The organism is Streptomyces sp. NPDC058758 (assembly GCF_042746075.1).
Lineage (GTDB): Bacteria > Actinomycetota > Actinomycetes > Streptomycetales > Streptomycetaceae > Streptomyces.
This window is the reverse complement of the sequence record NZ_JBHYPS010000014.1, coordinates 1-55,536: the sequence shown is the minus strand read 5'-3', so window position 1 is coordinate 55,536 and position 55,536 is coordinate 1. Positions and strand designations below refer to the sequence as shown.

Genomic DNA, 55,536 nt, shown 5'->3' with positions numbered 1-55,536 from the left:
CCCGCGAGGGCTTCGAGTGGGCGCTGCGCCGCGCCTGCCTGTCCCACTACGAGCGCGGCCTCCACGCCGACCGGGAGGCCTGGCGGCGGGAGCTGCGGCGGGCGCCGGCGCGGGTGCAGTGGGACCCGGAGCGTGATCTGCGGCTGGCGCCGCTGCCGTACCGCTCGCTCCAGCTGGGGCTCGCGGGCGAGGCGGCGGGGCGGTACGCGGACGAGTGGACGGTCTCGGTCACCGACGTGACCCCGCTCGCCCACCGCGCGCACGCCCTCGTCCGCGCGGGCGACCTGCCGGGCGCCGCCCGGCTGCTTCCGGCCGAGACGCCCTATCCGGAGACGGAGGGCCTGCTGGACCGGGTGCGGGCGGACTGATTCCCGGATTCCGGTGGCGGGGTGCGGGCGGAGGCACGTATGTGTGGGGGATGGAGCCACTGCACTGGAAACTCGTCGTCGACGCCACCGACCCGCACGCCCAGGCCGCGTTCTGGGCGGCCGCCCTCCGGTACGTGGAGGAGGACCACCGCGAGCTGGTGGGGAAGCTGCTCGCCGCCGGGGCCGTACCGGCCGGGGCGACCGTCACCGTGCACGCCGGGGACCCGGAGGAGCGGCTGGGGTGGCACGACCTCGCCGCCGTGCGGCATCCGGACGACCCGGTGTCGGAGGAGAACGGCGCCGGGCTGGGGCGGCGGATCCTCTTCCAGCGGGTGCCCGAGGCGAAGACCGTGAAGAACCGCGTCCACCTCGACGTGCACGCCCCGGCCGGCGGCCGGGACGCCGAGGTGGAGCGGCTGGAGAAGCTGGGCGCCTCCGTGCTGCGGCGGGTCGCCGAGCCGGGCGGCGCGTGGGTGGTGATGGCCGACCCCGAGGGTAACGAGTTCTGCGTGCACTGACGGCCGCGCCGGGGGGGGACGGCCGGACGGGTCCTAGGGGCGGCGCACCTCGAAGAGGAAGCAGCCGTACTCGACCGCGCGGACGTGCACCAGGGCCACGGCGGGGTCGGCGAAGGCCTCGGTGAAGGCCTCGTCCAGGCCGGGGAGTTCGACGAGGCGCCCGCCGAGGATGCGGCCGTCCGCGCCGTACCGGCGGACCGTCCGCAGGACGCCCGCCCGCTCGAAGGGGTACGGCTCCGAGGGCTTCCGCTCCTCCGGCCCCGCGCACTCCTGCGCGTGCACGAAGACCGGCCCCACCTCGTCGTACGCCCCCGGTGCGGCCCCGGTCGCCGCCGCCCAGCGCCGCAGCGGCGCGTACGAGACGAGCGCGACGGACTCGCCGGGGCGGGCCCGGCGCAGGCAGCAGCGCAGCGGCTCGCCGCCCTCCTCCGCGGTGTACGGCCGGAGGGGGCGCCCGGCGTCGTCGGTGTCCCGGAGCGCGGCGAGGGCGGCGGGCTCGACGGCCCGTGGGGTGAAGGTGTCCATGGCTCCAGCCTCGGCCGGAACGGGGCGGCCCGCTGGCGGCATTCGGACGCCGCGCTCGGCGCGCCCGGCCGGCCGTCCGGTGGCGGCCCCTCCGGCCCGGCGGTCGGACGGCCGGCCGGTGAGCCGGTCAGCCGGTCAGTTGGTGAGCCGGTCGGCCGGTGAGCCGGTCAGACCGGGTCGACGCGCGGCCTCAGGAGGCAGAACACGTTGCCCTCCGGGTCGGACAGGACGTGCCACGCCTCCTCGCCGGTCTGCCCGACGTCCGCGGGCCGGGCGCCGAGCGCGAGGAGCCGGGCCAGTTCGGCGTCCTGGTCGCGGTCGGTCGGGCTGACGTCGATGTGGAGGGGGAGCCTGCCGGGGCGGGGGTCGGCGCTCGGGCTGAGGATCAGCGTCGGCTGCGGGCCGCCGAAACCGGTGCCGGGCGGCCCGATCTCGATGCTCCCGTCGTCCTCCCGGCCGATCTCCGCGTACCCGAGGACCTCGCTCCAGAACGCGGCGAGCCGCTCGGGGTCGGCGCAGTCGAGGACCAGTTCACTGATGCGGCATGCCATGCCCGCCAGCGTACGGGCACCGGATGTCGTACCCGGGCCCTACTGTGCGACGCGCACGGAACGACGGTGTCGGGGAGGGGCGGGGACATGGGTGGCGACTGCTGGTGGCAGACGGGTCCGTACGACAGCGACCTGCCGGCCGCCTTCCGGCGGGCGCAGGAGGCGGAACTGGCCGAGGACGACCGGGGGTTCACCGGCCGCACGGTCGAGGAGCTGTGGCGGAGCGAGGACTGGGCCGAGTTCGTCTTCACCGGCGGCACCGCCACCGTCCTGGACCAGATCCGCACGGTGGCCGCCACGGAGCCCGAAGAGGGGCCGTACATGCGCCCGTTGACGGACGGGGAGGTCCGCGCGTGGTGCCCCGGCGGCAGGCCCACCGCCGCGGAGTGGGAGGCGGCCCTCCGCGCCGGCCTCGACCTCTTCCCCCGCCGGGGCCTCGGCCGCTGCACGGTCCTCTACGAGCACGGCGAGCCCGCGGCGATCGGCTACTGGGGCGTGACCGCCGACTAGACCCCGGCCTGCCCCTGACGGGCCCGGCTAGGCCCCGGCCGGGTGCGGCGGGCAGGCGTCCGCGAGGGCCCGGGCGAGGGCGGCCGGGCGGGTGACCATCGGCCAGTGGCCGGAGTCGAGGTCCGTGTACGTGAGGTGGCGGGCGCGGGCGAGTTCGGGGCTGTCGCCCGCGGCGATCCACTCCTCGGCCCGGGCGGGGGTGAACTCGGGGCAGACGAGGACGACGGGGACGTCGAAGCGGCGCTCGTCGGTCAGCCGGACCACGCCCCGGGCGACCCCCTCGGGGACGGGGACGGCGGCGGACGCGAGCCGGTCGCGCGCCGGGCCGTCCAGGTCGGCCGCGTCCGGGCCCTCGAAGGGGCCCCAGCCGGGGAAGGCCATGACGCCGTCCCGCACGGGGAAGAAGTCGGCGTACGTCCTGCCGTCCTCGGCGGGGAAGCCGCCGATCAGCGCGACCCCGGCGACCTTGCACGGCCGTGCGTCGGCGGCCAGCCAGGCCAGGGTCGCCGCGGCCGAATGCCCCGCCACCAGGACCTCCCCCGGTGCCGCGTCGACCGCCGCGAGCACCGCGGCCCGCTGGTCCTCCAGCGTCGCGGACGCGTCCCCGTCGCCCTGTCCGGGGAGCGCGACCGGCACGGGCCGGTGGCCGAGGGCGGTCAGCTCGGGCACGACGCCGTCCCAGGCGGACGCGTCGAGCCACAGGCCGGCGATGAGCAGGATGTCCATGACGGTTGGCTCCCCGGGTGCGCGACGGTTCGGCTGCCGCCCGCACGCTACCGGGGCCCTCTGACAGCGGCCCGGGGAACGGCCCTCCCGCCCTCCCGAAAAGAGATCCGAAAACAATCCCGGAAGGCATACAACCATTCGATCTCTTGGGTGTCTGAGGAGGTGAGGCGCGTGGTGCGCCTGATGTTCTGGGGAGGAATGCCCGTGCTTCTGGCCCGTTCGACCCGACGGCGGCTTGCCGGCGCCGTCACCACCGTCCTCGCCGTCACCCTCGGGGCGACCGCGGTGACCGCCCCCGCGCACGCCGCCCCGCTCGCGGGCGGGACGCTCGCGGCGGGCACGACGGCGGCCGAGGGCCCAGCCGCCGACCCGATCACCGACCCGATCGCGTACCCCAAGGCGAGCCCGCTCGCCGGCGCCGGCCTGACCGGCTTCCTGACGACCTCCAGCCTCACCGGCGACACGGCCTTCCGGCGCTACACGGACGGCTCCGGGCAGGCGTACGACGGCGCGGTGTACCTGCGGTCGACGGCGACGACCGACTTCCTGGTCTTCCGGGGCTCGCGCACGATCACCCAGCGGAACCTGCGGACGAGCGGCGTCCTCGACGTCGCCGTCGGCACCCTGCCCGGTGACCCGAGGTGGGCGGGCGCGGCGGCCGACGCCGTCTTCACGACCGTCACGACCGAGGCGGGCACGGTGCTCCGCAAGCACGTCGACGACGTCCCCACCGTGACGGTCACCGGCCTGCCCGCCGACGCGTCCACGGTCATGGTCACGCCCGCCACCCCCGAGCACGCCAAGGTCTCCTTCACCCGGAACGGCCTGGGCCAGTGGGGTCTCCTCGACCTCGCCACCGGCGTCCTCACCCCCGCCGCCCCCGGGATCCACGCGCAGGCGGTCTCCGCGACCCACACCGCCTGGACCGCCCCCGCGGCGGCGGGCTCCGAAGGCCTCCGGATCCTCGTCGCGGACCGGGCCACCGGCGCCGTGCAGGAGGCCCAGGTGCCCCCGCTGTACTCGTCCGGCGCCCTCCAGATCGCCCTGACCGGCGACTGGGTCCTGTACGGGCAGAAGGGCGGCATGGGCTTCTCCCAGCCGAGCACCACCCACGCCATCACCGCCTACAACATCACCACCAAGGCGACGGTGAAGGTGCTCGACCACGCCTACGAGCTGACGTCGGCCCCCGACGGCAGCCTGTACGCGCGGGGCGGCCTCGTCGGCCAGGGCGAGGGCATGTACCGGATCGAGGCCGCGGGCGACGGCACCATCGGGGCCCGGATGGTCGCGGCGACCGGCGAGCCCACCGAGGTCGTCGTCACGGGCTCCACCGTGCCCCCGGCGGTCCTCGACCTCGACCGGACCAACGGGTTCACCTTCCGGTGGACGCTGTCCCGTGAGGTGGCGAACCCGAAGCTCACCGTCCGCCACGTGCGGACCGGGAAGACCCACACGATCTCCGGCCAGCCCGCCACCGACGCACCGGTGTTCTCCTGGGTCGACAACAACCGGGACGAGGATGTCGCCAACGGCGACTACACCTGGGAGATGACCGGCGAGGCGACCAACGGCATCGGACCGGCCGTCACCGCCCACGGCGCGTTCAAGGTCGTCCGCAAGGCCCAGCCGCACGACTTCAACGACAACGGCAGCCCCGACCTGCTCAGCCGGGACTCCGCAGGCCGCCTGTGGCGCACGGACCTCTTCTACCGCCCGATCGACGAGCAGCGCGGTCTCCACGAGGCGGGCGCGAGGACCTCCCTCGGGTCGGGCTGGGGCGTCTACGACCGGATCGAGGCCGCCGGGAACCTGGGCGGTACGCCGGTCGGCGACCTCCTGGCCCGCGACAAGTCCGGCGTGCTCTGGCTGTACCAGGGCAAGGGCACCGGCAACTTCGCCGCCCGGGTCCAGGTCGGCGGCGGCTGGCAGGCCTACGACAAGATCACGGCCGGCAGCGACCTGACCGGCGACGGCCGCGTGGACGCGCTCGCCACCGACAGGACCGGCGTCCTGTGGCTCTACCCCGGCACCGGCAGCGCCACGAAGCCGTTCCTCCCGCGCAAGAAGATCGGCACCGGCTGGGGGGTCCACAACGACATCACGGCCGTCGGGAACATCGCGGGTGGTGCCGCCGGCGACCTCGTCGCCCGCGACAAGGACGGCGTCCTCTGGCTCTACCTGGGCAGGGGCGACGGCACGTTCGCGCCGCGCACCAGGATCGGCGGCGGCTGGAACGCGTTCGGTCCGCTGATCGCCGCCGGCGACGCCGACGGCGACGGCCGCCCGGACCTCGTGGGCACCGGCAGGAGCTCCCAGTCGCCGAAGCTGTACAAGAGCACCGGCGACTGGAGGGCCCCCTTCCGCACGGGCGAGGTCACGTACCTGGACCAGATCAACGCGAACTCCTCGGACTTCGTCTTCTGATCCCCGCCGCACGGTACGAAGGGGAGGCCGCGGCACCGCGCGGCCTCCCCTTCGCGTCCCCTCACGGGCGCGGCTTCTCGCCCCTCGCCAGCATCGCCACGAACTCCTCGATGCGGCGGGCGCGGGTCCCGGGCCGCTTGGCGTCCTGGACGCGGTAGAGGACCGCGAAGCGCTGCGAGCCGCCGAGGGTCGCGAAGAAGGCCGCCGCGGCCGGCTCGGCGGCCAGGGCGGCCGCGAGGTCGTCCGGCACGGTGGCCGTCCTGGGGCTGTCGTACGCCGCCTCCCAGCGGCCGTCCGCCTTGGCCCGGTCGACCTCGGCCTGTCCCGGCGGACGCATCCGGCCCTGCGCGGTCAGGGCCGCCACCTTGTCCCGGTTGATCTTCGACCACCTGCTGTTCCGCTTGCGCGGGGTGAAGCGCTGGAGCCACCACAGGTCGTCGAACTTCGCCTTCTGCCCGTCGATCCAGCCGTAGCAGAGCGCCACGTCGAGCGCCTGGGCGTAGTCCAGCGCGACGACCCCCGGCCCCTTCTTCCGCAGCTTGAGCCAGAGGCCGGGCGAGTCGCCGTGGTGCTCCCCGAGCCACGCCTCGAACGCCTCCGCCGATGCGAACGCGACGATCTCCAAGTCCTGGGTCATCCCCGCAGCGAACCACAGTCGACGCCGCACCGCCGGGCTTTCCCGCCGGACTTCCCCACGGGGCCTTCCCGCCGGGCTTGACCCTCACGTTGCGGGAGGCTGAAAGGTGGGGGCCATGAGCGACCTCTACGACGCCTTCGAGCTGAGCCCCGTACCCGCCCCCGGCCCCGACGCCGTGCCGCCGGAGCCCTTCCGCGGCATCTACGGCATGCCCGCCTTCGTCTCCGTCCCCACCACCGACCTGGCCGCCTCCGTGGACTTCTGGACCCGCGGCCTCGGCTTCTTCGAGCTGTTCTCCGTTCCCGGCACGCTGGTGCACCTGCGCCGCTGGGCATTCCAGGACGTCCTGCTCGTCAAGGCGGACGCGGTCCCCGAGCAGCCCCCGGCGATGAGCGTCGGCTTCTCCTGCGTGCTCGGCCAGATCGACGGGCTGCTCGCCGACTGCCGTGCCGTCCTTCCCGGTTCGGTCTCCGCCGACAGCCCCCGGGACACCCCGTGGAACACCCGCGACATCGAGGTGATCACCCCCGAGAACGCCCGGATCGTCCTCACCGCCGCGAAGCCCTACGACCCCGGCACCCAGGAGGCGCGGAACCTCGCCGCCATCGGCATCACCGGCCCGACCACCGGCCGCGGCGACAATGAGGGGCATGCCTGACACCACCGGCGCCGCCGGCCTGACCGTCGGTCAGGTCGCGGCCCGCCTCGACGTCACCGTCCGCGCGCTCCACCACTGGGACGAGATCGGCCTGGCCCGCCCCTCGCTGCGCACGGCGGGCGGCTACCGCCTCTACACAGCCGCCGACCTCGAACGCCTCCACCGCGTCGTCGTCTACCGCGAGATCGGCCTCGGCCTCGACCGGATCCGGGCCGTCCTCGACGACCCCGCCACCGACGTCCCGGCCGCGCTGCGCGCCCAGCGCGCCCAGGTCGCCGACCGCGTCGAGCGCCTCCAGCGGCTCGGCGCCGGCCTGGACCGGATGATCGAGGCCCACGAGCGCGGTCTGCCGCTGACCGTCGAGGAGCAGGCCGGGATCTTCGGCCCCGACTGGGACCCGGAGGGCCCGGCGAAGGCCCGCGCGCGGTACGGGGACACCGCCCAGTGGCGCCAGTACGCCGAACGCGCGGCCTCCCGCACCCCCGAGGAGTGGCGGGCCGTCACCGCCGCGACGGCCGCCCTCGACGGCGACCTCGCGTCCGCGATGGAGGCGGGCGTCGCCCCCGGCACCCCGGAGGCCGACGCCCTCGTCGAGCGCCACCGCGCCGCCTTCGCCGCGTACTTCCCCCTCACCAGGGAGATGCAGGTCTGCCTCGCCCGCACGTACGAGTCGGACCCGGGCTTCGCCGCGCACTACGACACGATCCGCCCCGGCCTGGCGTCCTGGTTCCGCCGCGCGGTCGACGCGAGCGCCCGCGCCCACGGCATCGACCCCGACACGGCGACCTGGCGGTAGGCGGCGGCGCTACAGCTCGTAGTCCCGCGCCAGTTCCTCCCACCGGATGCCGCGCAGCCCGGCGTCGGCGTCCTCGCCCGCCGGTACCCGCGGCTCGTGCTGGAACCAGGCGACGACGAGGGAGGACCCGTCCATGGCCCCGTCGAGCGGCGCGGAGTCGAAGGCGCCGACGCACATCACGGCGGGCAGCAGCTCGACGGGCCCGGAGGGACCGGCGGCCCGGTCCGGGTACGCACGGCCGGGCGGAACGAGATGGACCGCCATGGAGGAGTACGTGCGCTCCGCCCTCTTCCGGAGCCAGTCGACCTTCCAGTCGTTGACCCGCCGGTGCGGGTAGCCCTCCAGCATCCCCCCGTACGTCGAGGACATCCACACTTCGTCGAGCCGGATCCGACGACCGGTCGAGAGCACTATGTGACCCAGTGACATGCCGACACCCTAGGGGCGCCCGCTACTCCCCCCGGCTGTACGCCACGAACCTGACCCACGCGGACGGGCCGAAGGCGAGCCGGGGGCCGGTGGTGTCCTTGGAGTCGCGGACGTGGACGGTGCCCGGGGTGTTCGCCACCTCGACGCACGTCTCGCCGCCACCGTTGCTGTAGCTGCTCTTGAACCAGTCCAGCTCGGGGGTACGGTTCACGTCCGCTCCTCAGGTCGGTTACGCGGCTACTTCCCCAAGCTGTACGCCACGAACCTGACCCACGCGGACGGGCCGAAGGCGAGCCGGGGGCCGGTGGTGTCCTTGGAGTCGCGGACGGAGCCTTGGAACGCCGGTCGGGTCACGTCTCGTTCAGCAGGTTCCGGATGAAGTCCTGCGACGCCGCCGGTGTGAGCGCCTGGCTGCGGATGATGCCGTACCGCAGCTCCAGGGACCTGAGCACCTTGAGGTCAGTCGTCGGACGGCTCCCGTTGAGGTCCTCGGAGCGACCCGCCGCCGAGCCGTCGGGAAACTTGAGGAGGTGGACCGACCCGGACAGCCCCGGGTGCCGCGCGTGCGCCGTCGGCATCACCTGGATCTCGACGTTCGGCATGTCCCCGACCTCCAGCAGGTGCTCCAGTTGCCGGGCCATCACCTCCCTCCCGCCGACGGGCCGCCGCAGCGCCCATTCCTCCATTACGAAGCTGAACTCCGGCGCGGGAGTCCGCCGCAGCACTCGCTGCCGCCCCGTCCGGATGGCCACGTACCGTTCCAGCTCCTTCGGCTGGTACAGCGGGCGGAAGGTCTGCATGATCGCTCGCGCGTAGTCCTCGGTCTGGAGCAGGCCGTGCAGACAGAAGATCGTGTACATGGAGAACTCGACCGCCTGGCCCTCCAGTTTCGACAAGCTCTGCGGTTTCTTGGGGTACCGGGCCTTCAGGACGTCCGGCTTCATGGTCGCGATGAGGCCGTTCGCCCCCAGGGCCTCGTCCACCTTGTCCAGGAACTCGGGACGCGGGATACGGGCTCCGCGTTCGACCTTGCGGACGATGTCCTCGCCGTAGCCGATCAACCGCCCCAGCTCGACCGCCCGCAGTCCCTTCGCCTCCCGCCACGCCTTGATCTGGCGTCCGATCATGACCACGATCGCCGCGCCGGAGTCGTCACCGGGAGCCAGATCCCAGGTCGGCCCTTCCGTCTTCGCGTTCACCTTGGTGTTCACCTCCGCGTCCACACGCACCCGCCTCTCTGCATCGCCCGGGACAACGGGGGACAGCCCAGGACAGCCACGGGACAGTAACCGTACGTAAGGGCGTTTCCGGTGGGAAGCGTAGGCAGAGGTCGCCACGCTTGGTTCCATGAACCCCGAAACCGGCCAACTCATGGCGACCGCACGCCACTTCACCCTCCAGTTCTCCTCGACGCCCCGAGGGGCCCGGCTGGCGCGGCTGCTCGCCGTCGAGCAGCTGCGTTCCTGGGGACTGGAGGACTCCCTCGACGCGGCGGAGCAGATCGTGGCCGAGCTGGCGAACAACGCCGTGACGCACGGGCACGTGCCGGGGCGGGACTTCCGGCTCAGGACGATCGTCACGGGGTCGGCGCTCCGGATCGAGGTGACGGACACGCGGGGTGACCGCGTACCGCTCACCGGCGGCGGCTCCCCCGCCGCCGAGAACGGTCGCGGGCTGCTGATCGTCGAGGCGCTGGCCCGCACCTGGGGGGTGCGTCCGGGGCCCGCCCCGCAGAAGACCGTCTGGGCCGAGTTGCCGCTGCCGTGACGGCCTCCGCCGCGTCGCGGATTTCCGCGACGCGGTGGCCCGCGACACAAAGACGTAAAAGACCGGGGAAGTACCCTTCCCCACCCCACCCACCTCCCCGCCGGGAGCCCGTCACTCACATGGGTGATCTGTGCCAACTGGGCTGGATTCGGGGCGGCTTGCCTGGCATATGCTCCGGCCATTCCCCCGTGAAATGCGACGGCCCCCGACCGAAACTCCACTCCCGGTCAAGGGCCGTCTCACCGACTAGGAAGACCAAGACCCTTCCCGTGGCTATCCAGCACCCTAACGCGCCCTCGCGCGCCCGCGGGCTCGTTCACCGCAACGTCCGGCTGACCAGCCGGTACGTCGTCATCAGCAACGACCTCGCCCAGCATCCCGATCTGACCGTCCAGGCCATCGGACTCGCCGTCATCATCCAGTCGCTGCCCGCCGGGACGTCCGTCGGGATCAAGGCGCTCGCGGCGCGGACGAAGGGGATGAGCGAGATGAGGATCGCGGCGGCCCTGCGGGAGCTGGAGGCCGCCGGCTTCCTCTCGCGCCCCCGGAAGCGGCTGCCGGACGGCCGGTTCGTCCCGCTCACGATCTCGCACAACAGGCCGGGGGCTGACCCCGACGCCGTACGGGAGACCCCGGAGCCGCGGGAGACCCCGGAGCCGCAGGAGACGCGCACGGCGCACGAGGCGCCACCGGCACCCGCCCCTCCCCCGGCCACCCCGGCCACCCCGGCCACCCCGGCCGCCCCCGCGCGCCCCGGCGAGCCGCCGCTCACCGCGGAGCACGGCCCCGCCGCCGAGCTGCTCTGCGGTCTCCGCGCTCACGAGCCCCGGCTGCTGCTGTCGGAGCGGGACGTGCGGCGACTGGCTCCCGGGGTGACGGCCTGGCTGGAGCGCGGCGCGCATCCCGACGCCGTCCGCCGCACGCTCTGCGCGGACCTCCCGCCCGGCCTCGCGTACCCGGCGGGGCTGCTGGCGTACCGGCTGACGGCCCTCCTGCCGCCGCCCCTCCCCGCCGTGCCCGCCGGGCCGGCCGCCCCCGATCCCCTCCAGAACTGCGACGACTGCGACCGCGCCCACCGCGCCCCGGAACCGGGCCGGTGCGACGGGTGCCGGGCTGCGGCGGAGGCCGCCCCGGCAGCCGCCTGAGCCCCGGCCCCGGAGCTGCTGTGGGAAGCGCACCGTCTGCGGGTGCGTCCCGCGGGTCGATACAGTCGGGCGCATGCTGAAGCCAGTGCTGCGCGCGGTTGAAGAGAGCGGTCGTACCGTGGACGATCCGACCGAGGAGGCTCTGCACGACCTGCTGGCCGGGATGAGCCTGTCGCACCGGTTCGTGATCCTGGACAGACTCGATCTGGCGCCTGTGGGTCAGCACTACTTCCAGGTGTACCTGAACGACGACCTCAGCCACCAGGTCGAGTACCGCGCGGGCAGTGCGGACAAGCACTACGAGGCCCACGTTCCGAGGCTCCACGAAGCGTTCGGCCCGGAAGCGCTGACCGCCAAGCTGATGATGGACTGGGCCCACGACCGGCGGGGGTGGCGGGAGGCGCTGCCGTGGGCCCCCCTGGACCTCCGGTGACGGACCACGGTCACGCCCTCGCCGGCATCGCGCACCGCTCCTCCGCGAGGTCTCCCCGCCCCGTGAGCCGTGATCGCCCACGGGCCGGGACCCCCTTTCGGCACGCGATCTAGCATCACCGCATGGCGACCTTCGTGCACCTCACCCCCGCCGCCGGTGCGGCGGCGATCCGGCGGAGCGGGATCAAGGCGCGGGGGGAGCGGCGGGGGGTGTACCTGTTCCCCGTGCTGGCCTCGTACGCGCTGACGCACCAGTGGCTGCGGGAGCTGGGGCGGCGGCGGGGGTCCCGGGGGCTCGTCGCCGTGCACGTGCGGCTGCCGGACGGGGAGCCGGTGGCCGTGGGGCGGTACGGGCGGAGCGACCAGGAGGTCACGGCGGCCGAAGCGGTGCGGCGGATGACGGAGTTGGGGGACGGGGCGCTCGGCTGGGAGGTGTTCCTGCCCCGGGCGGTGGCGCGGGCCGAGGTGCGGCAGGTGCGGGCGGTGCGGCAGGTCGCCGGGTGGCGGCACTTCCCCGGGGCGCACGGGGTCGCGCCCTGTGTCTGCGCGGGGTGCGTGCAGCCGGGCACGTACGGCTCGCGGCGGCTGCGCGAGCGGCGGCCGCACCCGCTGGACGGACCCGCGCCCGCCTCGCGCGTGCTGCTCGCGCGGCTCGGACGGGCCGAGGAGCGGGCGGACACGGACGCGCTGCTCGACACCCTGCGCTGGTACGGGCTCCGCCGGCGCGGGCCGGTGGAGCGGCTCGCGCCGCTCGCGGCCCACCCGGACCCCGGGGTCCGGCGGGGACTCGCCCGGGCGGTGGCCGAGTGGTCGACGCCCGGCGCGGACGGGCTGCTGCGGGAGCTGGCGGGCGACGCCGTGACCGAGGTGCGGCAGACCGTCGCGGTGGCCCTCTCCCTCCGGCGCACCGAGGCCGCCGCCGCCCTCCTCGTGGCCCTCGGCCGCGACCCCTCCGCCGTCGTCCGCGAGGCGTCCGTCGACGGCCTCGTCGCGTGCGGGACGCCCGAGGCGGAGGTCGTACTGGCCCTGCTCGCCGACGACCCGGTCGCCTCCGTGCGCACGGCCGTGGCCCTGCTCACGGAGGAGTGAGCAGGGCCGGCGCGCAGCCGTGAGCGGGCCCCGAGGGCGCGGGGGCCGTACGGGAAGGCCGGCCACGGCGCCGTACACGAGGAGCCGCTTCCGGCGCCGCACGGGAAGGGCCGGTTCCGGGGGCGGCTCGCGGGTGGCGGGCGGGGCGCGCGCCGGGGAACGTCCGCTGAGCGAACTGCCCTGACCGGATTGAGGTCTTGACGGGACATCGTCACTTCACTGAGCATTCAGCACGCGCACACCTACCGCGGGGATCCCATCACACCCCTGCGGGCACCACCCGCACAGCTCCAACGCCTCGCGTCACCCACGGCGCGAGGCGCTCGTACGTTCCGTCCCATCCCCGTTCGGAATCCGGAGCCCCCACATGAAGCTCTCCGCGAGACTGTCTGCCCTGGCCGGTTCCACGGCCCTCGTCCTCGGCGCCCTCGCCGGGGCCGCGCCGGCCACCGCCGCGCCCGCCGGCGCCACCGCCGCGCCGGACATCCCGGTCGCCAACGTGAAGCAGCACCTGGCCGACCTCCAGTCGATCGCCACCGCCAACGGCGGCAACCGCGCCCACGGCCGGCCCGGCTACAAGGCGTCCATCGACTTCGTGAAGGCCAAGCTGGACGCGGCCGGATACACCACGGCCGTCCAGCAGTTCACGTACAACGGCACCACCGGCTACAACCTGATAGCCGACTGGCCGGGCGGCGACCCGAACCAGGTGATCATGGCCGGCTCGCACCTCGACTCGGTCAGCTCGGGCCCGGGCATCAACGACAACGGCTCCGGCTCCGCCGCGATCCTGGAGACCGCGCTCGCCGTCGCCCGCTCCGGCTACCAGCCCGGCAAGCACCTGCGCTTCGGCTGGTGGGGCGCGGAGGAGCTGGGCCTCGTCGGCTCCAAGCACTACGTGAACAACCTCGCCACCACCGAGCGCGCGAAGCTCAAGGGCTACCTCAACTTCGACATGATCGGCTCGCCGAACCCGGGCTACTTCGTCTACGACGACGACCCGACGATCGAGACGACCTTCAAGAACTACTTCGCCGGCCTCGGGGTCCCGACCGAGATCGAGACCGAGGGCGACGGGCGCTCCGACCACGCCTCCTTCAAGAACGTGGGCATCCCCGTCGGCGGCCTGTTCACCGGCGCCAGCCGGGTCAAGACCAGCGCCCAGGTGTCCAAGTGGGGCGGCACGGCCACGGCCTTCGACCGCTGCTACCACTCCTCCTGCGACACCACCGCGAACATCAACGACACGGCCCTGGACCGCAACAGCGACGCCGTCGCGCACGCGATCTGGACCCTGTCCGGCACCACCACGACCCCGCCCACCGGCACGGTCTTCGAGAACACCGCCGACGTCGCCATCCCGGACAACGGCGCCGCGGTGACCTCCTCCGTGACCGTCTCCGGCGTCACGGGCAACGCGCCGGCCGCCCTCGCCGTCGGCGTGGACATCGTCCACACCTGGCGCGGTGACCTGATCGTCGACCTGATCGCCCCCGACGGCTCGGTCTACAACCTGCACAACCGGACCGGCAGCAGCGCCGACAACATCCAGCAGACCTTCACCGTGAACGCCTCCTCCGAGGTCGCCAACGGCGTCTGGAAGCTGCGCGTCCAGGACACCGCGTCCTCCGACACCGGCTACATCAACGGGTTCAAGCTCACGTTCCCGTAAGCCGCCGGGCCTCGGCCCGCAAGCCACCCGGGCGGGTCGGTGACCTTCCCCGACCCGCCCGGGCCACCAACTCCCCGGCTACTTCGCCGCGTTCGCCGCGTCCACCAGCGCCTGCGGCGTGACCGCGCCGACGTAGACCTTGCCGTCGTCCGTCATCAGGGCGTTGACCAGCTTGGTCTTGAAGACGGTGCCGGAGCCGAACTTCCCGCTCACCTCGTCGCCGAGCGCGTCCAGGAAGCCCCGCGCCTCCTTCGGCGCGTCCTCCGTCTTCGGGGCGGCCTCGCCGGTGTCGAAGGCCGCGATGGCCGTCCAGCCCTCCCCGACGATCTCCGGACCGTTCTGCCCGGCGCCGCCGAGACCGAAGTCGCCGAGGGCCTTCTCCAGATCCTCGGGGGCCTTGCCGCCGTGCTCCTTCTCGACGTCGTCGGCCTCGGTGACCTTCGCGCCCTTCGGGACGGCGAAGTCGAACTCCGAGGCCGCCGGCCGGCCGAAGTCGACCTTGGTGAAGCCCGCGTCAACGACCGGCTTGCCGCCGCTCGTGGAGTCGAGGGTGAACTTGAGCGGGGTGCCGGTGGCCGCGTCGACCGCGATCGTGACCGAGTCGACCGTGGAGCCCTGCTGCTTCGGCTCGATCACCAGGCGGTACGCGTCGCGGCCCGCGACGTTCGCCGTGCCGCCGACCGTGATCGAGGTGGTGTCGCCCGCGGCCTTCAGGACCTCGTCGGCGAGCGCCTTCGGCGAGGCCGGGACCTCCTTCTCCGGGGCCCGGCCGGCCTCCTCGACGCCCTTCTCGTGGAAGACCTCGTTCGACGCGGAGTCGTAGGCCCACACCTCGTCGCCGTTGTGGACCAGGCTGTACCGCTCCTCGCCGTCGACCAGCGTCAGCTTCTGGCGCTCGGGGCCGTCGGCGGCGATCTTGAGGGTGTGGGTGCCGGACACCAGCTTGGTGAGCTGCGCCGACGGGTCGGCGGTGCCCTCGCCGGAGCCGCCGCCGGCCGCGCCGCCGGCGAGGCCGCCGAGCAGGCCGTCGAAGGCCGGCAGACCGAGGTCGGTGGAGACCTTGAAGGTGCCGGACAGGGTCTGGGTGTCCGAGGCGGCGATCTTCTCGATGAGCTGCTGCGCGGTGATCTCCGGCAGGTCCGGGTCGCCGGACGCGGCGAGCGCCGGGACCAGTCCGATGGTCGCGGCGGCGATGCCGGCCACCGCGACCGGGACGACGTACCGGCTCGTCTTTCGCTGTGCTGCCATGGTCTGCGATCCCTCCGTGCCCTCCGCGGGCCGCCTGGGCCCCTGGTCGATGTACCCATCCCACCAGGGCGGCCACCCGGAATCGTCAGCCCCCGGGCTCAACCTCGCGTACGACTCCGGGATGACCCGCCCCTAGGGCCCGCTTCCGACGGGAACGGCCGGACAGGCCCCGGGGCCGACGGCCTCCGGGGGCGTCAGCCCGCGCGGTGCACGACCGCGTCGCACAGCTCCTGGAGGGCCGACTTCGCGTAGCCCTCGGGCAGCGGCGCCAGCATGGCCCGGGCCTCCTCCGCGTACCGCACGGTGTCCCGGCGGGCCTGCTCCAGGGCGGGGTGGACGCGGAGCCGGCGGAGCACCTCGGCGTGCCGGGCGTCGTCGGTGAGGTCGCCGTCGACCAGGGCGACCAGCTCCAGGTCCTCGGGGCGGCCGTGGGCGGCCGCGGCGGCCCGGAGGCGCAGGACCGGCAGGGTGGGGACGCCCTCGCGGAGGTCGGTGCCGGGGGTCTTGCCGGACTCGTGGCCCTCGGAGGCGATGTCGAGGACGTCGTCGGCGAGCTGGAAGGCGACGCCGAGCCGCTCGCCGTACTGGGTGAGGATGTCGACGACGGACTCGTCGGCGCCGGACATCATCGCGCCGAAGCGGCAGGAGACGGCGACGAGCGAGCCGGTCTTGCCGCCGAGGACGTCGAGGTAGTGGTCGACGGGGTCGCGGCCGTCCATGGGGCCGGCGGTCTCCAGGATCTGGCCGGTGACCAGCCGCTCGAACGCCTCGGCCTGGATCCGGACGGCCTCGGGGCCGAGGTCCGCGAGGGTGTGCGAGGCGCGGGCGAAGAGGAAGTCACCCGTGAGGACGGCGAGCGAGTTGCCCCAGCGGCTGTTGGCGCTGGGCACGCCCCGGCGCACGGCCGCCTCGTCCATGACGTCGTCGTGGTAGAGCGTGGCCAGGTGGGTGAGCTCGACCACCACGGCCGCGGGCACGACGCCGGGCGCGTAGGGGTCGCCGAACTGGGCGGCGAGCATCACGAGCAGCGGGCGGAACCGCTTGCCGCCGGCGAGCACCAGGTGCTGCGCGGCCTCGGTGATGAAGGGGACATCGCTCTTGGTGGCGTCGAGGAGGCCGGCCTCGACGGCCGCCAACCCCGTCTGGACATCGGCCTCAAGAGCCTGGTCCCGCACGCTAAGACCGAACGGCCCGACGACGGTCACGAGGGGGTCTCCTGTCTGCTGACGCCTGCTGACGATCACATGTCGACGATCACACGGTCCGGGTGGTGATCACACGGTGGCCGTGGTCACACGGATTGTCGATGTGTCGCCGGGATTCACTCAAGCCAGCGTATCCGGTCACGTTTCGATCACCGTGGGCGCCTTCCCGTCACCCCCGGTATGTTCGTGATCAGCTGATACGACATGGAGTGCGCCAATTGTCCCGAACAGCGATCGACCCGGCCCCGGAGGGCGAGCAGCCGCCCCCCGAGGACGACCACGCCTTCCTGGGCCACCCCCGCGGCCTGCTCGCGCTCTCGGGCCTGGAGGTCTGGGAGCGGTTCTCGTTCCTCGGCATGCAGGCCATCCTCGTCCTGTACTTCGCCGCGAGCGTGTCGGACGGCGGCCTCGGCATGGCGTCCGGCACCGCCGCCTCCGTCTCCGCCGCCTACGGCACCCTCGTCTACCTGGTGTCGGTGGCCGGCGGCTGGCTCGCCGACCGCGTCCTCGGCTCCTACCGCGCGGTCCTGTGGGGCGGCGTCCTCATCGCCTGCGGCCACTACTCCATGGCGGTGCCCACCGCCGCCATGACCTGGACCGGCCTCGGCCTCATCAGCGCCGGCACCGGCCTGCTCAAGCCGAACGTCGCCACCATGGTCGGCAAGCTCTACCGCACCGACGACGACCGCCGCGACGCCGGCTTCGCCCTCTACTACATGGCGATCAACATCGGCGCCTTCGCCGGACCGCTGGTCACCGGCTGGCTCGCCGACCACCAGGGCTACCACTGGGGCTTCTCCGCCGCCGCCATCGGCATGACCTTCGGCCTGGTCCAGTACGTCGCCGGCCGCCGTCACCTGGCCGGCCGCAGGCACTCCGCCGAGTTCGCCCTGGCCCCCGACGCCATGCGGCGGGCCGTCCGGCTGATGGTCCTCGGCGCGGTCGCCGTGGCGGTCGCCGCCACCGCGCTCGCGCTCACGGGCCGGCTCACCATGGACCGCTTCGTGGACGTGCTGACCGTGATCTCGGTGATCGCCCCGGTCGCCTACTTCTGGGTGATGTTCACCAGCCCCCGGGTCACCCCGGAGGAGCGCGGCCGCCTCAGGCCGTACGTCGTGCTGTTCCTGGCCTCGGTCGTCTTCAACTTCATCCTCTTCCAGGCCTACTCCACGATGATCCTGCTGGCCTCCACCAACGCCCGCACGACCATCCTCGGCTTCGACTTCCCGGCCGGCTGGTACGCCTCCGCCCTCGGCGCCTTCGAGGTCGCCCTGGCCCCCGTGGTGGCCGCCGTCTGGGCCCGGATGGGCCACCGGCAGCCGCACGCCTCCCACAAGATCGCCCTCGGCGTGATCCTCGGCGGCCTCTCCTTCCTCCTCATGGTCCTGCCGACCTCGGGCCACGCCGACGACACCTACCGGATGGCCGCCTGGTGGATCGTCGGCTCCTACCTGCTCCTCGGCCTCGGCGACGTGCTCCTGGAGACCTCCGGCATGTCCGCCACCAGCAAGCTCGCCCCCCAGGCGTTCTCCAGCCAGACCATGTCGCTCTGGTTCCTCTCCCTCGCCCTCGCCAACGGCATCCAGGCCCAGACCGTGAAGCTCTACGACGACGTCTCCAAGCCCGCCTACTTCGGCGTCAACGGCGCCATCGCCGTCGCCGCCGGCCTCGGCGTGATGGCCCTGGGGCCCTGGCTGCGCCGCACGATGCACCCCGTCCACTGAGGTGACCCGATGACGAAGATCCGCACCGAGTTCCCCTACGAGACCCGGTACGAGGACGTCCGCATCCCGATGCCGGACGGCACCCTCCTGTACGCGCGCGTGTGGCGGCCGCTCACCGAGGAGCCCGTCCCCGCCCTCCTGGAGTACCTCCCCTACCGGCTCACCGACTGGACCGCGCCCCGCGACTGGCAGCGCCACCCCTGGTACGCGGGCCACGGCTACGCCTCCGTCCGGGTCGACGTCCGCGGCCACGGCAACAGCGAGGGCCTGCCCGGCGACGAGTACGACGCCACCGAGCTCGCCGACGGCGTCGCCGTCGTCCACTGGCTCGCCGAGCAGCCGTGGTGCACCGGAAACGTCGGCATGTTCGGCATCTCCTGGGGCGGCTTCAACAGCCTCCAGATCGCCGCCCTCGCCCCCGAACCCCTCAAGGCGATCGTCACCGTCTGCTCCACCGACGACCGCTACGACAACGACGTCCACTACATGGGGGGCTCCGTCCTCGGCGTCGACATGCACGCCTGGGCCGCCACCATGCTCGCCTTCGTCTGCCGCCCGCCCGACCCGCGGTACGCCGGCGAGGAGTGGCGCGAGCGGTGGCTGCACCGCCTGGAGGCCGTCGAACCCTTCGTCCACACCTGGCTCTCCCACCAGACCCGGGACGACTACTGGCGCCACGGCAGCGTCTGCGAGGACTACACGGCCGTCCGCTGCGCCGTCCTCGCCGTCGGCGGCTGGCACGACCCGTACCGCGACACCGTCCTGCGCCTCGCCGAACACCTCCCCCAGGACCGGGTCCGCGGCATCATCGGCCCCTGGTCCCACCAGTACCCCGACCGCGGCCTGCCGCCGGGACCCGCCATCGGCTTCCTCCAGGAGACCCTCCGCTGGTGGGACCACCACCTCAAGGGCGTCGACAACGACGTGATGGCCGAACCGCTGCTCCGCTCCTGGATCAGCGAGTCCCACCCGCCCGCCACCGTCTACGCGGAGCTGCCCGGCCGCTGGGTCGCCGACCCGTCCTGGCCGTCCCCGCACGTCACCCCCGTCCCGTACGCCTTCCAGGGCGAGCACGTGGTCGTCGACTCGCCGCAGCAGACCGGCATCGACGCGGGCCGCTTCTTCCCCTTCGGGAACGACGCCGACCTGCCCCCCGACCAGCGCGACGAGGACGCCCACTCGGCCTGCTTCGACTTCGCCGTCCCCCCGGACGGCGACCCGATCGAGATCCTGGGCCGCCCCGGCGTCCGCCTCCACCTGAGGGCGGCCGCGCCCACCGGCCAGATCGTCGCCCGGCTCTGCGACATCGCCCCCGACGGCTCCTCCACCCTGGTCACCCGCGGCGCGCTCAACCTCTCCGCCCGCTACGGCCGCGAACGGGCCGTCGACGCCCAGCCCGGCGAGTGGGAGACGTACGACGTCGAGCTGAACGGCATCGGGCACACCTTCCCGCCCGGCCACCGCGTCCGGCTCGCCGTCTCCTCCGCGTACTGGCCGTGGATCTGGCCGCAGCCCGACGCGGGCGGCTTCACCCTCGACCCCGCCGGCTCCTCCCTCACCCTTCCGGTCCGCGCCCGTACGGACGACTCCGTGTCCTTCGAGGCACCCGAGCAGTCTCCGCCGCTCGGCGTGACCTCCCCCCGCACCCCGGAGGAGACCAGGCCCGAACGGCTGGTCCTGCGCGACGTCGCCAAGGGCGAGTGGACCCTCCAGGTCGACCCGAAGTACGGCGGCACCCGCGTCTACCCGGACGGCCTGGAGTTCACCGAGGACGCCGTCGAGACGTACACCATCGCCGAGGACGACCCGCTCTCCGCCCGCACCCGCTCCGAGTGGACCATCCGCCTCCACCGCCCGGAACTCGCCTGGGACGTCCGGATCGAGACCCGCTCCGAGATCACCTGCGACGCGGACGCCTTCCACACCTCCGACGAGGTCGTCTGCCGGGAGGGCGGCGAGGTCGTCTTCCACCGCACCTGGGAGAAGCGGATCCCCCGCACGGCGGGCTGAACCCTGGCCGTACGGGGGATCGCGGAGGCGTTCCTAGACGTTCGCCCGGCGCCGGCGGGCCGCGAACACGGCGCCCGCGCCGAGCACGAGGGCGGCACCGGCGGCGGCCCCGACCAGCGGCAGGCCGTCGGAGGAGCCGGTCTCGGCGAGCTCACCACCGCGACCGCCCTGCGGGGCGGCACCGTTCGAGGACGGCGCGGGGGCGGGAGCGGAGGTGGCGGCCGACGGGGAGGGGGACGGCGACGACCCGGTGCCGGCCGCCGCCCCGACGACGTCGAAGTAGGCCTCCTCGTCCTCGGTGTAGCCGCAGCCCCCGTCCTCGGTGTCGTAGTCGCCGGAGACCGAGACGACGCCGGCGCCGGCGGGCGCGTCCGCGGCGAGGGTCAGCCGCAGCTTCACGTCGGCCTCGCCGCCCTTGGCGAGCTCACCGAGTTCGATGGCGCCGAGTTCCAGCATCCGCAGCTTCGTCCACTCCGGGTGGGAGGCGGAGGACCACTCGACCGTCGTGTGGCGGACGAACGCCTCGGCGTCGCCGAAGTCCTCGTCGTCCAGCTCCTCCAGGGCCTTCGCGGAGTTCGGGACGAGGCCGGCGAGGACGTACGCGTTCACGTCGTCCAGCTTCTCCCCGGAGGTGTTGCCGACGGTCAGGGAGAAGACGGCGCTGGTGCCGGCGGTGACGGACGCGGGGCCGTCGAGGGCGACCGAGAGACCGCCCTCGGTGCACTCCCCCCACTCCTCGTCGTCCCCCTCGCCCTCGTCGTCCTCGTCGCCCTCGCCCGGCTTCGGCTTCTCCTCGTCCGGCGTCTCCTCCTCGCCCGGCGTCTCCTCCTTCTCCTCGAAGTCCGCCAGGGCCTGCTCGGCCTCGGCGAGTTCCTTCTCGGCGTCCTCCAGCCGCTTGACGACCGGGTTCAGCTCGCGGCGGATGAAGGCGATGAAACCGGTGATGGCGTTCTGCCGGGCCGTCTCCAGCTCGGCCTCCGCGGCGGTCAGGACGCCGGCGGCCTCCTCGGCGGCCCGCTTCGCCGCGTCGACGTCCTGCCGGGCCGCCGCCTTGTCCTCCTCGGCGGCCTTCTCCAGCCGCTCCTCGGCGGCGGCCAGCTCCCCGTCCGCGGCGGCCTTGGCCGTCGTGGCCTTCCCGACGGCCTCCTCGGCGGCGGTGCGCGCCTCGATGAGGGCCGGGTCGACGATCGCGGCGGGGTCCGTGTGCCACTTGTCGATCTCGGCCACGACGGCCCGGCGCTGCTTCTCCAGCTCCTCGACCTTCGTCCGCGCGTCGGCGACGGCCTTCTCCAGCGCCTCGCGGGTGGAGGCGTCCGGGGCGGCCGTGGCGGCGGTCGGCTTCGGGGTGTCCGCGAAGGCGGGCCCGGCGGAGAGGAACACGACCGGGGTCGTGACGGCGGCGGCGACGGCGGTCGCGAGCATGCGGCGAATCTTCACGTGCGGACCTTTTCCTGGTCAGGGAAGAGCGAAAGGGGGGTGCGCGCCCGCGGCAGTCCTCACGCGGGGGCGGCACCACCGTGATCGTATGACCCGCCCGGACCCCGCGACAGGGACCGTTTCCCCAGCTCGGAGGCGGTACGGACACCGCGGCGGGACCAAAACGCCATCACCCGGGCAGTTGCCCTCTTCCCTGCGGGTTTCTCTGTGATCCATGTCATCCGCGCCCGGCGGCCCGCCCCGTAACGTGTCCCTCACCCATCATCGAAAGCGAGGCACGCACCGATGTCCGAGCACAGCCCGCTCGACCTGGCCGAGGGCGACCCCTTCGGCCCGCACAACCTCCCGTACGGCGTCTTCTCCACGGCCGACGAGCCCGGCCGCCGCCGGCTCGGCGTCCGGATCGGCGGGTACGTGCTGGACGCGGGGGCCGCGGCACACGCGCTGGGCTCCCCGTACGCCTCCCTGCTCGCGCAGCCGAGCCTCAACCCGCTGCTCGCCGCCGGGCGGACCGCCTGGCGGGACGTCCGCCGCGCGCTGACGGCCTGGGTGACGGTCCCCGCCCACCGCCCCGCCGTCGAGCCGCTGCTGCACCCGCTGGACACGGTGACGCTGCACCTGCCGTACGAGGTCGCCGACTACGTCGACTTCTACGCCAGCGAGCACCACGCGACCAACGTGGGCCGCATCTTCCGCCCCGACGGCGAGCCGCTGACGCCCAACTGGAAGCACCTGCCCATCGGCTACCACGGGCGCGCGGGCACGGTCGTGGTCTCCGGCACGGACGTGGTGCGCCCCTCGGGCCAGCGGAAGACGCCCGCCGACGCGGCGCCGGTCTTCGGCCCGTCGGTGAAGCTGGACATCGAGGCGGAGGTCGGCTTCCTCGTCGGCACCCCCTCGGAGCTGGGCCGCCCGGTGCCGCTCGGCGCCTTCGAGGACCACGTCTTCGGCCTGACGCTGCTGAACGACTGGTCGGCGCGGGACGTGCAGGCGTGGGAGTACGTGCCGCTGGGCCCCTTCCTCGGCAAGTCCTTCCAGACCTCGGTGTCGGCGTGGGTGACGCCCCTGGAGGCCCTGGACGCGGCCCGTACCGCGCCGCCGGCCCGGGACTTCCCCCTGCTGCCGTACCTGGACGACGCGGCGGAGGAGGTCCCGGGCGGCTTCGACGTGCGGATCACCGTCGAGATCAACGGCGAGACGGTGGCCGAGCCGCCGTTCTCCACCATGTACTGGACGGCCGCGCAGCAGCTCGCGCACATGACGGTGAACGGCGCCTCCCTGCGCACCGGCGACCTGTACGGCTCCGGCACGGTCTCCGGCCCCGAGGTGGGCCAGCGCGGCTCGCTCCTCGAACTCACCTGGAACGGCCGCGACGCCCTCGAACTCTCCGGCGGGAAGCGGACGTTCCTGGAGGACGGCGACGAGGTCGTGCTGACCGCGTGGGCGCCCGGCCCGGACGGCACCCGGGTGGGCCTGGGCGAGGTCCGGGGCCGGATCGCCCCCGCGGTGGCGTAGCTAGCCCACCCGCCAGAGCGCGGGCACGTTCGGCGGCTCCCAGCCGGCCATGGCGGTGTGGGCCTGGAGGCACACGTAGCCCACGCCGCCGTACGTGACCCGGTCACCGGCGGCGTACGTCCGTCCGGCGGTCCAGGTGCCGCCGGGCGGGGCGGTGGTGGGCGTGCCGGTGGGCGTCGGGCCGGGGGTCTGCGGCACGTCGACGACGAAGTCGAAGGCGGCCTCGCGTCCCCCGCCCGCGTCCCGCACGGTCATGAGCAGCCGCGGGTCGAAGATGGTGTCGGTGTTGTTCCGGGGCTCGTTCGGGAAGTACAGCTGGGTCGTGAGGATCGGCCGGCCCGGCGCTTGCACCTTCACGTGGAGGTGGCGGGTTCGGCCCGGGTAGAGCCCGGGGACGATGGTGGTGAGCTTGAACGACCCGTCGGCGCCGGTGAACTGGTGGCCGCGGAACTTGAACCCGGTGTTGTCGTACGCCCCGTTGGCGTCGGCCTGCCAGAAGTCCAGCAGCACCCCCGACACCGGACGACAGGCCCGCCCGAACACGTACCCGCTGACGGTCAGCCGGATCCCGGCGCCGTCCGGCATGCTGCTGCGCAGCGGCGAGTTGGGCTTGAAGTAGGGGCCCTCCATCTGCGGCAGGGTCAGGTCGTCGCCGTCGTCGCACTCCGGCGTGAGGTCGAGCGGCGTGCCGCCGTCGGTCAGCGTGCGGGCGAGCGCGGGGACGCCCATGAGAACCGCGGGGGCGGCCATGCCGGCCGCGAGCGCGGCGCGCATCACGGTCTTCCGTGAGACGTGCCCGGTACCGGTGTTGCTCTCGCTTTCCATGTGCCTGGCTCCTCAGGTGGGGTCTGGGATCGGCACGAACCTAGGCGGGCGGGGCGTCCGCTTCGATGGACGGAACAGGGCGCTCGTGGTGTTTTCGAAAGCCCCCCGGGCTCGCCCCCACCTCGCGCCGGAAGAACCGGCAGAAGTACGCCGGATCGTCGAAGCCCACCCGTGCCGCCACCTGCCGCACCGACAGCGAGGTCGCCACCAGCAGCCGCTGCGCCTCCCGCACCCGCGCCTCCCGCAGCAGCGCGGCGGGCGTCCGCCCGGTGGCTCCCCGCACCACCTCGTTCAGGTACCCCGGCGTCACCCCGAGCCGCCCGGCGCACTCCCGCACGGACACCCCGCCGCCCCCGGCCTCGGCCACGATCCGCAGGAAGTCCCCGGCGAGCCCCTGCGACGGCGCCACCACCCGCCCGCCCGGCACCCGGGCGGCCCGCACGAGCAGCACGTGCAGCAGCGACCGCAGCACCCCGGCGAAGCCGTCCGCCCCGCTCCGGTACTCCTCCGCCAGCTCCCCCATCAGCAGCGAGGTCCGCTCGTGGGCCGCCCCGTCGAGGTCCACCCAGGGCCGCTCCCCCAGCCGTCGCAGCAGGCCGAGGTCGTCGGGTCCGTCGACGAGGAACTCCGGCGTGAACAGCACCAGCGAGCCCTCCAGCCCCCGCACCCCCTCCCACCAGTGCACCTGTCCGGGCAGGATCACGCCGAGCTGCGCCGGCCGCACGTCGTAGCGCTCGGCGTCGATGACGTGCGCGCCCGTCCCCTCCACCACGTGCACGATCTCGTAGAAGGTGTGCCGGTGCGGATAGTCGGCCCGCGACATCGGCCCCATCGCGTCGAACCCCCCGGCCGCGAACGGCACCTGGTCCGGCAGCCGCAGCTCCAGCCGGTGCACCGGCGGCTCCCCGTCCCGGGGCGCGGCACAGGGCCGCCCGGGTAAGACGGTCGTCCCGCGCACGGAATCCCCTCCCCCAACAGGTACAGACCATGTGGCCCGTCCACGATCCCACGCGGACCGCCCCCTGTCAGGACTCCGTCGCTCCGCGCGCGAGCGCGGACGCGCGCATCCGCCGCACCGTGAGGACCTGTGCCCTGACCCGGCTGTTGGCTTCCGTACGCATTCCCTGGTACCCCGCCAGCACGGTCAGCGACAGGGTCCGGCCGTCCCCGGTCCGCACGCACGGCGCCTCCGCCACCAGGGAGTTGCCGCCGACGACCTCGGCCTCGACGGATTCGATCTCGCTCCAGGGCAGGGCGGTCCACCTGAGCATGCCCCGGTACCGCAGGCCGCCGCCGTCGACCCGGACGCCGGCGAAGGGAGCGGTCACGAGGACCCAGCCGCCGGGGACCAGGAACACGGCGACCATGATCCAGTCGCCGGCCGCGTCCGTGTCCTCGCGGGTCGCACCGGCCAGCCCCGTCAGGCACGACAACAGCCCCAGGGCGAAGATCAGCCAGCTCCACGGGCTCCTCAGGAACTCGGCACGTTCCACAGGCCTCCGCCTCCCCCGGTTCGCTCCGCCTCCGGCGGGCGCACGCGCCCCCCGGCCCGCTGCGGCCGAGGATAGCCGCCCCCCGGCCCCCTGGCCCCGGGCTTGCGCTCACCCCGCGTGTCCACTCCCCTGGGTCAGTTCCGGGTGCGGGTCGGGTGGGGGCGTTCGATGCTCCTCACGGCGGGCCCCCGGGAGGGGCCGGCCTTCCCCCGGCGCCCCGCGGGCGCCTCCCCCACACGAGGAGCACATCCGTGATGTCCGCACGTCCCCGCGCCCTCAGCGCCGCTCTCGCTCTCGCCGCCTCCGTCGCGCTGGCCCTGGGGGCCGCCGCCCCGGCCGTCTCGGCGGGGCCCGTCGCCCCGGTGGCCGGCGGGGACCACGGGTTCCCGCACCCGGACCTGTACCGGACGTACGAGGCGACGAAGAAGTACCGGTCCGAGGAGAAGGCGATCGCCGACGGGTTCCGGCGCACCGACGTGTGCGTGGAGGACACCAGCGGGGCGAACCTCGGCGGGATGGGGTACCACTACGTGAATCCGGCCCACATCGGTTCCACCGACCCGACGCGGCCCGCGGCCGTGATCTACGCGGAGGAGCACGGCGGCGGGAAGCGGAAGCTGGTCGCCCTGGAGTGGGTCGTCCCGGACACCGGGCAGCCGGTGCCGCGGGCCTTCGGCCGGGACTTCGACGGGCCGGAGCCGATCCCGGGCCTCGGAGAGGTGTACTCGCTGCACGCGTGGATTTACAAGGAGAACCCGTCCGGGGTCTTCGCCCCGTACAACCCCACCGTGCACTGCGGTCCCTGCCCGGCGTAGGGGCGCCGGGTACGCGGAAGGGCCCGGCTCGCCCCCGAGCCGGGCCCTGTCCGTGGGGCGTCAGCGGACGAAGACGCTCGCCTGGCCCGCCAGGTCCAGGAAGTACTGCGGCGCGAGGCCGAGGACCAGGGTGACGACCACGCCCGCGGTGATGGCGAGGGTGGTCAGGGCCGAGGGCACGGCGACCGTGGGGCCGTCCGCCTTCGGCTCGCTGAAGAACATCAGCACGATCACCCGGATGTAGAAGAAGGCCGCCACCGCCGAGGCGAGGACGCCGACCACGACCAGCGCGCCCGCGCCGCCCTCCGCCGCCGCCTTGAAGACCGCGAACTTCCCGGAGAAGCCGGAGGTCAGCGGGATGCCGGCGAAGGCGAGGAGGAAGACCGCGAAGACGGCCGCGACCAGGGGCGAACGGCGGCCCAGGCCGGCCCACTTGGAGAGGTGGGTGGCCTCTCCGCCCGCGTCCCGCACCAGGGTGACGACGGCGAAGGCGCCGATCGTCACGAAGGAGTAGGCGCCCAGGTAGAAGAGGACGGACGAGATGCCGCTGGGCGTCGCCGCGATGACGCCGGCGAGCAGGAAGCCCGCGTGCGCGATCGACGAGTACGCCAGCAGGCGCTTGATGTCGGTCTGGGTGATCGCGACGACCGCGCCGCCCAGCATCGTGACGATCGCGACGCCCCACATGACCGGCCGCCAGTCCCAGGTGAGGCCGGGCAGCACCACGTACAGCAGGCGGAGCAGCGCGCCGAAGGCGGCGACCTTGGTGGCGGCGGCCATGAAGCCGGTCACCGGGGTCGGGGCGCCCTGGTAGACGTCCGGGGTCCACATGTGGAAGGGGACGGCGCCGACCTTGAAGAGCAGGCCCGTGAGGAGCAGGGCGAAGCCGATCAGGAGGAGGACGTCGTTGCCCATCGTGTCGGCGAGCGCCGGGTTCACCGAGGCGACCGCGCCGTCGACCACGTCCGCGATCGCGGCGTACGAGACGGAGCCCGCGTAGCCGTAGAGCAGGGCGATCCCGAAGAGCAGGAAGGCCGAGGAGAAGGCGCCGAGCAGGAAGTACTTGACGGCCGCCTCCTGCGACATCAGCCGCTTGCGGCGGGCGAGGGCGCAGAGCAGGTACAGCGGGAGGGAGAAGACCTCCAGGGCGATGAAGAGGGTCAGGAGGTCGTTGGCGGCCGGGAAGACCAGCATGCCGGCGATCGCGAAGAGCGCGAGCGGGAAGACCTCGGTGGTGGTGAAGCCGGCCTTGACGGCGGCCTTCTCGTGGTCGCCGCCGGGGACGGCGGCGGCCTCGGCGGCGAAGGAGTCGACCTTGTGGCCATGGTCGGCCGGGTCGAGCCTGCGCTCGGCGAAGGTGAGGACGGCGACGATCGAGGCGAGCAGGATCGTGCCCTGGAGGAACAGGGCGGGGCCGTCGACGGCGATGGCGCCCATGGCCGCGATGCGGGCCTTGGTGGTGCCGTAGCCGCCGGCCGCGAGGCCGACGACGGCGGCGAACGAGGCCGCGAGGGCCAGGACCGTCAGGAAGACCTGGCAGGCGTAGCGGCCCCTGCGGGGCACGAAGGCCTCGACGAGGACGCCGAGGACGGCCGCGCCGACCACGATGAGCACCGGCGCGAGCTGGGTGTACTCGATCTTCGGTGCCGGGATCTTGTTCAGCGGCTCGGCGGCCGTCGTCCACAGGCTGTGGACAGCGAGGGCGTTCACTTGGCCGCCTCCACGTTCTGGACGGGAACTTCGGGCTGGGGGTCGGTCCGCTGGACGTCCGACATGGTGTGCCGGACGGCGGGGTTCACCACGTCGGTCAGCGGCTTCGGGAAGACGCCGAGGAAGAGCAGGACGGCGATGAGCGGGGCGACCACGGCCAGCTCGCGCGGCCGCAGGTCGGGCATCGACCGCACCTCCTCCTTCACCGGGCCCGTCATCGTCCGCTGGTAGAGGACGAGGACGTACAGCGCGGCGAGGACGATGCCGGTGGTGGCGACGATCCCGGCCACCGGGTAGCGGGCGAAGGTGCCGACCAGGACCAGGAACTCGCTGACGAACGGGGCGAGTCCGGGCAGCGACAGCGTCGCGAGCCCGCCGATCAGGAAGGTGCCGGCGAGGACCGGGGCGACCTTCTGCACGCCGCCGTAGTCGGCGATGAGCCGCGAGCCGCGCCGGGAGATCAGGAAGCCGGCGACCAGCATCAGGGCGGCGGTGGAGATGCCGTGGTTGACCATGTAGAGCGTGGCGCCCGACTGGCCCTGGCTGGTCATCGCGAAGATGCCCAGGATGATGAAGCCGAAGTGGGAGATCGACGCGTAGGCGACCAGCCGCTTGATGTCCCGCTGGCCGACGGCGACCAGCGCGCCGTACACGATGCTGACGAGGGCGAGGACGACGATCGCGGGGGTGGCCCACTTCGACGCCTCGGGGAAGAGGCCGAGGCAGAAGCGGAGCATCGCGAAGGTGCCGACCTTGTCGACGACCGCGGTGATGAGGACGGCGACCGGGGCGGTCGCCTCCCCCATCGCGTTCGGCAGCCAGGTGTGCAGCGGCCACAGCGGCGCCTTCACCGCGAAGGCGAAGAAGAAGCCGAGGAAGAGCCACTTCTCGGTGGAGGACGCCATCTCCAGCGAGCCGTTCGCCCGCGCCTCGGCGATTTCGGTGAGGGAGAAGTTCCCGGCGACCACGTAGAGGCCGATGACCGCGGCCAGCATGATCAGGCCGCCGACCAGGTTGTAGAGCAGGAACTTCACCGCCGCGTACGACCGCTGGGCCGCCGCGTTCTCGTCGGTGCCGCTGTGGGCGCGGTCGCCGAAGCCGCCGATGAGGAAGTACATCGGGATGAGCATGGCTTCGAAGAGGATGTAGAAGAGGAAGACGTCGGTGGCCTCGAAGGAGAGGATCACCATCGCCTCGACCATGAGGATCAGGGCGAAGAAGCCCTGGGTCGGGCGCCACCGCTTGGACTGCGTCTCCAGGGGGTCGGCGTCGTGCCACCCGGCCAGGATGACGAAGGGGATCAGCAGCGCGGTCAGCGCGATCAGCGCCACCCCGATGCCGTCGACGCCCAGCTCGTACCGGACGCCGAAGTCCCGGATCCAGGAGTGGGACTCGACCAGCTGGTAGCGGTCGCCGCCCGGCTCGAAGCGGGCGAAGACGATCCCGGCGAGCACCAGCGTGGCCAGCGAGACCAGCAGCGCCAGCCACTTGGCGGTGGTGCGGCGGGCGGCGGGCACGGCGGCGGTGAGGATCGCACCGACCGCCGGTACCGCTGCCGTCGCCGTCAGGAGCGGGAAGGACATAGCAGTTACACCGCCCTCATCAGCAGGGTCGCGGCGATGAGGACCGCCGTACCGCCGAACATGGAGACCGCGTACGAGCGGACGTGGCCGTTCTGCAGCTTGCGCAGCCGGCCGGAGAGCCCGCCGACGCCCGCCGCCGTGCCGTTGACCACGCCGTCCACGAGGCTGTGGTCGACGTAGACGAGCGAGCGGGTCAGGTGGGTGCCGCCGGTGACGAAGACGGCGTGGTTGAAGTCGTCCTGGAGCAGGTCGCGGCGGGCGGCCCGGGTGAGCAGCGAGCCGCGCGGGGCGACCACCGGCACCGGGCGGCGGCCGTACTGGAGGTAGGCCAGGCCGACGCCGATCACCATGACGGCGACGGTGGCGGCGGTGACGGCGGCGGCGCTGATCGGCGGGTGGCCGTGGGCGTAGCCGGTGACCGGCTCCAGCCACTCGACGAAGCCGGTGAGCTCGAAGACGGCGCCTCCGGCGACCGAGCCGACGGCCAGCAGGACCATGGGGATCACCATGGACTTCGGGGACTCGTGCGGGTGCGGCGGGTTGCCGTCCGCGTCCGGCTGCCAGCGCTTCTCGCCGAAGAAGGTCATCAGCATCACGCGGGTCATGTAGTACGCGGTGATGGCGGCGCCGAGCAGGGTGACCGCGCCGAGGATCCAGCCCTCGGTGCCGCCCTTGGCGAAGGCCGCCTCGATGATCTTGTCCTTGGAGAAGAAGCCGGACAGGCCCGGGAAGCCGATGATGGCGAGGTAGCCGAGGCCGAAGGTGACGAAGGTGACCGGCATGTACTTCCTGAGGCCGCCGTACTTCCGCATGTCGACCTCGTCGTTCATGCCGTGCATGACCGAACCGGCGCCGAGGAACAGCCCGGCCTTGAAGAAGCCGTGCGTGACCAGGTGCATGATCGCGAAGACGTAGCCGATGGGGCCCAGGCCGGCCGCCAGGATCATGTAACCGATCTGCGACATCGTGGATCCGGCGAGGGCCTTCTTGATGTCGTCCTTCGCGCAACCGACGATCGCACCGAAGAGCAGCGTGACCGCGCCGACGATGGTGACGACGAGCTGCGCGTCCGGCGCCGCGTTGAAGATGTCGGCGGAGCGGACGATCAGGTAGACGCCGGCGGTGACCATGGTGGCGGCGTGGATGAGGGCCGAGACCGGGGTCGGGCCCTCCATCGCGTCACCGAGCCAGGACTGCAGCGGCACCTGGGCCGACTTGCCGCAGGCCGCGAGGAGCAGCATCAGGCCGATCGCCGTCAGCTTGCCCTCCGAGGTCTCCCCCGCCGACGCGAGGACCGGGCCGAAGGCGAAGGTGCCGAAGGTGGTGAACATCAGCATGATCGCGATCGACAGGCCCATGTCGCCGACCCGGTTGACCAGGAAGGCCTTCTTCGCGGCGGTGGCCGCGCTGGGCTTGTGCTGCCAGAAGCCGATCAGGAGGTACGAGGCGAGGCCGACGCCCTCCCAGCCGAAGTACAGCAGCAGGTAGTTGTCGGCGAGGACGAGCAGCAGCATCGCCGCGACGAACAGGTTCAGGTAGCCGAAGAAGCGGCGGCGCCGCTCGTCGTGCTCCATGTACCCGATCGAGTACACGTGGATGAGGGTGCCCACGCCGGTGATCAGCAGGACGAAGGTCATCGACAGCTGGTCGAGCTGGAAGGCGATGTCCGCCTGGAAGCCCTCGACGGGGATCCAGGTGAACAGGTGCTGGTGCATCGCCCGGTCCTCGGCGCCCTTGCCGAGCATGTCGGCGAAGAGGGCGAGGCCGAGGGCGAAGGAGACGGCCGCGAGGAGCGTGCCGAGCCAGTGCCCGGTCCTGTCGAGCCGGCGGCCGCCGCACAGCAGGACGGCCGCTCCGAGCAGGGGCGCCGCGATGAGCAGCGCAATCAGGTTGTCCACGGTTCAGCCCCTCACAGCTTCATCAGGCTGGCGTCGTCGACCGAGGCCGAGTGGCGGGATCGGAAGACGGACACGATGATCGCGAGCCCGACGACGACCTCCGCGGCGGCCACGACCATCGTGAAGAAGGCGATGATCTGGCCGTCGAGGTTGCCGTGCATGCGGGAGAAGGTGACGAACGCGAGGTTGCAGGCGTTCAGCATCAGCTCCACGCACATGAAGACCACGATCGCGTTCCGCCGGATCAGCACCCCGACCGCACCGATGGTGAACAGCAGGGCGGCGAGGTAGAGATAGTTGACGGGGTTCACCGCGTGGCCTCCTCTCCGTCACGGGCGTCGTCCCGGTCGCGTCCGAGCCGCTCCGAGGAGCGCTGCTCCAGGGCCTTGAGGTCGGCCAGCGCCTCGCCCGACACGTCCCGCACCTGGCCCCGCTTGCGCAGGGTGGAGATGACGGTGAGCTCGGACGGGGTGCCGTCGGGCAGCAGGCCCGGCACGTCCACCGCGTTGTGCCGGGCGTAGACGCCGGGGGCGGGCAGCGGCGGCAGGTGCTTGCCCTCGCGCACGCGCTGCTCGGCCAGCTCGCGCTGGGTCCTGGCCCGCTCGGTGCGCTCCCGGTGGGTGAGGAGCATCGCGCCGACGGACGCGGTGATCAGCAGGGCGCCGGTGATCTCGAAGGCGAAGACGTACTTGGTGAAGATGAGGGCCGCCAGGCCCTCCACGTTCCCCCCGTGGGCCGCGTTCGCCGCGCCGAGGCCGGTGAACTCGGTCAGGGCCGCGTTCCCGATCCCGGCGAAGAGCAGGACGCCGAAGCCGAGGCCGCAGGCGGCGGCCCACCAGCGCTGGCCCTTGATGGTCTCCTTCAGCGAGTCCGCGGCCGTGACGCCGACCAGCATGACGACGAAGAGGAAGAGCATCATGATCGCGCCGGTGTAGACGACGATCTGGACGATGCCGAGGAAGTACGCGCCGTTGGCCAGGTAGAAGACCGCGAGGACGATCATCGTGCCGGCCAGGCACAGGGCCGAGTGCACGGCCTTCCTCATGAGGATGGTGCACAGCGCGCCGACGACGGCGACGGTGCCGAGCACCCAGAACTGGAACGCCTCGCCGGTGGAGGTGGCGTAGGCCGCGAGCGCGCTCATCGGCCGATCACCTTCCCCGACGCGGGCTCGTTCTCCCCGGAGGTCGACTCGCCCTCCTGCGGGCCCTCGCCCTTGGAGACGGCGGCCTGGCGCTCGGTGCCGGGCGCCGCCTCGGTGACCAGGCCCCGGTAGTAGTCCTGTTCGGTCATGCCGGGGAAGATCGCGTGCGGGGTGTCGACCATCCGCTCGTCGAGGCCCGCGAGCAGCTGCTCCTTGGTGTAGATCAGGTTCTCGCGGGAGGAGTCGGCCAGCTCGAACTCGTTCGTCATCGTGAGCGCGCGGGTGGGGCACGCCTCGATGCACAGCCCGCACAGGATGCAGCGGGCGTAGTTGATCTGGTAGACGCGGCCGTACCGCTCGCCCGGCGAGTAGCGCTCCTCGTCCGTGTTGTCCGCGCCCTCCACGTAGATGGCGTCGGCGGGACAGGCCCAGGCGCACAGCTCGCAGCCGACGCACTTCTCCAGGCCGTCCGGGTGGCGGTTGAGCTGGTGGCGGCCGTGGAAGCGGGGTGCCGTCGTCTTCTTCTGCTCCGGGTACTGCTCGGTCAGCCGCTTCTTGAACATGGCCTTGAAGGTCACGCCGAAGCCGGCCACCGGATTCTGGAAGTCAGACACGATCCGTCCCCCTCTCATCACTCTCGGTAGCGGTATCGGGGCCACCACTGACAACGAGGTCCCGCTGGTGTCGGGACCTGCGCCGGGGCACGGGCGGCAGGGTCTGTCCGGGCTTGGGCGGTACGGGGAAGCCGCCGGCCATCGGGTCGAAGGCCCGCTCGGCCGCGGCCGCCGGCTCCTCCTTCTTCCGGTCGCGGTAGAAGTCGGCCAGGAAGGAGAGCAGCAGCACCACCAGGACCGCGCCGGCCACGTACAGCACGATGTTGGTGAAGGCGATGTTCTCGTTGCGCAGCGCCCGGACGGTGGCGACCAGCATCAGCCAGACCACGGAGACCGGGATGAGCACCTTCCAGCCGAGCTTCATCAGCTGGTCGTAGCGGACCCGGGGCAGGGTGCCGCGGAGCCAGATGAAGAAGAAGAGCAGCAGCTGCACCTTGAGGACGAACCACAGCATCGGCCACCAGCCGTGGTTGGCGCCCTCCCAGAAGGCGGAGACCGGGTACGGGGCCCGCCAGCCGCCCAGGAAGAGGGTCACCGACACGGCGGAGACCGTCACCATGTTCACGTACTCGGCGAGCATGAACATCGCGAACTTGATGGAGGAGTACTCGGTGTTGAAGCCGCCGACGAGGTCGCCCTCGGACTCCGGCATGTCGAAGGGGGCGCGGTTGGTCTCGCCCACCATCGTCACGATGTAGATGAGGAAGGAGACCGGCAGCAGCACGACGAACCAGCGGTCCTGCTGGGCCTCGACGATCGCCGAGGTCGACATCGAGCCGGAGTAGAGGAAGACGGAGGCGAAGGCCGCGCCCATGGCGATCTCGTACGAGATCATCTGGGCGCAGGAGCGCAGTCCGCCGAGGAGCGGGTACGTGGAGCCGGAGGACCAGCCGGCGAGCACGATGCCGTAGATGCCGACGGAGGCGACCGCGAGGATGTAGAGCATCGCGATCGGCAGGTCGGTGAGCTGCATCGTGGTGCGCTGGCCGAAGATCGACACCTCGTTGCCGGCCGGGCCGAAGGGGATCACGGCGATCGCCATGAAGGCGGGGATCGCGGCGACGATCGGGGCCAGGACGTAGACGACCTTGTCGGCCCGCTTGACGATCACGTCCTCCTTGAGCATCAGCTTGATGCCGTCCGCGAGGGACTGGAGGAGGCCCCAGGGGCCGTGCCGGTTGGGGCCGATGCGCAGCTGCATCCAGGCGACGACCTTGCGCTCCCACACGATGGAGAAGAGCACGGTGACCATCAGGAACGCGAAGCAGAAGACGGCCTTGACCGCGACGAGCCACCAGGGGTCCGTCCCGAACATGGACAGGTCCTCGGCTGCGAGGGGCGTGTTCACGCCTGCACCTCCTTCGGGGTGGCCGGGCCGATGCGGACCACGTCGCCCGGGCGGGCGCCGGTGTCGGCGAGGACGCCGCGGCCGGCCGAGTTCAGGGGGAGCCAGACGACCCGGTCGGGCATCTCGGTGACCCGGAGCGGGAAGGCGACGGCGCCGGCGGGGCCGGTGACCTCGAGCAGGTCGCCGTCCTTGACGCCGGTGTCGGCGGCGGTGCCGGCGGAGAGCCGGGCGACCGCCGCGTGGCGGGTGCCGGCCAGGGCGGTGTCGCCCTCCTGGAGCCGTCCGAGGTCGAGCAGCAGCCGGTGTCCGGCGAGGACGGCCTCGCCGTCGCCGGGCCGGGGGGCCGGGACCGCGTGGGCGGTGGGCTCGGAGGCCCGCTCCCCGGACCGGCGGCCGAGCCGGTCCAGCTCGCGCCGGGCCGACTTGAGGTCGGGCAGGGCGAGGTGGGTGTCCATGGCGTCGGCGAGCATGTGGAGCACGCGCGCGTCGGTCGGGGCGAGCGGGCGGGTCATCTGCTCGGGCTTGAGCGCGGCCTCGAACATCCGGGCGCGGCCCTCCCAGTTGAGGAAGGTGCCGGCCTTCTCGGCGACGGCGGCGACCGGCAGGACGACGTCGGCGCGCTCGGTGACCGCGCCGGGGCGCAGTTCGAGGGAGACGACGAAGGCCGCGTCGAGGGCTTCGCGCGCGCGTGCCGGGTCCGGGAGGTCGTCGACGGCGACGCCGCCGACGAGGAGTCCGGCGAGTTCGCCGGAGGCGGCCGCCTCGACGATCTGGCCGGTGTCGCGGCCGTAGCCGTGCGGGAGTTCGCGGACGCCCCAGGCGGCGGCGACCTCCTCCCGGGCGCGGGGGTCGGTCGCGGGCCGGCCTCCGGGCAGCAGGCTCGGCAGCGCGCCGGCCTCGACCGCGCCGCGCTCGCCGGCCCGGCGGGGGATCCAGACGAGCCGGGCGCCGGTGGCGGCGGAGGCCCGCAGGGCGGCGGTGAGCGCGCCGGGCACGGCGGCGAGCCGCTCGCCGACGGCGATGACGGCGCCCTCGCGGCGGAGTTCCTCGGAGGCGGCCCAGCCGGTGGAGTCGAGGCCGACGCGGGAGGTGAGGGCGTCGAGCCACTCGGTCTCGGTGCCGGGGGCGGCGGGCAGCAGTGTGCCGCCGGCCTTCTCCAGGCCGCGGGTGGCGTGGGTGGCGATCGCGTACGTCTTCTGCCCGTGCTTGCGCCAGGCCTTGCGGAGCCGCAGGAAGACGCCGGGGGCCTCCTCCTCGGACTCCAGGCCGACGAGCAGCACCATCGGCGCGGCTTCGAGCGAGGTGTACGTGACCCCGCTGCCGTCCAGGTCCCGTCCGCGTCCGGCGACGTGCGAGGCGAGGAAGTCAGCCTCCTCGCCGGAGTGGACCCGGGCCCGGAAGTCGACGTCGTTGGTGTGGAGGGCGACGCGGGCGAACTTGGCGTAGGCGTAGGCGTCCTCGACGGTGAGCCGGCCGCCGGCGAGGACGCCGGTGCGGCCGCGGACGAGCCCGCGGGCGGCGGCCTCCAGGGCCTCGGGCCAGGAGGCCGGTTCGAGGACGCCGGCGGCGTTGCGCACGAGGGGGGTCGTCAGCCGGTCGCGCTGCTGCGCGTACCGGAAGCCGAACCGGCCCTTGTCGCAGATCCACTCCTCGTTGACCTCGGGGTCGTCCTGCGCGAGGCGGCGCATGACCTTGCCGCGCCGGTGGTCGGTGCGGGTGGCGCAGCCGCCGGCGCAGTGCTCGCACACCGAGGGCGAGGACACCAGGTCGAAGGGGCGGGAGCGGAAGCGGTAGGCGGCCGAGGTGAGGGCGCCGACCGGGCAGATCTGGATGGTGTTGCCGGAGAAGTACGACTCGAAGGGGTCGCCCTCGCCGGTGCCGACCTGCTGGAGGGCGCCGCGCTCGACGAGTTCGATCATCGGGTCGCCGGCGACCTGGTTGGAGAAGCGGGTGCAGCGGGCGCAGAGCACGCACCGCTCGCGGTCGAGCAGCACCTGGGTGGAGATCGGCACCGGCTTCTCGTAGGTCCGCTTGACGCCCTCGAAGCGGGACTCGGCCTGCCCGTGGGACATGGCCTGGTTCTGGAGCGGGCACTCGCCGCCCTTGTCGCAGACCGGGCAGTCCAGCGGGTGGTTGATGAGCAGCAGCTCCATCACGCCGTGCTGGGCCTTCTCGGCGACCGGGCTGGTCAGCTGCGACCTGACGACCATGCCGTCGGTGCAGGTGATGGTGCAGGAGGCCATCGGCTTGCGCTGGCCCTCGACCTCGACGATGCACTGGCGGCAGGCGCCGGCGGGGTCGAGGAGGGGGTGGTCGCAGAAGCGGGGGATCTCGATGCCGAGCTGTTCGGCGGCGCGGATGACCAGGGTCCCCTTGGGGACGGAGATCTCGGCGCCGTCGATGGTCAGCGTGACCAGGTCCTCCGGGGGTACCGCCGGGGTTCCGCCGCCGGACGGGCCGGCCGTGGTGACCGTCATGCCGTCACCTCCTTGTGGTTGTCCGCCCAGGCGGTCGACTTGGCCGGGTCGAAGGGGCAGCCCTTGCCCGTGATGTGCTGCTCGTACTCCTCGCGGAAGTACTTCAGCGAGGAGAAGATCGGCGAGGCGGCGCCGTCGCCGAGGGCGCAGAACGACTTGCCGTTGATGTTGTCGGCGATGTCGTTGAGCTTGTCGAGGTCGGACATGACGCCCTTGCCGGCCTCGATGTCGCGGAGCAGCTGGACGAGCCAGTAGGTGCCCTCGCGGCAGGGGGTGCACTTGCCGCAGGACTCGTGGGCGTAGAACTCGGTCCAGCGGGTGACGGCCCGCACGACGCAGGTGGTCTCGTCGAAGCACTGGAGGGCCTTGGTGCCGAGCATGGAGCCGGCGGCGCCGACGCCCTCGTAGTCGAGCGGCACGTCCAGGTGCTCGTCGGTGAACATCGGGGTGGAGGAGCCGCCGGGGGTCCAGAACTTGAGCCGGTGCCCGGGCCGCATCCCGCCGCTCATGTCGAGGAGCTGGCGCAGGGTGATGCCGAGGGGGGCCTCGTACTGGCCGGGCGAGGCGACGTGCCCGGAGAGCGAGTAGAGCGTGAAGCCCGGGGACTTCTCGCTGCCCATCGAGGTGAACCACTCCTTGCCGCGGTTGAGGATCGCGGGAACGGAGGCGATGGACTCGACGTTGTTCACCACGGTGGGGCAGGCGTACAGGCCGGCGACCGCGGGGAAGGGGGGCCGCAGCCGGGGCTGCCCGCGGCGGCCTTCGAGGGAGTCGAGGAGGGCGGTCTCCTCGCCGCAGATGTACGCGCCGGCGCCGGCGTGCACGGTGAGCTCGACGTCGAGCCCGCTGCCGAGGACGTTCGTGCCGAGGTAGCCGGCCCGGTAGGCCTCGCGGACCGCCTCGTGGAGGCGGCGCAGGACGGGGACGACCTCGCCGCGCAGGTAGATGAAGGCGTGGTTCGAGCGGATCGCGTAGCAGGCGATCACGATGCCCTCGATGAGGGAGTGCGGGTTGGCGAAGAGGAGGGGGATGTCCTTGCAGGTGCCGGGCTCGGACTCGTCGGCGTTGACGACGAGGTAGTGCGGTTTGCCGTCGCCCTGCGGGATGAACTGCCACTTCATGCCGGTGGGGAAGCCGGCGCCGCCGCGTCCGCGGAGGCCGGAGTCCTTCACGTAGGCGATGAGGTCGTCGGGGCTCATCGCGAGGGCCTTGCGCAGGCCCCGGTAGCCCTCGTGGCGTTCGTAGGTCTCCAGGGTCCAGGAGTCCGGCTGGTCCCAGAACGCGGAGAGCACCGGGGAGAGCAGCTTCTCGGGGCTGCTGGAATCGATCTCGGCCGCCAACGTCATCACGCTCCCTCCTGACCGGCTGCCTCGCCGCGCGGGTGGACGATTCGGGTGTGGGGGGCCTCGCCCTTGGCCAGGCGGAGGCCGACGAGGGAGGCGGGGCCCGCGCCGCCGGTGGCCGCGACGGCGCCGGGGCGCTCGTCGGGGAAGCCGGCGAGGATGCGGGCGGTCTCCTTGAAGGTGCAGAGGGGGGCGCCGCGGGTGGGTTCGACGGTGCGGCCCGCGCGCAGGTCGTCGACCATCTTCTTGGCCGACTCGGGGGTCTGGTTGTCGAAGAACTCCCAGTTGACCATCACGACGGGCGCGAAGTCGCAGGCCGCGTTGCACTCGATGTGCTCGAGGGTGACCTTCCCGTCCTCGGTGGTCTCGTTGTTGCCGACGCCGAGGTGCTCCTTGAGCTCCTCGAAGATGGCGTCGCCGCCCATGACCGCGCAGAGGGTGTTGGTGCAGACGCCGACCTGGTAGTCGCCGGACGGCTTGCGGCGGTACATGGTGTAGAAGGTGGCGACGGCGGTGACCTCGGCGGTGGTCAGGCCGAGCATGTCGGCGCAGAAGGCCATGCCGGTCCGGGTGACGTGGCCCTCCTCCGACTGCACGAGGTGCAGCATCGGCAGGAGCGCGGAGCGGGAGCCGGGGTAGCGGTCGATGATCGCCTTCGCGTCCTCCTCCAGCCGGGCCCGGACGTCGTCCGGGTAGGCGGGGGCGGGAAGCTGGGGCATCCCGAGGCTGACGTTGCCGCTCGTCGGGGTCTCTGTCATCGGTCGACGCCTCCCATCACGGGGTCGATGGAGGCGACGGCGACGATGACGTCGGCGACCTGGCCGCCCTCGCACATCGCGGCCATGGCCTGGAGGTTGGTGAAGGACGGGTCGCGGAAGTGGACCCGGAAGGGGCGGGTGCCGCCGTCGGAGACGACGTGCACGCCGAGTTCGCCCTTGGGGGACTCGACGGCCGCGTAGGCCTGGCCTGCCGGGACCCGGAAGCCCTCGGTGACCAGCTTGAAGTGGTGGATCAGGGCCTCCATGGAGGTGCCCATGATCTTCTTGATGTGGTCGAGCGAGTTGCCGAGGCCGTCGGGGCCGAGGGCGAGCTGCGCGGGCCAGGCGATCTTCTTGTCGCCGACCATGACCGGGCCGGGCTCCAGCCGGTCGAGGCACTGCTCGACGATCCGCAGCGACTGGCGCATCTCCTCCAGGCGGATGAGGAAGCGGCCGTAGGCGTCGCAGGTGTCGGCGGTGGGGACCTCGAAGTCGTAGTCCTCGTAGCCGCAGTACGGGTCGGTCTTCCGCAGGTCGTGCGGGAGGCCCGCCGACCGGAGGATCGGTCCGGTGGCGCCGAGGGCCATGCAGCCGGTGAGGTCGAGGTGGCCGACGTCCTGCATGCGGGCCTTGAAGATGGGGTTGCCGGTGGCGAGCTTGTCGTACTCCGGCAGGTTCTTCTTCATGGTCTTCACGAACTCGCGCACGGCGTCGGCGCCGCCGGGCGGGAGGTCCTGGGCGAGGCCGCCGGGCCGGATGTAGGCGTGGTTCATGCGCAGGCCGGTGATCAGCTCGTACAGGTCCAGGATCATCTCGCGGTCCCGGAAGCCGTAGATCATGATCGTGGTGGCGCCGAGCTCCATGCCGCCGGTGGCGATGCACACCAGGTGCGAGGAGAGCCGGTTCAGCTCCATGAGGAGGACCCGGATGACGCTGGCCCTGTCCGGGACGTCGTCGGTGATGCCGAGCAGCTTCTCCACGCCGAGGCAGTACGCCGTCTCGTTGTAGAACGAGGTGAGGTAGTCCATGCGCGTGACGAAGGTGGTGCCCTGCGTCCAGGTCCGGTACTCGAGGTTCTTCTCGATGCCGGTGTGGAGGTAGCCGATGCCGCAGCGGGCCTCGGTGACGGTCTCGCCGTCGATCTCCAGGATGAGCCGGAGCACGCCGTGGGTGGACGGGTGCTGGGGGCCCATGTTGACGACGATCCGCTCGTCGTCGGCCTTGGCCGCGGACCGGACGACCTCGTCCCAGTCGCCGCCGGTGACCGTGTAGACGGCACCCTCGGTCGTGTCGCGGGGGCCGGATGCTGTGCTGTTCACGAGTACGACCTCCGCTGGTCCGGAGCCGGGATCTGGGCGCCCTTGTACTCGACGGCGATGCCGCCGAGCGGATAGTCCTTGCGCTGCGGGTGGCCCTGCCAGTCGTCCGGCATCATGATCCGGGTGAGGGCCTGGTGGCCTTCGAAGACGATTCCGAAAAAGTCGTAGGTCTCGCGCTCGTGCCAGTCGTTCGTCGGGTAGACGGCGGTCAGCGAGGGGATCCGCGGGTCGTGGTCGGGGGCCGAGACCTCCAGCCGGATCAGCCGGCCGTGGGTGAGCGAGCGCAGGTGGTAGACGGCGTGCAGCTCGCGTCCCTTGTCGCCCGGGTAGTGGACGCCGGAGACGCCGGTACAGAGCTCGAAGCGGAGCGCCGGGTCGTCGCGCAGCGTGCGGGCGACCCGGACGAGGTGCTCGCGCTCGATGTGGAAGGTGAGCTCGCCGCGGTCGACGACCGTCTTCTCGATGGCGTTGCCGGGGACGAGTCCCTGCTCCTCCAGGGCGCCTTCGAGTTCGTCGGCGACCTCGTCGAACCACCCGCCGTAGGGGCGGGCGGCCGCGCCGGGGAGGCGGATGGAGCGGACGAGGCCGCCGTAGCCGGAGGTGTCGCCGCCGTTGTTCGCGCCGAACATGCCGCGCTGGAGCCGTACCTCCTCCCCGTGCTCGCCGCGCTGACCGGGCAGGTTCTGCTCGCTCAGCTCCTTCTCGGGGTTCGGGGTTTCGTCGCTCATCGTGTCGTCCCGTTCCCTTCTCCGCCCGCGCGGCGCGATGGCGCGGCTTTCGTCGTCGGCTGCGGCCCGGTGGCCGCGCGTGCGTCGGTCACCGCAGCAGACCCTTCATCTCGATGGTCGGCAGCGCCTTGAGCGCGGCCTCCTCCGCCTCGCGGGCCGCCTCCTCGGCGTTCACGCCGAGCTTGGAGCCCTGGATCTTCTGGTGGAGCTTGAGGATCGCGTCCACCAGCATCTCCGGGCGGGGCGGGCAGCCGGGCAGGTAGATGTCGACCGGCACGATGTGGTCGACGCCCTGCACGATCGCGTAGTTGTTGAACATCCCGCCCGACGAGGCGCAGACGCCCATGGAGATGACCCACTTGGGGTTGGGCATCTGGTCGTAGACCTGCCGCAGGACGGGGGCCATCTTCTGGCTGACCCGGCCGGCGACGATCATGAGGTCGGCCTGGCGCGGCGAGCCGCGGAAGACCTCCATGCCGAAGCGGGCGAGGTCGTAGCGGCCGGCGCCGGTCGTCATCATCTCGATGGCGCAGCAGGCGAGGCCGAAGGTCGCGGGGAAGACGGACGCCTTCCGGACCCAGCCCGCGGCCTGCTCGACGGTGGTCAGCAGGAAACCGCTGGGCAGCTTCTCTTCGAGTCCCATGGGTGCTCCTCAGCCCCTCAGTCCCATTCCAGGCCGCCGCGACGCCACACGTAGGCGTAGGCGACGAAGACGGTGAGCACGAAGAGCAGCATCTCCACGAGCCCGAAAAGCCCCAGGGCGTCGAAGGTGACCGCCCAGGGGTAGAGGAAGACGATCTCGATGTCGAAGACGATGAAGAGCATCGCCGTCAGGTAGTACTTGATGGGGAAGCGGCCGCCGCCGGCGGGAGTGGGCGTCGGCTCGATGCCGCACTCGTACGCCTCAAGTTTTGCCCTGTTGTACCGCTTTGGCCCGATTAGCGTGGCCATGACCACGGAGAAGATCGCAAACCCCGCACCCAGGGCACCGAGCACGAGGATGGGCGCGTACGCATTCACGCTCCTCGCTCCTTCCAGTCGTCCTTGACCGTTGGACCGCACTGTCGGCTCGCGGAGCCTCGCGGCGACCTCCGGGAAGATCGCCCACATGTGAGGCAGTTCACAAGCCCGACGTCCGCGTATCTTAAGCCCGCCCCTCTGTGATCTGCGACACGGGGGTCACCAACGGATTTGTGATCTCCACCACCTGACGAAGGATCATGAAGTCGGATGAGCGGTGATCTTGTCGCGTGAAGCGCCCAGGTGATCACCAGGTGTGACATTCGGACCGGAAATCGCTGGTCGGAAGGGGTGTCGCACTATCAAGAGATGAGCCCTACAAGCAAATTGGCAGTGGAGGCGTGCGGGTGATAAAGGACCCCGGGTCGCCCGTCCGGGGGGCCGGGCGGACCGAAGTGGACGCCCCGGCTCCGTGTGCACGCGTTCACGAGACAAAGATGTGACCTGCGTCACTCTTCCAAGAGCCGAAAAGAACGGGGCTTGGCCATCGGGCTCAAGAGGTGGTAAGCGCAGGGCAATTCGGGCATCTCATCGAAAACCCGTGATCAAGGGCGGAATGAGCCGTGCCCGTTTTGCCCGTTACGGCGTCAATAAGGGCGACAGGAAAGCGGATTGGACGGTTCCGGTCGTAACTGTGGCGCAACCCACGTTTCTTGAAGGGAACCGTGAAGCCCTGATAGCGGTTGTACCCATGTCCCACACCGCTCACATACCCAGCCACCGGAAGCCCCGCCGCAGCGCCTCCAAGCTCGCGCTCCGCGCCGGAGTTGCCGGTGGCGTCCTCGGCACCATCGCGGTGGCCGGTGCTGCCGGCCCGGCGAGTGCCGAGCCGGTGACCGAGACCATCGAGATGCCCACGCTGGGCTCGCTCGGCACCGACCTCTCCAGCGCCGTGGCCGCCTCCGCCGAGGCGTCCCAGCAGGAGGCTCTCGACCAGAGCCTGGAGGCCCAGGAGGCCGCCGCCCTGGAGACGGCCGCCAAGGAGGCCAGGAAGGCGAAGGCCGAGGCCGACCGCAAGGCCGAGGCCGAGCGCGCCGAGAAGGCCCGCCAGGAGGCCGAGGCGAAGGCCGAGCGCGAGCGCGCCGAGGCCCAGGCCCGCGCCGAGGCCCAGGCCCGCGCCTCCCGCGACAGCGCCCGCACCCAGCTCACCGCGACCTCCGCGTCCTCGGACTCCTCGGGCTCCGGCTCGTCGAGCGACAGCGGCTCCTCGGCCGGCTCCTCCTCCGAGTCGACCCAGGTCTCCTCCGGCACCGCCGCCTCGATCGTCGCCTTCGCCAGGGCACAGGTCGGCGACGCGTACGTCTCCGGCGGCACCGGCCCCAACTCCTGGGACTGCTCCGGCCTCGTCCAGGCCGCCTACGCCGCCGCGGGCATCGACCTGCCGCGCATCTCGTACCAGCAGTCGAGCATGGGCACCTCGGTCTCCCTGAGCAACCTCCAGCCGGGCGACGTCCTCTACTGGGGCAGCCGCAGCGGCTCGTACCACGTCGCCATCTACGTCGGCGGCGGCAAGTACGTCGGCGCGCAGAACTCCTCGACCGGCGTCGTCGAGCGCTCGCTCGACTGGGACCCGCCGTCGGGCGCCGTCCGCATCCTCTGATCCCCGCGATCGGAGCCGTACGAAAGGGCCGTCACTCCTCGGGGGAGCGACGGCCCTTCGTCGTGCCGTGCGGCGGGGTCAGGCCTTCGGCGCGACCTTCGAGAGGCCGTTGATGATCCGGTCCATCGCGTCCCCGCCCGTCGGGTCCGTGAGGTTCGCCAGCATCTTCAGGGTGAACTTCATCAGGACCGGGTGGGTGAGGCCGCGCTGGGTCGCGATCTTCATGACCTTCGGGTTGCCGATCAGCTTCACGAAGGCGCGGCCCAGCGTGTAGTAGCCGCCGTAGGTGTCCTTGAGGATGCGGGGGTAGCTCTGGAGGGCCAGTTCGCGCTGGGCGGGGGTGGCGCGGGCGTGAGCCTGGACGATGACGTCGGCGGCGATCTGGCCGGACTCCATCGCGTAGGCGATGCCCTCGCCGTTGAACGGGTTGACCAGGCCGCCCGCGTCGCCGACGAGCAGCAGGCCCTTGGTGTAGTGCGGCTGGCGGTTGAAGGCCATCGGGAGGGCGGCGCCGCGGATCGGCGTCGTCATGTTGTCCGGGGTGAAGCCCCAGTCCTCCGGCATCGAGGCGCACCACGCCTTCAGCACCTCGCGCCAGTCCAGCTCGCGGAAGGCGGAGGAGGAGTTGAGGATGCCGAGGCCGACGTTGGAGGTGCCGTCGCCCATGCCGAAGATCCAGCCGTAGCCGGGGAGGAGGCGGTCCTCGGTGCCGCGCTTGTCCCACAGCTCCAGCCACGACTCCAGGTAGTCGTCGTCGTGCCGGGGGGTCGTGAAGTACGTGCGGACCGCGACGCCCATCGGCCGGTCCTCGCGCCGGTGCAGGCCCATCGCGAGGGAGAGCCGGGTCGAGTTGCCGTCGGCCGCGACGACCAGCGGGGCGTGGAAGGTGACCTCGGTCTTCTCCTCGCCCAGCTTGGCGTGGACGCCGGTGATGCGGCCGGTGCGGTCGTCGACGACCGGCGCGCCGACGTTGCAGCGCTCGTACAGGCGGGCGCCCGCCTTCTGCGCCTGCCGCGCCAGCATCTCGTCGAAGTCGTCGCGCTTGCGGACCAGTCCGTAGTCCGGGTAAGAGGCCAGGTCGGGCCAGTCCAGCTGGAGCCGGACGCCGCCGCCGATGATCCGCAGGCCCTTGTTGCGCAGCCAGCCGGCCTCTTCGGAGATGTCGATGCCCATGGAGACGAGCTGCTTCGTGGCGCGGGGGGTCAGTCCGTCGCCGCAGACCTTCTCGCGCGGGAACGCGGTCTTCTCCAGGAGCAGGACGTCCAGGCCGGCCTTCGCCAGGTAGTAGGCGGTGGTGGAGCCGGCCGGGCCCGCCCCGACGACGATCACGTCTGCGCTGTGCTCGGAGAGGGGGGTCTCGGTCACGGCGGATCTCCCGAAAGGTCGGCGAAGAGGGTCGTACCGAAGTCTAGGCCGCCCACCCCGCCCCCCACCGGAGGCCCACCCCCTGCGGGTGGACGCCCCGCCGCCTGCGCGGGCCGCGCTCCCGTCCCCCTGTGCGGGCTGCGCCCCCGACCCTGCGGGCTGCGCCCGTCCCCCTCGTGCGGGCTGCGCCCCGGCCCTGTGGGCAATCGTCCCGCTGGGGTCCCCCTGGACGAAGTCCTCGGGGGAGGGACGGGTGGGCACAGGGACGGCGCCCCTTGCCGGGCCGCGGCTTCCGGGCCTGAACCCGCACCCGCTGTACGACGCCGTACGGGTGCGGGTCCAGGCGCAGGAGCGGAGGCACCCGCAAAGGTGCCGTTCCGCTGTGCCCACCCGTTCCGCCCCTAGCGGAACGACTGCCCACAACGGAACGGGGGCGCCCGGAACGGGGGATCAGGCGGGTTTGAAGCCTCGGTGGAGGGCGACGATGCCGCCGGTGAGGTTGCGCCAGGCGACCTTGGTCCAGCCGGCCTTCTGGAGGAGGCCCGCGAGGGCGGGCTGGTCGGGCCAGGACTGGATGGACTCGGCGAGGTAGACGTACGCGTCGGGGTTGGAGGAGACCGCCCGCGCCACCGGCGGCAGCGCACGCATCAGGTACTCCTCGTACACCGTGCGGAACGGGGCCCACGTGGGGTGGGAGAACTCCGCGATCACGACCCGGCCGCCGGGCTTCGTGACCCGGTACAGCTCGCGCAGCGCCTGCTCGGTGTCCTGGATGTTGCGGAGGCCGAAGGAGATCGTCACCGCGTCGAAGACGTCGTCCCGGAAGGGCAGCTTCGTGCCGTCGCCCGCGGTGAACGGCATCCACGGGTGCCGCTGCTTGCCGACCCGCAGCATGCCGAGGGAGAAGTCGCAGGGGACGACGTACGCGCCCGCCCGCGCGAAGGGCTGCGAGGAGGTGGCCGTGCCGGCGGCGAGGTCGAGGATCTTCTGCGCGGGCCGCGCGTCGACCGCCTTGGCGACCTCCTTGCGCCATCTGCGGTCCTGGCCGAGCGACAGCACGTCGTTGGTGAGGTCGTAGTTGGCCGCCACGCCGTCGAACATGGAGGCGACTTCGTGCGGCTGCTTGTCCAGGGATGCTCGGGTCACCTCCCCATTCAAGCAGCCGCCCGAATCTCTTCCCGTACCGCTTCAACCTTTCGGCAGCACGGGTGCTCAAGGACGGTCGGACACACGCACACGACGGCGAGGAGAGCGGGAGTGCGATGGCAGTGACGACCGAGGTGGACCCACGGGCGGTCCGGGTGCCGGACGTGGGGTCGGCGGCCGGGTTCGAGGAGTTCGCGCGGACGGCGCAGCAGCGGCTGTACCGGACGGCGTACCTGCTCTGCGGGGACGCGGAGCACGCGCGGGACCTGACCCAGACGACGCTGGCGAAGCTGTACCGGCACTGGCGGAAGGCGGGGTCGGCCGAGCATCCGCACGCCTACGCCAAGACCGTGCTGACCCGGACCTTCCTGGCCGAGCGGCGCAGGCGGCTGCGGGACCTGCTGGTCCTCACCCGCACCGGCGGCACCGTGCGGGAGCCCGCCGCCGACCAGCCGGAGCTGCGGGTGACGCTGCTCGCCGCGCTCGCCGAACTGCCGCCGAGGGCGCGGGCCATGGTGGTGCTGCGCTACTGGGACGACCAGAGCGTGGCCTCCGTCGCCGCGCTGCTGCGGTGCAGCGAGGCCACCGTGAAGAGCCAGTGCTCGCGCTCGCTGGTCCGTCTGCGCGTGCGCCTGGCCGACGCCGGGCTCTCGCTCTGAGGAACCCGAGGAAGAAGAGGAAGAGGTCTGCTGTGAACGACGACGACACCACCGCCCTCCGGGACGCCTTGGACCGCACGGCGGAGGAGCTGCCGCCGCTGCCCGATCTGGTCCCGCTCGCCGTGCGCGACGGGCGCAGGCGCCGGGCCAGGGCCCGGTTCGCCACCGCGGCGGCCGCGTTCGGCGTGGTCACCGCCGGGGCCCTCGGGCTCACGCTGCTGCCGGCGAACGGCCCGGCTCCGGCGCTGCCGGCCGCCCCGCCCTCGTCGCCGGGGGCGAGCGCGAGCCCGAGTGCGGAGCCGGACGCGAGCCATCCCCCGGTGGTCGTGGAGGAGACGCCGGGCGTCCCCCCGCCCGACAACCCGGACGGGCTGTCGGACGCCGAGCGGGAGCGCCGGGCAGTCCACCAGCAGCGCGTGGCCGTGCTGCTCGACGAGCTGCTGCCCTCCAAGGTCACCGAGATCCGGCCGGTCAAGGACAAGGTGTCCGCCTACCGGATCACGGCGGACGGGAAGCACTTCCGGCTGACCGTGTCGGTGCGGCCGACCGACGACCGGTCCGTCGACGACTGCCCGGACAGGCCGGACCCGAGGATCGTCTGCGAGACCGTCGCCCTCGACGGGGACCACGCGGCGCAGCTGCTGTCGATGCAGGCGAACGAGCCGGGCACCCTGGCCGCGTACGTCCGGTTCACCTACGGCGGCAGCCGCGTGCGGCTCTCCGTCGAGCCCGAGCGCCTGTCGTCACCCGTGACCCCGCGCCAGCTCTTCGCCGTGGCCGGGGACCCGCGCTTCCTCGACCTGGTGAAGGAGGCGGACGCGCGGCCGGTGGAGGAGAAGCTGCCGCCGGCCGTCGTGGGCGGCTGACGCGCCGCCCACGACGGGCGCCGTCGGATCGGCGGGTCGTGCGGGGCGGCGGGCCCGGTCAGCGGGTGCGGTGGACCAGGCGGCCGTCGATGACGGTGGCGACGCAGGTCGAGGCGCCCCGGCGGACGAGGTCGGCCGGGGTGGGGACGTCGAAGACGGCGAAGCGGGCCGGGGCGCCGGGGGCCAGGCGCGGGAGCAGGACGAGCGGCACCGGCGAGAGCGCCGGGGGGCCGGGGAGCACGTCGGGGCGGCGGCCGACCGCGAGGCCGGCGCGGCGCACCGCGTCGGCGGCGGCGCGGGTGCGCAGCTCGCCGGCGACGGCGACCGTGCCGTGGGCGAGCATCCGCTGGACGCCGCGCCGGGCGCTGGCGCCGAGCCGGGCGGGGTCGGCGCGGAAGAGCTCCGCGGCCCGCTCGCCCGTGATCGGCGCGGTGCCGAGGGCGTCGGCCTCGCGCGGGTCCGGGTGGTAGGTCCGCTCCAGGAGCTCGGGGGCGTACGGGTTGAGCAGGCCGGGCAGCAGGATGCCCGGCCAGCGGCGCAGCCGGGCGTCCTGGTGGGCCTCCGCCAGTTCCTCGTACGGGCCGACGGCGGCGATCCGCGCGCCGTCGACGAGGACGGCGGTCTCCGGCGACCCGTCGGCGGCGTGCAGGGTGGGCAACGGGGGCCTCAGTTCGCGTCGAGGAGCTTCAGCTCGGGGTGGGCCGTGCCGCCCTCGATGGCCACGGACGAGATGTGGGAGGCGACGCGGTCGTCGACCGGGTCGTTCGCCGGGTCGTCGTGGACGACGAGGTGTTCGTAGGTGGTGGAGCGCTGGGCGGGGACGCGGCCGGCCTTGCGGATGAGGTCGATGATCTCCAGGCGGTTGGAGCGGTGCCGGGCACCGGCGGAGGAGACGACGTTCTCCTCCAGCATGATCGAGCCGAGGTCGTCGGCGCCGTAGTGCAGGGAGAGCTGGCCGACCTCCTTGCCGGTGGTCAGCCAGGAGCCCTGGATGTGGGCGACGTTGTCGAGGAAGATCCGGGAGATCGCGATCATCCGCAGGTACTCGAAGAGGGTGGCCTGCGTGCGGCCCTTGAGGTGGTTGTTCTCGGGCTGGTACGTGTACGGGATGAAGGCCCGGAAGCCGCCGGTCCGGTCCTGCACGTCGCGGATCATCCGCAGGTGCTCGATCCGCTCGGCGTTGGTCTCGCCGGTGCCCATGAGCATGGTGGAGGTCGACTCGACGCCGAGGCCGTGGGCGATCTCCATGATCTCCAGCCAGCGCTCGCCGGACTCCTTGAGGGGCGCGATGGCCTTGCGGGGGCGCTCCGGGAGCAGCTCGGCGCCGGCGCCGGCGAAGGAGTCGAGGCCGGCGGCGTGGATGCGGGTGATGGCCTCCTCGACGGAGACGCCGGAGATCCGCGCCATGTGCTCGACCTCGGAGGCGCCGAGGGAGTGGATGACGAGCTGCGGGAAGTCCTTCTTGATGGCGGCGAAGTGCTTCTCGTAGTACTCGACGCCGTAGTCCGGGTGGTGGCCGCCCTGGAACATGATCTGGGTGCCGCCGAGCTCGACGGTCTCCGCGCAGCGGCGCAGGATGTCGTCGAGGTCGCGGGTCCAGCCCTTCTCGGTGTCCTTGGGGGCGGCGTAGAAGGCGCAGAACCTGCACGCCGTCACGCAGACGTTGGTGTAGTTGATGTTCCGCTCGATGATGTACGTCGCGATGTGCTCGGTACCGGCGTAGCGGCGGCGGCGCGCGGCGTCGGCGGCGGCGCCGAGCGCGTGCAGGGGCGCCGAGCGGTACAGGTCGAGCGCCTCCTCGGGGGTGATCCGGCCGCCCGCGGCGGCACGGTCGAGAACGGCTGTGACATCGAATGACGTGAGGTCGGCCTTCTCGGTCACCGTTTCGTCCCTTTCGGAGGGTTGCTGACAGACCGAACCAGCGTACGCCAGGGGCGGTGCGGGACCGGGCCGGGGTCCGCGTCGGCATGAATTTCCGATGAACGTTCCCCTGCGCGATCCCCTGCGCGATTCCCGCGGGGGAATGGGAGGGGGCGGCGCGGGGCCCGGGCGGGAAATGCGGGCGTGAATTGCCCGGGCCGCGGCGGTCCTATTCCGGGGGCAGCAGATCGACCGCGACGTCCGCCGGGAATCCGGTCGTCGGTCCGGTGCGGCGGGCGAACTCGCGCACTCCGGCGAGTTGCTCGGGGCCGAAGCGGAAGTCGAGCGTGCGGAAGTACCGCTCCAGCAGTTCGGCGTCGAAGGACTCCCAGCGGGCGGCCTGTTCCGCGACCTTGGTGACCTCGTCGAGGGAGAGGTCGCGGGAGGCGAGGAAGGCCCGGTGGACGTCGTGGACGGTCTCCGGTTCGCGCGCCAGGTAGTCCTTGCGGGCCGCCCAGACGGCGAAGACGAAGGGGAGTCCGGTCCACTCCTTCCACATCAGGCCGAGGTCGTGGACCTGGAGCCCGAGCCGGGGCGCGTCGTGCAGCGAGGCGCGCAGGGCGGCGTCGCCGATGAGGACCGCCGCCTCGGCCTCCTGCATCATCAGGCCCAGGTCGGGGGGGCAGGTGTAGTAGGCGGGCGACACGCCGTACCGCTCCGCGAGCAGCAGCTGGGCGAGGCGGACCGAGGTCCGGGAGGTGGAGCCGAGTGCGACGCGGGCGCCGTCCAGCTCCTCCAGGGGCCGCTGGGAGACGATCACGCAGGACATGACGGGGCCGTCGCAGCCGACCGCGATGTCGGGCAGGGCGACGAGCCCGTCGGCGTGGCGGAGGTACTCGACGAGGGTGATGGGGCCGATGTCGAGGTCGCCCCGGACGAGCCGCTCGCTCAGCTTCTCGGGGGTGTCCTTGGTCAGCTCCAGATCGAGGAGCGTTCCGGTCCTGGCGAGTCCCCAGTAGAGGGGGAGGCAGTTCAGGAACTGGATGTGCCCGACCCGGGGCCGGCTGCGCTGGTGCTCGTCGTTCGCATTGTCCACAACGCGAGGCTAGACCCGTCTCGGACGGTGGACATCGCCGGGGGACATCCGGGGCAGATCGGCGCGGCGCGTCAGCATGCCGGGAAGCCGATCAAACATGAGGGTGACGTGATCTTTCCCTCTATCGCCCTGAGCACGCTGCGTGCTACGCTCGACGCAAGTTGCAGTTTGGTTTCCCTTGCAGTACAGAGCCTGCGGAGCATGTGACCCGCAGGCTTTTGTAGTTTTCAGACTTGTTTGCAGGTTCTGGAGCAGGGCGACCCTTTGGCCCATAGGAGGGCTCATGGCTACCGGAACCGTCAAGTGGTTCAACGCTGAAAAGGGCTTTGGCTTCATCGCCCAGGAAGGCGGCGGCCCGGATGTCTTCGTCCACTACTCCGCGATCAACGCGAACGGCTTCCGTTCGCTTGAGGAGAACCAGCAGGTGAGCTTCGACGTCACGCAGGGCCCGAAGGGCCCGCAGGCGGAGAACGTCACCACGATCTGAACGCCGTAGTGGCGATCGTGATCTCCTAGAGCAGTACCCAAGGAGCCCCGCTCCGTGCCGCAGGTGCGGCACGAGCGGGGCTCCTGCCCGTTTCCGGGGGCGCGCCGGGGGCTCGCCGGGGCACCGGGGCCCTCCGGGGGGGTGCCGGCGGGGGCCCGGCTCAGCAGTTCGGGATCACGGTCCCGTTGTTGTCGCGGGCCTCGTCGTTGCCCCAGCGGGAGAGGTAGTACGCCGAGACGTAGGCGCCGTAGCCGTTCTTGCCGGCGTAGACGGTGTCCAGGTCGGTGCGGAGCCACCAGTGGTTGTAGTTGCCGGAGGCGTCGCGGACCTCCTGGCCCCAGACCTTGCAGTAGACGTAGTTCGTGCCGGCGTTCAGGACGCCCTGAGCGTCGTTCGTGTTGGCGGCCGCGTAGCCGGTGGCCTGGGCGAAGGTGTCCACCCAGTACTTGCCTCCGCCCCCGCCCGAGCAGCCGTTGTCGCTGGTCAGGTGCTTGGAGCCGTAGGAGCCCGGGTAGGGCGCGAGGGAGGCGCCGTTGATCACGATGGACTGGCCGACGCCGTTGTAGAGCTGCTCGTAGTGGATGTGGGCGCCGGAGCTGTTGCCGGTGGAGCCGGTGGTGCCGATCTGCTGGCCCTGGGCGACGGCGGCGCCGTTCGCCACCGAGTAGGCGTTCAGGTGGAAGTAGTACGTCTTCCAGCCGCCGCCGTGGTCGACCACGATGTAGTTCCCGGCGCCCGAGGGCTGGGAGTAGCGGTAGGCGGTGCCGGAGGCCGAGGCCAGGACGGGGGTGCCGGCGGTGGTGCCGCCGTCGGAGCGGACGAAGTCGAGGGCCTGGCGGACCTCGGCGGAGTGGTGGCTGTAAGTCCACTTCTGGCCGCAGGGGAACGGCGCCTTGAAGAGCGGCGCCGCGTGGGCGGTGCCCGCCGTGCCGAGGACGGTGAGCAGTCCGGCGAGGAGGGTGAGCAGGGCGCCGAGGGCGGGGATCCGGGGGGCGGCGGTCCGGGGGGCGGGGCGTGCCGTGCGCAGGGGGTGACGCATGGGTCCTCCGGGGCGTCGGTGACGGGTGGTGACGGGGTTGACGCGCGTTGACCGACCACAGGGTGCCTGAAGACCGGCCGCCGCAGTAGACGGCCTTTCCCACATGCCGGCGGGCTCCGGTACGTACGCTGGACACATGACCGAACGGAAACCGCCCGGCGTCAGCTTCGAGTCCTTCGTCGACAAGCAGATCCGGGAGGCGGCCGAGCGCGGCGACTTCAGCAAGCTCGCCGGCTTCGGCAAGCCCCTCCCGGACGAGGCGGCCCCCTACGACGAGCTGTGGTGGGTCAAGCAGAAGATGCACCGCGAGGGCATGTCGGTCCTGCCGCCCGCCCCCCAGCTGCGCAAGGAGGCCGAGGACGCGGCGGAGGCGGTCGCGGCGGCCGTCTCGGAGAGCCAGGTCCGCCGGATCCTCGGCGAGGTCAACACCAAGATCGCGGAAGCCCTGCGCCGCCCGCCGGCCGGTCCCCCGCTGAACCTGACGCCCTTCGACGTCGAGGCGGAGCTGGCCCGGTGGCGGGAGGCGCGCGACCCCCAGGGGGCGTGATGAACAGCGCCGGTCTGCTGCTCGACTCCTTCGGCCGGATCCGGGAGGCCGTCCACCAGGCGGTGACCGGCCTCGACGAGGAGGAGCTGGCCGCCAGGATCGATCCCGACGCCAACTCGATCGCCTGGCTGGTCTGGCACCTCACCCGCATCCAGGACGACCACCTGGCGGGTGCCTTCGGCACGGAGCAGCTGTGGCGGTCGGACGGCTGGCGGGACCGCTTCGGGCTGCCGTTCCCGCCCGCCGCGACCGGCTACGGCCACACGTCCGCGCAGGTCGGAGCCGTACGGGCGTCCGCCACGCTGCTGCTGGGCTACCACGACGCCGTGCACGACCGGACGGCCTCGCTGCTCGCCCCGGTCACCGGCGCGGACCTGGACCGGGTCGTCGACACCGCGTGGGACCCGCCGGTGACCCTGGGCGTCCGGCTGGTGTCGGTGCTCGCGGAGGACCTCCAGCACGCGGGGCAGGCGGGGTACGTGCGCGGGGTGGTGGAGCGGCGGGGCGGCTGAGGCCGGCGGGGAGGGCCGTCTGCGGGCCCGTACGGCCCTGCGCGTCCACCGGCCGTGCGGCCCTGCGCGTTCCCCCGTACGACCCGGCCCTGTGCGCCCACCGCCGTACGGCCCTTCGCGTGCCCGGGACCGGCGCCGGGTCCGTACGATCTTCGTGTCCCCGCCCGTACAACCCTTCGGGTCCCCCGGGAGTCCACTCCGTGTCTCGTACTCGCGTACGAGGAACGGTTCGCTCCTGGAGGATCCTTGTTCTTCGCCCGTGCCCGGCACCAGCGCGTCGCCGCGTCCGTCGCCACCGTCCTCGCCGTCACGCTCGGCGCCGGCGCCCTGACCGTCCCGGCGGCCTTCGCCGCCGACGGCCCCGCCGCCTCCGCCCCGGCGGCCGAGGCGGGCGTCCCGAAGATGCGGCCGCACACCACGCCCATCGCGGCCGGTGCCGGCGGCTTCTTCTCCACGCTCACGTACAACGGCGACTCGACCTTCTGGACGAGTTACGCGACCGGCGAGACGGTCCCCCTGGGCTACGCCGGGCCCGTCGGCGGCGACCTGTACGGCGGCGGCAGCAAGGGCGTCACGAACATGGCCACCGGCGCCGCCTTCCCCCTCCCCCAGGGCGTCTGGACGGTCGGCGTCGCCGGCGGGTACGCCTTCGCCGTCGACCGGGAGGAGACCAAGCTGACCGTGCACACGGCCGAGGGCGGCCGCGAGGTCACCGGCCTGCCGGCCGGGGCGACGGACGTGACGGTCCGGCCGGGCTCCCCGGAGGAGGCCGTCCTCGGTTTCCAGGGCGCCGACGGCAAGGACTACAGCGGCCTGATCGACCTGGCCTCGGCCGAGGTCACCACGGTCTTCGCGACGCCCGGCGAGCGGATCTACCGCGACATGCCCACCATGGACACCCCGATCAGCGTCGACGCCACGCGGATCGCCTGGTCCGCGTGGAACGCCACGACGAAGACGCGGACCGCGATCATCCGCGACCGCGCCACCGGCGAGGACCGCCGGATCGAGCTGGGCAAGGCCGGTGTGCCCCGCCTCCTCGGCGACTGGATCGTCTACGCCGGCCCGAACCCCGCCACCGGGAACGCCACCCTGGTTGCCACCAGCCTCACCGGCGGGCCCGCCACCACCTTCCCCCTGCTCGACCGCACGACCGGCTCCCCCGTCCCCGACGGCACCGGCGCGCTGGTGGCCGGCGGCGGCAAGCTCGGCGTCGGCCAGGGCGCGTACCGCGTCACGCTCGGCGAGGACGGCCGGCCGACCACGACCGTCATGGGCGTCTACGGCCCCGCGGAGGTCGCGGAGCTGAGCCCGGCGCAGGTCCCCACGGGCACGGTCGACCTGGACAAGACCCCCTCCCCCACGGTGAAGTTCCTCCTCAACCACCGTGACGCGAAGGTCACCTTCACCCTGAGGCACACCCGGACCGGGAAGACCTCCTCCTGGACCCAGCACGGCTTCGACGTCTACGAGGACTGGTGGAAGGACTTCTCCGCCGGTTTCCCCTACACGGGCGACGACTACTACGGCCGCCTGACCGACACCCTCGACGCCACGAACGCGGACGGCTCCGCCGCGCGGACCGCCCTCTACAACGGCGCGTACACCTGGGAGATGACGGCCTCGTCCATGGCGGGCGTCGGCCCCGACCTGAAGACGTCCGGCGCCTTCGCGGTCACCCGCGCGCCGAGGCCGCACGACTTCGACGACAACGCCTCCGTCGACCTGCTGGGCCGCGACGCCTCCGGCGTGCTGTGGTCGGACTCCTCGTGGGGCAAGGGCAGTTCCGCGACCGCCCCGGAGACCCGGATCGGCGGCGGCTGGCAGGCCTACGACCGGATCGAGGCCACCGGCGACCTCGCCGGCTCCGCCCACGCCGACCTCGTCGCCCGCAC

The 55,536-nt window shown here is 72.5% G+C and carries 56 protein-coding genes (1 of these 56 only partly in view); 22 read left to right on the top strand and 34 right to left on the bottom strand.

Translation table 11 applies throughout. The annotated features are described in order from the left end of the window. A protein-coding gene (locus ACFW6A_RS18710; protein WP_386641523.1) for a DUF4291 domain-containing protein crosses the window boundary here: on the top strand, positions 1-368 show its 3' portion. 295 nt of this gene lie to the left of the window's left edge; 368 of the gene's 663 nt are visible here — the last part of the coding sequence; its start codon lies off the left edge, out of view; its stop codon occupies positions 366-368. 50 nt (positions 369-418) lie between these two features. After that, entirely contained in the window at positions 419-886 is a 468-nt protein-coding gene (locus tag ACFW6A_RS18705; RefSeq protein WP_351844755.1) for a VOC family protein, read from the top strand. 33 nt (positions 887-919) lie between these two features. On the opposite strand, the gene ACFW6A_RS18700 is transcribed toward ACFW6A_RS18705, so the two are convergent. Both ACFW6A_RS18700 and ACFW6A_RS18695 read right to left on the bottom strand, forming a co-directional pair. Then, positions 920-1,411 (bottom strand): DUF1203 domain-containing protein, encoded by a 492-nt coding sequence (locus ACFW6A_RS18700; RefSeq protein ID WP_351844753.1) that lies wholly within the window; start codon positions 1,409-1,411, stop codon positions 920-922. 167 nt (positions 1,412-1,578) lie between these two features. After that, complete coding sequence (locus ACFW6A_RS18695) at positions 1,579-1,962, bottom strand: VOC family protein (RefSeq protein ID WP_351844751.1); 384 nt, start codon at positions 1,960-1,962, stop codon at positions 1,579-1,581. An 87-nt stretch (positions 1,963-2,049) separates the two neighbouring features. Between ACFW6A_RS18695 and ACFW6A_RS18690 the strand changes: the two genes are divergently transcribed. Next, complete coding sequence (locus ACFW6A_RS18690) at positions 2,050-2,472, top strand: hypothetical protein (protein ID WP_351844749.1); 423 nt, start codon at positions 2,050-2,052, stop codon at positions 2,470-2,472. A gap of 27 nt (positions 2,473-2,499) precedes the next feature. On the opposite strand, the gene ACFW6A_RS18685 is transcribed toward ACFW6A_RS18690, so the two are convergent. Further along, positions 2,500-3,198, bottom strand: coding sequence for an alpha/beta fold hydrolase (locus tag ACFW6A_RS18685; RefSeq protein ID WP_351844747.1), 699 nt, complete (start codon positions 3,196-3,198; stop codon positions 2,500-2,502). A 198-nt stretch (positions 3,199-3,396) separates the two neighbouring features. Here ACFW6A_RS18685 and ACFW6A_RS18680 point away from each other — a divergent pair, with 198 nt between their 5' ends. Further along, positions 3,397-5,625 (top strand): FG-GAP repeat domain-containing protein, encoded by a 2,229-nt coding sequence (locus ACFW6A_RS18680; protein ID WP_386641518.1) that lies wholly within the window; start codon positions 3,397-3,399, stop codon positions 5,623-5,625. A 61-nt stretch (positions 5,626-5,686) separates the two neighbouring features. Here ACFW6A_RS18680 and ACFW6A_RS18675 read toward each other — a convergent pair whose 3' ends face one another. After that, the gene (locus ACFW6A_RS18675) at positions 5,687-6,262 is read right to left on the bottom strand and encodes a YdeI/OmpD-associated family protein (RefSeq protein ID WP_351844743.1); all 576 of its coding nucleotides are present in this window, start codon (positions 6,260-6,262) and stop codon (positions 5,687-5,689) included. A 115-nt stretch (positions 6,263-6,377) separates the two neighbouring features. Here ACFW6A_RS18675 and ACFW6A_RS18670 point away from each other — a divergent pair, with 115 nt between their 5' ends. Beyond that, the gene (locus ACFW6A_RS18670) at positions 6,378-6,920 is read left to right on the top strand and encodes a VOC family protein (protein WP_351844741.1); all 543 of its coding nucleotides are present in this window, start codon (positions 6,378-6,380) and stop codon (positions 6,918-6,920) included. Further along, positions 6,913-7,716, top strand: coding sequence for a MerR family transcriptional regulator (locus ACFW6A_RS18665; RefSeq protein ID WP_386641514.1), 804 nt, complete (start codon positions 6,913-6,915; stop codon positions 7,714-7,716). The genes ACFW6A_RS18670 and ACFW6A_RS18665 overlap by 8 nt, the downstream gene beginning before the upstream one ends. Before the next feature lie 9 nt (positions 7,717-7,725). On the opposite strand, the gene ACFW6A_RS18660 is transcribed toward ACFW6A_RS18665, so the two are convergent. Genes ACFW6A_RS18660 through ACFW6A_RS18645 form a run of 4 tightly spaced genes read right to left on the bottom strand, consistent with a single transcriptional unit; the run spans position 7,726 to position 9,356 of the window. After that, on the bottom strand, positions 7,726-8,145 hold the full coding sequence (locus ACFW6A_RS18660; protein ID WP_351844738.1) for a hypothetical protein: 420 nt from the start codon (positions 8,143-8,145) through the stop codon (positions 7,726-7,728). A 22-nt stretch (positions 8,146-8,167) separates the two neighbouring features. Then, positions 8,168-8,356, bottom strand: coding sequence for a DUF397 domain-containing protein (locus ACFW6A_RS18655; protein ID WP_386641511.1), 189 nt, complete (start codon positions 8,354-8,356; stop codon positions 8,168-8,170). A gap of 26 nt (positions 8,357-8,382) precedes the next feature. Further along, positions 8,383-8,499: a DUF397 domain-containing protein gene (locus ACFW6A_RS18650; RefSeq protein WP_386641508.1), complete on the bottom strand. Its 117-nt coding sequence runs from the start codon at positions 8,497-8,499 to the stop codon at positions 8,383-8,385. After that, positions 8,496-9,356 (bottom strand): helix-turn-helix transcriptional regulator, encoded by an 861-nt coding sequence (locus tag ACFW6A_RS18645; protein WP_351844736.1) that lies wholly within the window; start codon positions 9,354-9,356, stop codon positions 8,496-8,498. Before ACFW6A_RS18645 ends, ACFW6A_RS18650 begins: the two co-directional genes overlap by 4 nt. Before the next feature lie 136 nt (positions 9,357-9,492). On the opposite strand from ACFW6A_RS18645, the gene ACFW6A_RS18640 reads away from it, so the two are divergent. From ACFW6A_RS18640 to ACFW6A_RS18620, 5 genes are all read left to right on the top strand, one after another. Next, complete coding sequence (locus ACFW6A_RS18640) at positions 9,493-9,912, top strand: ATP-binding protein (RefSeq protein WP_386476305.1); 420 nt, start codon at positions 9,493-9,495, stop codon at positions 9,910-9,912. Between the two features lie 269 nt (positions 9,913-10,181). Further along, on the top strand, positions 10,182-11,057 hold the full coding sequence (locus ACFW6A_RS18635) for a helix-turn-helix domain-containing protein (protein WP_351844732.1): 876 nt from the start codon (positions 10,182-10,184) through the stop codon (positions 11,055-11,057). A 73-nt stretch (positions 11,058-11,130) separates the two neighbouring features. Beyond that, positions 11,131-11,490, top strand: a complete 360-nt coding sequence (locus ACFW6A_RS18630) for a hypothetical protein (RefSeq protein ID WP_351844730.1) — start codon at positions 11,131-11,133, stop codon at positions 11,488-11,490. A 122-nt stretch (positions 11,491-11,612) separates the two neighbouring features. Further along, the gene (locus ACFW6A_RS18625; protein WP_351844728.1) at positions 11,613-12,578 is read left to right on the top strand and encodes a HEAT repeat domain-containing protein; all 966 of its coding nucleotides are present in this window, start codon (positions 11,613-11,615) and stop codon (positions 12,576-12,578) included. Positions 12,579-12,945: 367 nt separating this feature from the next. Beyond that, on the top strand, positions 12,946-14,250 hold the full coding sequence (locus ACFW6A_RS18620; protein ID WP_351844726.1) for a M28 family metallopeptidase: 1,305 nt from the start codon (positions 12,946-12,948) through the stop codon (positions 14,248-14,250). Positions 14,251-14,328: 78 nt separating this feature from the next. Here the strand turns inward: ACFW6A_RS18620 and ACFW6A_RS18615 are convergent, their stop codons facing one another. Both ACFW6A_RS18615 and ACFW6A_RS18610 read right to left on the bottom strand, forming a co-directional pair. Beyond that, positions 14,329-15,498, bottom strand: coding sequence for an outer membrane lipoprotein carrier protein LolA (locus tag ACFW6A_RS18615; protein ID WP_386641505.1), 1,170 nt, complete (start codon positions 15,496-15,498; stop codon positions 14,329-14,331). A gap of 194 nt (positions 15,499-15,692) precedes the next feature. Beyond that, positions 15,693-16,703, bottom strand: a complete 1,011-nt coding sequence (locus ACFW6A_RS18610) for a polyprenyl synthetase family protein (protein ID WP_351844722.1) — start codon at positions 16,701-16,703, stop codon at positions 15,693-15,695. 218 nt (positions 16,704-16,921) lie between these two features. Here ACFW6A_RS18610 and ACFW6A_RS18605 point away from each other — a divergent pair, with 218 nt between their 5' ends. Beyond that, entirely contained in the window at positions 16,922-18,427 is a 1,506-nt protein-coding gene (locus ACFW6A_RS18605; RefSeq protein ID WP_351844720.1) for a peptide MFS transporter, read from the top strand. 9 nt (positions 18,428-18,436) lie between these two features. After that, positions 18,437-20,437 (top strand): CocE/NonD family hydrolase, encoded by a 2,001-nt coding sequence (locus tag ACFW6A_RS18600; RefSeq protein ID WP_386641502.1) that lies wholly within the window; start codon positions 18,437-18,439, stop codon positions 20,435-20,437. Positions 20,438-20,470: 33 nt separating this feature from the next. On the opposite strand, the gene ACFW6A_RS18595 is transcribed toward ACFW6A_RS18600, so the two are convergent. Further along, entirely contained in the window at positions 20,471-21,874 is a 1,404-nt protein-coding gene (locus ACFW6A_RS18595; protein WP_351844716.1) for a hypothetical protein, read from the bottom strand. A gap of 285 nt (positions 21,875-22,159) precedes the next feature. Between ACFW6A_RS18595 and fahA the strand changes: the two genes are divergently transcribed. Further along, a complete protein-coding gene (gene fahA / locus ACFW6A_RS18590) occupies positions 22,160-23,389 on the top strand; it encodes a fumarylacetoacetase (protein WP_351844714.1) in 1,230 nt (409 codons plus the stop codon). On the opposite strand, the gene ACFW6A_RS18585 is transcribed toward fahA, so the two are convergent. From ACFW6A_RS18585 to ACFW6A_RS18575, 3 genes are all read right to left on the bottom strand, one after another. Then, entirely contained in the window at positions 23,390-24,214 is an 825-nt protein-coding gene (locus ACFW6A_RS18585) for a carbohydrate-binding protein (RefSeq protein ID WP_386641498.1), read from the bottom strand. It abuts the gene before it with no gap. A 40-nt stretch (positions 24,215-24,254) separates the two neighbouring features. After that, positions 24,255-25,172: a helix-turn-helix domain-containing protein gene (locus ACFW6A_RS18580; RefSeq protein ID WP_386641495.1), complete on the bottom strand. Its 918-nt coding sequence runs from the start codon at positions 25,170-25,172 to the stop codon at positions 24,255-24,257. A gap of 67 nt (positions 25,173-25,239) precedes the next feature. Further along, entirely contained in the window at positions 25,240-25,707 is a 468-nt protein-coding gene (locus ACFW6A_RS18575; RefSeq protein WP_351844708.1) for a PH domain-containing protein, read from the bottom strand. 254 nt (positions 25,708-25,961) lie between these two features. Here ACFW6A_RS18575 and ACFW6A_RS18570 point away from each other — a divergent pair, with 254 nt between their 5' ends. Beyond that, positions 25,962-26,522, top strand: coding sequence for a hypothetical protein (locus tag ACFW6A_RS18570; protein WP_351844706.1), 561 nt, complete (start codon positions 25,962-25,964; stop codon positions 26,520-26,522). Positions 26,523-26,582: 60 nt separating this feature from the next. On the opposite strand, the gene nuoN is transcribed toward ACFW6A_RS18570, so the two are convergent. The 14 genes from nuoN to ACFW6A_RS18500 all read right to left on the bottom strand — a co-directional run bounded on the left by nuoN (position 26,583) and on the right by ACFW6A_RS18500 (position 42,464). After that, a complete protein-coding gene (nuoN, locus tag ACFW6A_RS18565; protein ID WP_351844704.1) occupies positions 26,583-28,232 on the bottom strand; it encodes an NADH-quinone oxidoreductase subunit NuoN in 1,650 nt (549 codons plus the stop codon). Continuing rightward, entirely contained in the window at positions 28,229-29,815 is a 1,587-nt protein-coding gene (locus ACFW6A_RS18560) for an NADH-quinone oxidoreductase subunit M (protein WP_351844702.1), read from the bottom strand. The genes nuoN and ACFW6A_RS18560 overlap by 4 nt, the downstream gene beginning before the upstream one ends. A gap of 5 nt (positions 29,816-29,820) precedes the next feature. Continuing rightward, complete coding sequence (nuoL, locus tag ACFW6A_RS18555; protein ID WP_351844700.1) at positions 29,821-31,713, bottom strand: NADH-quinone oxidoreductase subunit L; 1,893 nt, start codon at positions 31,711-31,713, stop codon at positions 29,821-29,823. Between the two features lie 11 nt (positions 31,714-31,724). After that, positions 31,725-32,024, bottom strand: a complete 300-nt coding sequence (nuoK, locus tag ACFW6A_RS18550; RefSeq protein ID WP_043227770.1) for an NADH-quinone oxidoreductase subunit NuoK — start codon at positions 32,022-32,024, stop codon at positions 31,725-31,727. Beyond that, entirely contained in the window at positions 32,021-32,857 is an 837-nt protein-coding gene (locus tag ACFW6A_RS18545; RefSeq protein ID WP_351844698.1) for an NADH-quinone oxidoreductase subunit J, read from the bottom strand. The genes nuoK and ACFW6A_RS18545 overlap by 4 nt, the downstream gene beginning before the upstream one ends. Beyond that, a complete protein-coding gene (gene nuoI, locus ACFW6A_RS18540; protein WP_351844696.1) occupies positions 32,854-33,471 on the bottom strand; it encodes an NADH-quinone oxidoreductase subunit NuoI in 618 nt (205 codons plus the stop codon). Before nuoI ends, ACFW6A_RS18545 begins: the two co-directional genes overlap by 4 nt. Further along, positions 33,464-34,786 carry an NADH-quinone oxidoreductase subunit NuoH gene (nuoH, locus tag ACFW6A_RS18535; protein ID WP_351844863.1) on the bottom strand — a complete coding sequence of 441 codons (1,323 nt, stop codon included), beginning with the start codon at positions 34,784-34,786 and terminating at the stop codon, positions 33,464-33,466. The genes nuoI and nuoH overlap by 8 nt, the downstream gene beginning before the upstream one ends. Positions 34,787-34,815: 29 nt before the next feature. Further along, on the bottom strand, positions 34,816-37,296 hold the full coding sequence (locus tag ACFW6A_RS18530; protein ID WP_386641492.1) for an NADH-quinone oxidoreductase subunit G: 2,481 nt from the start codon (positions 37,294-37,296) through the stop codon (positions 34,816-34,818). Continuing rightward, positions 37,293-38,642, bottom strand: a complete 1,350-nt coding sequence (gene nuoF, locus ACFW6A_RS18525; protein ID WP_351844861.1) for an NADH-quinone oxidoreductase subunit NuoF — start codon at positions 38,640-38,642, stop codon at positions 37,293-37,295. The genes ACFW6A_RS18530 and nuoF overlap by 4 nt, the downstream gene beginning before the upstream one ends. Beyond that, a complete protein-coding gene (gene nuoE, locus ACFW6A_RS18520; RefSeq protein WP_351844692.1) occupies positions 38,642-39,397 on the bottom strand; it encodes an NADH-quinone oxidoreductase subunit NuoE in 756 nt (251 codons plus the stop codon). The genes nuoF and nuoE overlap by 1 nt, the downstream gene beginning before the upstream one ends. Continuing rightward, positions 39,394-40,716, bottom strand: coding sequence for an NADH-quinone oxidoreductase subunit D (locus ACFW6A_RS18515; protein ID WP_351844690.1), 1,323 nt, complete (start codon positions 40,714-40,716; stop codon positions 39,394-39,396). Before ACFW6A_RS18515 ends, nuoE begins: the two co-directional genes overlap by 4 nt. After that, positions 40,713-41,444 carry an NADH-quinone oxidoreductase subunit C gene (locus ACFW6A_RS18510; RefSeq protein WP_386476322.1) on the bottom strand — a complete coding sequence of 244 codons (732 nt, stop codon included), beginning with the start codon at positions 41,442-41,444 and terminating at the stop codon, positions 40,713-40,715. Before ACFW6A_RS18510 ends, ACFW6A_RS18515 begins: the two co-directional genes overlap by 4 nt. 88 nt (positions 41,445-41,532) lie before the next feature. Continuing rightward, positions 41,533-42,087: an NADH-quinone oxidoreductase subunit B family protein gene (locus ACFW6A_RS18505; protein WP_351844686.1), complete on the bottom strand. Its 555-nt coding sequence runs from the start codon at positions 42,085-42,087 to the stop codon at positions 41,533-41,535. A gap of 17 nt (positions 42,088-42,104) precedes the next feature. After that, complete coding sequence (locus ACFW6A_RS18500) at positions 42,105-42,464, bottom strand: NADH-quinone oxidoreductase subunit A (protein WP_030494815.1); 360 nt, start codon at positions 42,462-42,464, stop codon at positions 42,105-42,107. A 691-nt stretch (positions 42,465-43,155) separates the two neighbouring features. On the opposite strand from ACFW6A_RS18500, the gene ACFW6A_RS18495 reads away from it, so the two are divergent. Beyond that, positions 43,156-44,064, top strand: coding sequence for an NlpC/P60 family protein (locus ACFW6A_RS18495; protein ID WP_351844684.1), 909 nt, complete (start codon positions 43,156-43,158; stop codon positions 44,062-44,064). 78 nt (positions 44,065-44,142) lie between these two features. On the opposite strand, the gene ACFW6A_RS18490 is transcribed toward ACFW6A_RS18495, so the two are convergent. Together ACFW6A_RS18490 and ACFW6A_RS18485 are read right to left on the bottom strand one after the other, a co-directional pair. Then, positions 44,143-45,429 (bottom strand): geranylgeranyl reductase family protein, encoded by a 1,287-nt coding sequence (locus ACFW6A_RS18490; protein WP_351844682.1) that lies wholly within the window; start codon positions 45,427-45,429, stop codon positions 44,143-44,145. A 450-nt stretch (positions 45,430-45,879) separates the two neighbouring features. Further along, positions 45,880-46,575 (bottom strand): demethylmenaquinone methyltransferase, encoded by a 696-nt coding sequence (locus ACFW6A_RS18485; RefSeq protein ID WP_351844680.1) that lies wholly within the window; start codon positions 46,573-46,575, stop codon positions 45,880-45,882. 116 nt (positions 46,576-46,691) lie between these two features. On the opposite strand from ACFW6A_RS18485, the gene ACFW6A_RS18480 reads away from it, so the two are divergent. Both ACFW6A_RS18480 and ACFW6A_RS18475 read left to right on the top strand, forming a co-directional pair. After that, on the top strand, positions 46,692-47,234 hold the full coding sequence (locus ACFW6A_RS18480) for a SigE family RNA polymerase sigma factor (RefSeq protein ID WP_351844678.1): 543 nt from the start codon (positions 46,692-46,694) through the stop codon (positions 47,232-47,234). Between the two features lie 32 nt (positions 47,235-47,266). Further along, on the top strand, positions 47,267-48,100 hold the full coding sequence (locus tag ACFW6A_RS18475) for a hypothetical protein (RefSeq protein WP_351844676.1): 834 nt from the start codon (positions 47,267-47,269) through the stop codon (positions 48,098-48,100). A 58-nt stretch (positions 48,101-48,158) separates the two neighbouring features. Here the strand turns inward: ACFW6A_RS18475 and ACFW6A_RS18470 are convergent, their stop codons facing one another. The 3 genes from ACFW6A_RS18470 to ACFW6A_RS18460 form a co-directional block, all read right to left on the bottom strand. Then, positions 48,159-48,758 (bottom strand): hypothetical protein, encoded by a 600-nt coding sequence (locus ACFW6A_RS18470; protein WP_351844674.1) that lies wholly within the window; start codon positions 48,756-48,758, stop codon positions 48,159-48,161. A gap of 8 nt (positions 48,759-48,766) precedes the next feature. Continuing rightward, positions 48,767-49,981, bottom strand: a complete 1,215-nt coding sequence (mqnC, locus tag ACFW6A_RS18465; RefSeq protein ID WP_351844672.1) for a cyclic dehypoxanthinyl futalosine synthase — start codon at positions 49,979-49,981, stop codon at positions 48,767-48,769. 208 nt (positions 49,982-50,189) lie between these two features. Then, positions 50,190-51,056: a menaquinone biosynthesis protein gene (locus ACFW6A_RS18460; RefSeq protein ID WP_351844670.1), complete on the bottom strand. Its 867-nt coding sequence runs from the start codon at positions 51,054-51,056 to the stop codon at positions 50,190-50,192. A gap of 283 nt (positions 51,057-51,339) precedes the next feature. Here ACFW6A_RS18460 and ACFW6A_RS18455 point away from each other — a divergent pair, with 283 nt between their 5' ends. Continuing rightward, positions 51,340-51,543 (top strand): cold-shock protein, encoded by a 204-nt coding sequence (locus tag ACFW6A_RS18455; protein WP_043227793.1) that lies wholly within the window; start codon positions 51,340-51,342, stop codon positions 51,541-51,543. 160 nt (positions 51,544-51,703) lie between these two features. Here ACFW6A_RS18455 and ACFW6A_RS18450 read toward each other — a convergent pair whose 3' ends face one another. Continuing rightward, on the bottom strand, positions 51,704-52,582 hold the full coding sequence (locus ACFW6A_RS18450; RefSeq protein ID WP_351844666.1) for a M23 family metallopeptidase: 879 nt from the start codon (positions 52,580-52,582) through the stop codon (positions 51,704-51,706). A gap of 136 nt (positions 52,583-52,718) precedes the next feature. Between ACFW6A_RS18450 and ACFW6A_RS18445 the strand changes: the two genes are divergently transcribed. The 3 genes from ACFW6A_RS18445 to ACFW6A_RS18435 all read left to right on the top strand — a co-directional run. Next, positions 52,719-53,129, top strand: coding sequence for a DUF1992 domain-containing protein (locus tag ACFW6A_RS18445; protein WP_386641485.1), 411 nt, complete (start codon positions 52,719-52,721; stop codon positions 53,127-53,129). Continuing rightward, positions 53,129-53,641 (top strand): DUF664 domain-containing protein, encoded by a 513-nt coding sequence (locus tag ACFW6A_RS18440; RefSeq protein ID WP_351844664.1) that lies wholly within the window; start codon positions 53,129-53,131, stop codon positions 53,639-53,641. The genes ACFW6A_RS18445 and ACFW6A_RS18440 overlap by 1 nt, the downstream gene beginning before the upstream one ends. 246 nt (positions 53,642-53,887) lie before the next feature. Then, positions 53,888-55,536: hypothetical protein (locus ACFW6A_RS18435; protein WP_386641482.1), on the top strand; the 1,649-nt coding region annotated here is incomplete at its 3' end.

Excerpts from the sequence above, each read along its gene's own strand:
- ACFW6A_RS18705 (WP_351844755.1), top strand. The coding sequence starts at position 419 with ATGGAGCCACTGCACTGGAAACTCGTCGTCGACGCCACCGACCCGCAC.
- ACFW6A_RS18700 (WP_351844753.1), bottom strand. The coding sequence starts at position 1,411 with ATGGACACCTTCACCCCACGGGCCGTCGAGCCCGCCGCCCTCGCCGCG.
- ACFW6A_RS18695 (WP_351844751.1), bottom strand. The coding sequence starts at position 1,962 with ATGGCATGCCGCATCAGTGAACTGGTCCTCGACTGCGCCGACCCCGAG.
- ACFW6A_RS18690 (WP_351844749.1), top strand. The coding sequence starts at position 2,050 with ATGGGTGGCGACTGCTGGTGGCAGACGGGTCCGTACGACAGCGACCTG.
- ACFW6A_RS18685 (WP_351844747.1), bottom strand. The coding sequence starts at position 3,198 with ATGGACATCCTGCTCATCGCCGGCCTGTGGCTCGACGCGTCCGCCTGG.
- ACFW6A_RS18680 (WP_386641518.1), top strand. The coding sequence starts at position 3,397 with ATGCCCGTGCTTCTGGCCCGTTCGACCCGACGGCGGCTTGCCGGCGCC.
- ACFW6A_RS18675 (WP_351844743.1), bottom strand. The coding sequence starts at position 6,262 with ATGACCCAGGACTTGGAGATCGTCGCGTTCGCATCGGCGGAGGCGTTC.
- ACFW6A_RS18670 (WP_351844741.1), top strand. The coding sequence starts at position 6,378 with ATGAGCGACCTCTACGACGCCTTCGAGCTGAGCCCCGTACCCGCCCCC.
- ACFW6A_RS18665 (WP_386641514.1), top strand. The coding sequence starts at position 6,913 with ATGCCTGACACCACCGGCGCCGCCGGCCTGACCGTCGGTCAGGTCGCG.
- ACFW6A_RS18660 (WP_351844738.1), bottom strand. The coding sequence starts at position 8,145 with ATGTCACTGGGTCACATAGTGCTCTCGACCGGTCGTCGGATCCGGCTC.
- ACFW6A_RS18640 (WP_386476305.1), top strand. The coding sequence starts at position 9,493 with ATGAACCCCGAAACCGGCCAACTCATGGCGACCGCACGCCACTTCACC.
- ACFW6A_RS18630 (WP_351844730.1), top strand. The coding sequence starts at position 11,131 with ATGCTGAAGCCAGTGCTGCGCGCGGTTGAAGAGAGCGGTCGTACCGTG.
- ACFW6A_RS18625 (WP_351844728.1), top strand. The coding sequence starts at position 11,613 with ATGGCGACCTTCGTGCACCTCACCCCCGCCGCCGGTGCGGCGGCGATC.
- ACFW6A_RS18620 (WP_351844726.1), top strand. The coding sequence starts at position 12,946 with ATGAAGCTCTCCGCGAGACTGTCTGCCCTGGCCGGTTCCACGGCCCTC.
- ACFW6A_RS18615 (WP_386641505.1), bottom strand. The coding sequence starts at position 15,498 with ATGGCAGCACAGCGAAAGACGAGCCGGTACGTCGTCCCGGTCGCGGTG.
- ACFW6A_RS18600 (WP_386641502.1), top strand. The coding sequence starts at position 18,437 with ATGACGAAGATCCGCACCGAGTTCCCCTACGAGACCCGGTACGAGGAC.
- fahA (WP_351844714.1), top strand. The coding sequence starts at position 22,160 with ATGTCCGAGCACAGCCCGCTCGACCTGGCCGAGGGCGACCCCTTCGGC.
- ACFW6A_RS18585 (WP_386641498.1), bottom strand. The coding sequence starts at position 24,214 with ATGGAAAGCGAGAGCAACACCGGTACCGGGCACGTCTCACGGAAGACC.
- ACFW6A_RS18570 (WP_351844706.1), top strand. The coding sequence starts at position 25,962 with ATGTCCGCACGTCCCCGCGCCCTCAGCGCCGCTCTCGCTCTCGCCGCC.
- ACFW6A_RS18560 (WP_351844702.1), bottom strand. The coding sequence starts at position 29,815 with ATGTCCTTCCCGCTCCTGACGGCGACGGCAGCGGTACCGGCGGTCGGT.
- ACFW6A_RS18545 (WP_351844698.1), bottom strand. The coding sequence starts at position 32,857 with ATGAGCGCGCTCGCGGCCTACGCCACCTCCACCGGCGAGGCGTTCCAG.
- nuoH (WP_351844863.1), bottom strand. The coding sequence starts at position 34,786 with ATGTTCGGGACGGACCCCTGGTGGCTCGTCGCGGTCAAGGCCGTCTTC.
- ACFW6A_RS18530 (WP_386641492.1), bottom strand. The coding sequence starts at position 37,296 with ATGACGGTCACCACGGCCGGCCCGTCCGGCGGCGGAACCCCGGCGGTA.
- nuoF (WP_351844861.1), bottom strand. The coding sequence starts at position 38,642 with ATGACGTTGGCGGCCGAGATCGATTCCAGCAGCCCCGAGAAGCTGCTC.
- nuoE (WP_351844692.1), bottom strand. The coding sequence starts at position 39,397 with ATGACAGAGACCCCGACGAGCGGCAACGTCAGCCTCGGGATGCCCCAG.
- ACFW6A_RS18510 (WP_386476322.1), bottom strand. The coding sequence starts at position 41,444 with ATGAGCGACGAAACCCCGAACCCCGAGAAGGAGCTGAGCGAGCAGAAC.
- ACFW6A_RS18505 (WP_351844686.1), bottom strand. The coding sequence starts at position 42,087 with ATGGGACTCGAAGAGAAGCTGCCCAGCGGTTTCCTGCTGACCACCGTC.
- ACFW6A_RS18495 (WP_351844684.1), top strand. The coding sequence starts at position 43,156 with ATGTCCCACACCGCTCACATACCCAGCCACCGGAAGCCCCGCCGCAGC.
- ACFW6A_RS18480 (WP_351844678.1), top strand. The coding sequence starts at position 46,692 with ATGGCAGTGACGACCGAGGTGGACCCACGGGCGGTCCGGGTGCCGGAC.
- ACFW6A_RS18455 (WP_043227793.1), top strand. The coding sequence starts at position 51,340 with ATGGCTACCGGAACCGTCAAGTGGTTCAACGCTGAAAAGGGCTTTGGC.
- ACFW6A_RS18450 (WP_351844666.1), bottom strand. The coding sequence starts at position 52,582 with ATGCGTCACCCCCTGCGCACGGCACGCCCCGCCCCCCGGACCGCCGCC.
- ACFW6A_RS18445 (WP_386641485.1), top strand. The coding sequence starts at position 52,719 with ATGACCGAACGGAAACCGCCCGGCGTCAGCTTCGAGTCCTTCGTCGAC.
- ACFW6A_RS18440 (WP_351844664.1), top strand. The coding sequence starts at position 53,129 with ATGAACAGCGCCGGTCTGCTGCTCGACTCCTTCGGCCGGATCCGGGAG.